The 57,671-nt window shown below is 73.0% G+C and carries 48 protein-coding genes and 3 pseudogenes (1 of these 51 only partly in view); 12 read left to right on the forward strand and 39 right to left on the reverse strand.

Annotation, left to right across the window (positions count from 1 at the left end):
• Positions 1-148 precede the first annotated feature (148 nt).
• From hisB to hisD, 3 genes are read right to left on the reverse strand one after another with little or no spacing between them, the layout of a single operon-like run.
• On the reverse strand, positions 149-760 hold the full coding sequence (hisB, locus tag AB0C15_RS22420; RefSeq protein WP_030334475.1) for an imidazoleglycerol-phosphate dehydratase HisB: 612 nt from the start codon (positions 758-760) through the stop codon (positions 149-151).
• Complete coding sequence (locus AB0C15_RS22425; RefSeq protein ID WP_357354855.1) at positions 757-1,830, reverse strand: histidinol-phosphate transaminase; 1,074 nt, start codon at positions 1,828-1,830, stop codon at positions 757-759. The genes hisB and AB0C15_RS22425 overlap by 4 nt, the downstream gene beginning before the upstream one ends.
• Complete coding sequence (gene hisD / locus AB0C15_RS22430) at positions 1,827-3,149, reverse strand: histidinol dehydrogenase (RefSeq protein WP_357354857.1); 1,323 nt, start codon at positions 3,147-3,149, stop codon at positions 1,827-1,829. Before hisD ends, AB0C15_RS22425 begins: the two co-directional genes overlap by 4 nt.
• A 106-nt stretch (positions 3,150-3,255) precedes the next feature.
• On the opposite strand from hisD, the gene AB0C15_RS22435 reads away from it, so the two are divergent.
• On the forward strand, positions 3,256-3,960 hold the full coding sequence (locus tag AB0C15_RS22435; RefSeq protein ID WP_357354859.1) for an LON peptidase substrate-binding domain-containing protein: 705 nt from the start codon (positions 3,256-3,258) through the stop codon (positions 3,958-3,960).
• Here the strand turns inward: AB0C15_RS22435 and AB0C15_RS22440 are convergent.
• The 26 genes and pseudogenes from AB0C15_RS22440 to mraZ form a co-directional block, all read right to left on the reverse strand.
• Positions 3,875-4,705 carry a DUF2567 domain-containing protein gene (locus AB0C15_RS22440; RefSeq protein ID WP_357354861.1) on the reverse strand — a complete coding sequence of 277 codons (831 nt, stop codon included), beginning with the start codon at positions 4,703-4,705 and terminating at the stop codon, positions 3,875-3,877. The two genes, AB0C15_RS22435 and AB0C15_RS22440, sit on opposite strands and share 86 nt — an antisense overlap.
• A 56-nt stretch (positions 4,706-4,761) precedes the next feature.
• On the reverse strand, positions 4,762-6,444 hold the full coding sequence (locus tag AB0C15_RS22445; RefSeq protein ID WP_357354863.1) for an AAA family ATPase: 1,683 nt from the start codon (positions 6,442-6,444) through the stop codon (positions 4,762-4,764).
• 74 nt (positions 6,445-6,518) lie between these two features.
• On the reverse strand, positions 6,519-7,547 hold the full coding sequence (locus tag AB0C15_RS22450; protein ID WP_357354865.1) for a hypothetical protein: 1,029 nt from the start codon (positions 7,545-7,547) through the stop codon (positions 6,519-6,521).
• A gap of 42 nt (positions 7,548-7,589) precedes the next feature.
• Positions 7,590-8,534 (reverse strand): RluA family pseudouridine synthase, encoded by a 945-nt coding sequence (locus AB0C15_RS22455; RefSeq protein WP_357354867.1) that lies wholly within the window; start codon positions 8,532-8,534, stop codon positions 7,590-7,592.
• Positions 8,531-9,145 carry a signal peptidase II gene (gene lspA / locus AB0C15_RS22460; RefSeq protein ID WP_357354869.1) on the reverse strand — a complete coding sequence of 205 codons (615 nt, stop codon included), beginning with the start codon at positions 9,143-9,145 and terminating at the stop codon, positions 8,531-8,533. Before lspA ends, AB0C15_RS22455 begins: the two co-directional genes overlap by 4 nt.
• A 64-nt stretch (positions 9,146-9,209) precedes the next feature.
• Entirely contained in the window at positions 9,210-9,629 is a 420-nt protein-coding gene (locus tag AB0C15_RS22465) for a TraR/DksA C4-type zinc finger protein (RefSeq protein WP_357251079.1), read from the reverse strand.
• A gap of 225 nt (positions 9,630-9,854) precedes the next feature.
• Positions 9,855-11,354 (reverse strand): potassium/proton antiporter, encoded by a 1,500-nt coding sequence (locus tag AB0C15_RS22470; RefSeq protein WP_357354871.1) that lies wholly within the window; start codon positions 11,352-11,354, stop codon positions 9,855-9,857.
• 7 nt (positions 11,355-11,361) lie between these two features.
• The gene (locus tag AB0C15_RS22475) at positions 11,362-11,667 is read right to left on the reverse strand and encodes a DUF167 domain-containing protein (RefSeq protein ID WP_357354873.1); all 306 of its coding nucleotides are present in this window, start codon (positions 11,665-11,667) and stop codon (positions 11,362-11,364) included.
• Between the two features lie 10 nt (positions 11,668-11,677).
• Positions 11,678-11,911, reverse strand: a pseudogene (locus tag AB0C15_RS22480) (hypothetical protein); the annotation flags it as partial.
• Positions 11,912-12,112: 201 nt separating this feature from the next.
• Positions 12,113-12,475, reverse strand: a pseudogene (locus AB0C15_RS22485) (hypothetical protein); the annotation flags it as partial.
• Between the two features lie 80 nt (positions 12,476-12,555).
• Positions 12,556-13,365 carry a DivIVA domain-containing protein gene (locus tag AB0C15_RS22490; RefSeq protein WP_357354875.1) on the reverse strand — a complete coding sequence of 270 codons (810 nt, stop codon included), beginning with the start codon at positions 13,363-13,365 and terminating at the stop codon, positions 12,556-12,558.
• A gap of 44 nt (positions 13,366-13,409) precedes the next feature.
• Positions 13,410-13,715, reverse strand: a complete 306-nt coding sequence (locus tag AB0C15_RS22495) for a YggT family protein (RefSeq protein WP_030334503.1) — start codon at positions 13,713-13,715, stop codon at positions 13,410-13,412.
• Positions 13,716-13,744: 29 nt separating this feature from the next.
• A complete protein-coding gene (gene sepF / locus AB0C15_RS22500; protein WP_357354877.1) occupies positions 13,745-14,437 on the reverse strand; it encodes a cell division protein SepF in 693 nt (230 codons plus the stop codon).
• Positions 14,438-14,628: 191 nt separating this feature from the next.
• Positions 14,629-15,372 carry a YggS family pyridoxal phosphate-dependent enzyme gene (locus AB0C15_RS22505; protein ID WP_357354879.1) on the reverse strand — a complete coding sequence of 248 codons (744 nt, stop codon included), beginning with the start codon at positions 15,370-15,372 and terminating at the stop codon, positions 14,629-14,631.
• A gap of 9 nt (positions 15,373-15,381) precedes the next feature.
• Positions 15,382-16,497: a cell division protein FtsZ gene (ftsZ, locus tag AB0C15_RS22510; RefSeq protein ID WP_357354881.1), complete on the reverse strand. Its 1,116-nt coding sequence runs from the start codon at positions 16,495-16,497 to the stop codon at positions 15,382-15,384.
• Between the two features lie 245 nt (positions 16,498-16,742).
• Positions 16,743-17,561, reverse strand: coding sequence for an FtsQ-type POTRA domain-containing protein (locus tag AB0C15_RS22515; RefSeq protein WP_357354883.1), 819 nt, complete (start codon positions 17,559-17,561; stop codon positions 16,743-16,745).
• A complete protein-coding gene (gene murC, locus AB0C15_RS22520) occupies positions 17,558-19,123 on the reverse strand; it encodes a UDP-N-acetylmuramate--L-alanine ligase (protein WP_357354885.1) in 1,566 nt (521 codons plus the stop codon). The genes AB0C15_RS22515 and murC overlap by 4 nt, the downstream gene beginning before the upstream one ends.
• Complete coding sequence (gene murG / locus AB0C15_RS22525; RefSeq protein WP_357354887.1) at positions 19,120-20,226, reverse strand: undecaprenyldiphospho-muramoylpentapeptide beta-N-acetylglucosaminyltransferase; 1,107 nt, start codon at positions 20,224-20,226, stop codon at positions 19,120-19,122. The genes murC and murG overlap by 4 nt, the downstream gene beginning before the upstream one ends.
• Positions 20,226-21,671, reverse strand: coding sequence for a putative peptidoglycan glycosyltransferase FtsW (locus tag AB0C15_RS22530; RefSeq protein ID WP_357354889.1), 1,446 nt, complete (start codon positions 21,669-21,671; stop codon positions 20,226-20,228). Before AB0C15_RS22530 ends, murG begins: the two co-directional genes overlap by 1 nt.
• Positions 21,672-22,128: 457 nt before the next feature.
• Positions 22,129-23,253 carry a phospho-N-acetylmuramoyl-pentapeptide-transferase gene (gene mraY, locus AB0C15_RS22535; RefSeq protein ID WP_357354890.1) on the reverse strand — a complete coding sequence of 375 codons (1,125 nt, stop codon included), beginning with the start codon at positions 23,251-23,253 and terminating at the stop codon, positions 22,129-22,131.
• Positions 23,250-24,647: a UDP-N-acetylmuramoyl-tripeptide--D-alanyl-D-alanine ligase gene (gene murF / locus AB0C15_RS22540; protein WP_357354893.1), complete on the reverse strand. Its 1,398-nt coding sequence runs from the start codon at positions 24,645-24,647 to the stop codon at positions 23,250-23,252. The genes mraY and murF overlap by 4 nt, the downstream gene beginning before the upstream one ends.
• Positions 24,644-26,206, reverse strand: coding sequence for a UDP-N-acetylmuramoyl-L-alanyl-D-glutamate--2,6-diaminopimelate ligase (locus AB0C15_RS22545; RefSeq protein WP_357354895.1), 1,563 nt, complete (start codon positions 26,204-26,206; stop codon positions 24,644-24,646). Before AB0C15_RS22545 ends, murF begins: the two co-directional genes overlap by 4 nt.
• Before the next feature lie 52 nt (positions 26,207-26,258).
• Complete coding sequence (locus tag AB0C15_RS22550; protein ID WP_357354896.1) at positions 26,259-28,466, reverse strand: penicillin-binding protein 2; 2,208 nt, start codon at positions 28,464-28,466, stop codon at positions 26,259-26,261.
• A gap of 3 nt (positions 28,467-28,469) precedes the next feature.
• Positions 28,470-29,075 (reverse strand): hypothetical protein, encoded by a 606-nt coding sequence (locus AB0C15_RS22555; RefSeq protein ID WP_357354898.1) that lies wholly within the window; start codon positions 29,073-29,075, stop codon positions 28,470-28,472.
• Positions 29,065-30,176, reverse strand: a pseudogene (gene rsmH, locus AB0C15_RS22560) (16S rRNA (cytosine(1402)-N(4))-methyltransferase RsmH). The gene AB0C15_RS22555 and the pseudogene rsmH overlap by 11 nt, the downstream one beginning before the upstream one ends.
• A 206-nt stretch (positions 30,177-30,382) precedes the next feature.
• Positions 30,383-30,814 (reverse strand): division/cell wall cluster transcriptional repressor MraZ, encoded by a 432-nt coding sequence (gene mraZ / locus AB0C15_RS22565; protein WP_030488958.1) that lies wholly within the window; start codon positions 30,812-30,814, stop codon positions 30,383-30,385.
• Positions 30,815-31,169: 355 nt separating this feature from the next.
• Here mraZ and AB0C15_RS22570 point away from each other — a divergent pair, with 355 nt between their 5' ends.
• From AB0C15_RS22570 to AB0C15_RS22585, 4 genes are all read left to right on the forward strand, one after another.
• Positions 31,170-32,417 (forward strand): MurT ligase domain-containing protein, encoded by a 1,248-nt coding sequence (locus tag AB0C15_RS22570; protein ID WP_357354959.1) that lies wholly within the window; start codon positions 31,170-31,172, stop codon positions 32,415-32,417.
• The gene (locus AB0C15_RS22575) at positions 32,407-33,126 is read left to right on the forward strand and encodes a glutamine amidotransferase (protein WP_357354900.1); all 720 of its coding nucleotides are present in this window, start codon (positions 32,407-32,409) and stop codon (positions 33,124-33,126) included. Before AB0C15_RS22570 ends, AB0C15_RS22575 begins: the two co-directional genes overlap by 11 nt.
• Positions 33,123-33,806 (forward strand): VTT domain-containing protein, encoded by a 684-nt coding sequence (locus tag AB0C15_RS22580; protein WP_357354901.1) that lies wholly within the window; start codon positions 33,123-33,125, stop codon positions 33,804-33,806. Before AB0C15_RS22575 ends, AB0C15_RS22580 begins: the two co-directional genes overlap by 4 nt.
• 227 nt (positions 33,807-34,033) lie before the next feature.
• Positions 34,034-34,930: a hypothetical protein gene (locus AB0C15_RS22585; protein ID WP_357354903.1), complete on the forward strand. Its 897-nt coding sequence runs from the start codon at positions 34,034-34,036 to the stop codon at positions 34,928-34,930.
• 186 nt (positions 34,931-35,116) lie between these two features.
• Here the strand turns inward: AB0C15_RS22585 and leuS are convergent, their stop codons facing one another.
• Positions 35,117-37,957, reverse strand: a complete 2,841-nt coding sequence (gene leuS, locus AB0C15_RS22590; RefSeq protein WP_357354905.1) for a leucine--tRNA ligase — start codon at positions 37,955-37,957, stop codon at positions 35,117-35,119.
• A 401-nt stretch (positions 37,958-38,358) separates the two neighbouring features.
• Here leuS and AB0C15_RS22595 point away from each other — a divergent pair, with 401 nt between their 5' ends.
• Genes AB0C15_RS22595 through AB0C15_RS22605 form a run of 3 tightly spaced genes read left to right on the forward strand, consistent with a single transcriptional unit; the run spans position 38,359 to position 43,199 of the window.
• Complete coding sequence (locus AB0C15_RS22595; RefSeq protein ID WP_357354907.1) at positions 38,359-39,411, forward strand: MoxR family ATPase; 1,053 nt, start codon at positions 38,359-38,361, stop codon at positions 39,409-39,411.
• Between the two features lies 1 nt (position 39,412).
• Positions 39,413-40,711, forward strand: a complete 1,299-nt coding sequence (locus tag AB0C15_RS22600) for a DUF58 domain-containing protein (protein ID WP_357354909.1) — start codon at positions 39,413-39,415, stop codon at positions 40,709-40,711.
• Between the two features lie 16 nt (positions 40,712-40,727).
• Positions 40,728-43,199 carry a DUF3488 and transglutaminase-like domain-containing protein gene (locus tag AB0C15_RS22605; protein ID WP_357354911.1) on the forward strand — a complete coding sequence of 824 codons (2,472 nt, stop codon included), beginning with the start codon at positions 40,728-40,730 and terminating at the stop codon, positions 43,197-43,199.
• 266 nt (positions 43,200-43,465) lie between these two features.
• Here the strand turns inward: AB0C15_RS22605 and AB0C15_RS22610 are convergent, their stop codons facing one another.
• From AB0C15_RS22610 to AB0C15_RS22650, 9 genes are all read right to left on the reverse strand, one after another.
• Positions 43,466-43,867 (reverse strand): DUF3040 domain-containing protein, encoded by a 402-nt coding sequence (locus tag AB0C15_RS22610; RefSeq protein ID WP_124817678.1) that lies wholly within the window; start codon positions 43,865-43,867, stop codon positions 43,466-43,468.
• Positions 43,868-43,983: 116 nt separating this feature from the next.
• Complete coding sequence (locus tag AB0C15_RS22615) at positions 43,984-45,258, reverse strand: DNA polymerase IV (protein WP_357354913.1); 1,275 nt, start codon at positions 45,256-45,258, stop codon at positions 43,984-43,986.
• 62 nt (positions 45,259-45,320) lie between these two features.
• A complete protein-coding gene (locus AB0C15_RS22620; RefSeq protein ID WP_357354915.1) occupies positions 45,321-46,493 on the reverse strand; it encodes a nucleotide pyrophosphatase/phosphodiesterase family protein in 1,173 nt (390 codons plus the stop codon).
• Entirely contained in the window at positions 46,490-47,257 is a 768-nt protein-coding gene (locus AB0C15_RS22625; protein WP_357354917.1) for a methyltransferase domain-containing protein, read from the reverse strand. Before AB0C15_RS22625 ends, AB0C15_RS22620 begins: the two co-directional genes overlap by 4 nt.
• A 35-nt stretch (positions 47,258-47,292) precedes the next feature.
• A complete protein-coding gene (locus AB0C15_RS22630) occupies positions 47,293-47,469 on the reverse strand; it encodes a hypothetical protein (RefSeq protein WP_357354919.1) in 177 nt (58 codons plus the stop codon).
• Between the two features lie 93 nt (positions 47,470-47,562).
• Positions 47,563-50,931: an error-prone DNA polymerase gene (locus AB0C15_RS22635; protein WP_357354921.1), complete on the reverse strand. Its 3,369-nt coding sequence runs from the start codon at positions 50,929-50,931 to the stop codon at positions 47,563-47,565.
• A 153-nt stretch (positions 50,932-51,084) separates the two neighbouring features.
• Complete coding sequence (locus AB0C15_RS22640) at positions 51,085-52,647, reverse strand: DNA polymerase Y family protein (RefSeq protein ID WP_357354923.1); 1,563 nt, start codon at positions 52,645-52,647, stop codon at positions 51,085-51,087.
• Positions 52,644-53,369 carry a hypothetical protein gene (locus AB0C15_RS22645; protein ID WP_357354925.1) on the reverse strand — a complete coding sequence of 242 codons (726 nt, stop codon included), beginning with the start codon at positions 53,367-53,369 and terminating at the stop codon, positions 52,644-52,646. The genes AB0C15_RS22640 and AB0C15_RS22645 overlap by 4 nt, the downstream gene beginning before the upstream one ends.
• A 102-nt stretch (positions 53,370-53,471) precedes the next feature.
• Complete coding sequence (locus tag AB0C15_RS22650) at positions 53,472-53,921, reverse strand: SAV_6107 family HEPN domain-containing protein (RefSeq protein ID WP_357354927.1); 450 nt, start codon at positions 53,919-53,921, stop codon at positions 53,472-53,474.
• Between the two features lie 533 nt (positions 53,922-54,454).
• Between AB0C15_RS22650 and AB0C15_RS22655 the strand changes: the two genes are divergently transcribed.
• The 4 genes in view from AB0C15_RS22655 to AB0C15_RS22670 are tightly spaced (each overlapping or abutting the next) and all read left to right on the forward strand, a layout consistent with a single transcriptional unit that may run on beyond the window.
• Positions 54,455-55,234 (forward strand): monooxygenase, encoded by a 780-nt coding sequence (locus AB0C15_RS22655; protein ID WP_357354929.1) that lies wholly within the window; start codon positions 54,455-54,457, stop codon positions 55,232-55,234.
• On the forward strand, positions 55,231-55,782 hold the full coding sequence (locus AB0C15_RS22660; RefSeq protein ID WP_145779709.1) for a GNAT family N-acetyltransferase: 552 nt from the start codon (positions 55,231-55,233) through the stop codon (positions 55,780-55,782). Before AB0C15_RS22655 ends, AB0C15_RS22660 begins: the two co-directional genes overlap by 4 nt.
• A complete protein-coding gene (locus AB0C15_RS22665) occupies positions 55,779-56,681 on the forward strand; it encodes a carotenoid biosynthesis protein (RefSeq protein ID WP_357354931.1) in 903 nt (300 codons plus the stop codon). The genes AB0C15_RS22660 and AB0C15_RS22665 overlap by 4 nt, the downstream gene beginning before the upstream one ends.
• A protein-coding gene (locus tag AB0C15_RS22670; protein WP_357354933.1) for a glycosyltransferase family 2 protein crosses the window boundary here: on the forward strand, positions 56,678-57,671 show its 5' portion. The gene runs 134 nt beyond the window's last position; only the first 994 of its 1,128 coding nucleotides appear in the window; it begins with the start codon at positions 56,678-56,680; its stop codon lies beyond the right edge, outside the window. Before AB0C15_RS22665 ends, AB0C15_RS22670 begins: the two co-directional genes overlap by 4 nt.

Raw genomic sequence — 57,671 nt, forward strand, 5'->3', positions numbered from 1 at the left:
GGCTCCGCTGCGCTGCACTCCTCGCGCTCATCAGAGCCGCCTTCCATTCGCGACTGCGGGGCTCCGCTGCGCTGCACTCCTCGCGCTCATCAGAGCCGCCTTCCATTCGCGACTGCGGGGCTCCGCTGCGCTGCACTCCTCGCGCTCATCAGAGCGCGCCCTTCGTGCTCGGGATCGCACCGGCCGACCGCGGGTCGATGGAGGTGGCCTCGCGCAACGCGCGGGAGACCGCCTTGAACTGCGCCTCCACCACGTGGTGCGCGTCCGGGTGACCGCCCGGCCGGGCCGCCCGCAGCACGTCGACGTGCAGCGTGACCCGGGCCGCCTGGCCGAAGGACTCCCAGATGTGCCGGGTCATGCTCGTCGCGTAGACCGGCCCGATGTAGGGGGCGAGCACCGGCTCGTCGTGCACCACGTACGGCCGACCGGAGAGGTCCACCGCGGCCCGGACCAGCACCTCGTCCATCGGCACGGTCGCCGAGCCGTACCGCCGGATGCCGGCCTTGTCGCCGAGCGCCTGATCGAACGCCGCACCCAGCGCGAGCGCGGTGTCCTCGATCGTGTGGTGCGCGTCGATCTCCAGGTCACCCACGGTGCGCACGGTCAGGTCGAAGCCGCCGTGCCGGGCGATCTGGTGCAGCATGTGGTCGTAGAAGCCCACACCGGTGCTGATCTCGGCGGCTCCGGTGCCGTCGAGGTCGATCTCGACGAGGACCTTGGTCTCCTTGGTGATCCGCTCCACCCGGGCGGTCCGACTCATGTGACTCTCTCCATCGCGGTGAGGAAGGCATCGGTCTCGGCGGCGGTGCCGGCGGTCACCCGCAGCCAGCCGGGCAGGCCGACGTCACGGACCAGCACCCCCTGCGCCAACAGGGCGTCCCAGACGACGCTCTGGTCGCCGCCCACCTCGAAGAGCACGAAGTTGGCGTCGCTGTCGGCGACCCGCAACCCGCGCTCCCGCAGCGTCGCCACGATCCGGTCCCGCTGCGCCATGATCGCGCTCACCGTACCGAGGAGGGCGTCGCGGTGGGTCACCGCCGCACGCGCGGCGGCCTGGGTGAGTGTGGAGAGATGGTATGGCAGCCGGACGAGCTGCACGGCCCGCACCACCGCCGGATCGGCGGCCAGGTAACCCAGCCGGCCGCCGGCGAAGCCGAACGCCTTGCTCATCGTCCGGGTGACCACCAGCCGCGGGTGGCCGGGCAGCACCGCGAGGGCGCTGACCGTGCCGGGGCGGGCGAACTCGGCGTACGCCTCGTCGACGACCACCATGCCGGGCGCGACGTCGAGCACGGCGGCGATCACCGCCGGGTCCAGTGCCGTGCCGGTGGGGTTGTTCGGCGAGCAGAGGAAGACCACGTCCGGCCGGTGCTCGCGGACCTGGGCGACCGCGTCGTCGGCGGTCAACCCGAAGTCGACGCCGCGCACGGCGGGCACCCACCGGGTGCCGGTGCCGAGGGCCAGCAGCGGGTGCATCGAGTACGCCGGAACGAAGCCGAGCGCGGTGCGCCCCGGCCCGCCGAACGCCTGGAGCAGTTGCTGCTGGATCTCGTTGGAGCCGTTGGCCGCCCACACCTGGTCGACGGTGAGCCCGTGCCCGAGGTATTCGGCCAGGTCGGCGCGGAGGGCCACCGCGTCCCGGTCCGGGTAGCGGTTCAGCTCACGCAGCTCGGCCGCGAGCGCCTTGCCGATCGCCTCGACCACCGGCTCCGGCACCGGGTGGGAATTCTCGTTGGTGTTGAGCCGCACCGGCACGTCGAGCTGCGGTGCCCCGTACGGCGACAGCCCCCGCAGGTCGTCCCGGATCGGCAGGTCCTCGAGACTGGTCACGCCGACCCTCCCGGGAAGCGGGCCTGGACCGCCTGGCCGTGCGCGGGCAGGTCCTCGACGTTCGCCAGGGTGACCACGTGCGGGGCCACGTCGCGCAGCGCCGCCTCGGTGTACTCGATCAGGTGCACACCGCGTAGGAACGACTGCACCGACAGCCCGGAGGAGTGCCGGGCGCAGCCACCGGTGGGCAGTACGTGGTTGGACCCCGCGCAGTAGTCGCCGAGCGACACCGGCGACCAGGCGCCCACGAAGATCGCCCCGGCGTTGCGAACCCGGAGCGCCCACTCCCGGGCGTCGGCCGTCTGGATCTCCAGGTGCTCGGCCGCGTACGCGTCGACCACCCGCAGCCCCGCCTCCAGGTCGTCGACGAGCACCACGCCGCTCTGCTCGCCGGTCAGCGCCGTGGTCACCCGCTCGGCGTGCTTGGTCGCCGGCACCTGCCGGGCCAGCTCGGCCTCGACCGCCTCGACCAACCTCACCGACGGGGTGACCAGCACGCTCGCGGCGAGCGGGTCGTGCTCGGCCTGGCTGATCAGGTCGGCGGCCACGTGCGCCGGGTCGGCCGTGTCGTCGGCCAGGATGGCGATCTCGGTCGGCCCGGCCTCGGCGTCGATGCCGACCACACCGCGTAGCAGCCGCTTGGCGGCGGTCACCCAGATGTTGCCCGGGCCGGTGATCAGATCGACCGGCTCGCACCGCAGGTCACCCGCCGGGTCGACCGCCGCGCCGTACGCGAGCATCGCCACCGCCTGGGCCCCGCCCACGGCGTACACCTCGTCGACGCCGAGCAGCGCGCACGCGGCGAGCACCCGGGCGTCGGGCAGGCCGCCGTTGTCCTTCTGCGGCGGGCTGGCCACCACCAGCGACCGCACGCCGGCCGCCTGGGCGGGCACCACGTTCATCACCACCGTCGACGGGTACATCGCCAGGCCGCCGGGCACGTAGAGGCCGACCCGGTCGACCGGCAGCCACCGCTCGGTGACCGTGCCGCCCGGCACCACCTGCGTGACGTGGTCGGTGCGCCGCTGGTCGGCGTGCACCCGACGGGCCCGGGCGATCGACTCCAGCAGCGCGGCGCGCACGCCGGGGTCGAGCACGCCCTCGGCCTCGGTGATCGCCTCGACCGGCACCCGCAGCACCTCCGGGGAGATGCCGCCGAACCGTTCGTTGGCCTCCCGGATCGCCGGGTACCCATGCTCACGGACCGCCTCCACCAGGGGCCGGATGCGCTCGACGGCGACGGACACGTCGAGCTGGGCACGGGGCAGCAGGCGGCGCGGGTCACCGAGACCGTCGCGCAGGTCGATCCGATTCAGCACGCTTGCGAGTCTAGGCGGCCGTCCCGACGTCCACCCGAGCCGCCCGTACGCCGGGACGGTGAGCCGGGCCACGCCGGGCGGGGCGAGATTGGTTAGGCTCCACCATGTGACCGCACGGCTGCCGGTGTTCCCGCTCGCAACGGTGCTCTTTCCGGGCCTGGTGCTGCCGCTGCACATCTTCGAGGAGCGCTACCGGGCGCTGGTCCGACACCTGGTCGACCTGCCCGAGGGCGCGCCGCGTGAGTTCGGTGTGGTGGCCATCCAGGCCGGCTGGGAGGTCGCGCCCGCCGGTCCGGGCGCGCGGGCGACGCCTGGCGTCGGTGAGGTCACGCTGCACGAGGTGGGCTGCACCGCCGAGCTGCGTCAGGTGACCGAGCTGCCCGACGGGGGTTTCGACATCGTCACGGTCGGCCGCCGTCGGTTCCGGATCGCCGAGGTCGACGACAGCGCGCAGCCCTACCTGACGGCCGACGTCGAGTGGCTGCCCGACCAGGGCGGCCCGGACGAGGTGGCCGATCTGCTGGCGGCCCGGGTGATCGCGGTGTTCCGGCAGTATCTGGGCCTGATCCGCTCCGACCCGGAGGAGATCTCCGAGCAGTTGCCGGAGGACCCGACGGTGCTCTCGCACCTGGTGGCGGCGACCGCGGCACTCACCGTCGACGACCGGCAACGGCTGCTGGCGATCGACGACACCGCCTCCCGGCTCCGCGCCGAGCTGCGGTTGCTCAACCGCGAGGCGGCTCTGCTGCGTCAGGTGCGGGCGGTTCCGGTGCCACTTGCGGAGTTGGCGTCCCCGCCGACACCCAACTGAACTCCCCCGGCTCGGGCTCCGGGCGTAGCCCCGGCCACCGCGACCAGCCGGCCAGCAGCGTGTACGTGACCGCGGCCCCGAACGCTGGCAGCAGCAGGTTGCCGTGCGGCACCGGCAGCACACCGAGCAGCCAGTCCACCCCACCGGCGCGCAGGTCGGCGGGTTTGCTGAAGGCCTGCCCGGCCGGGGCGGTGGCCAGCAACCGGTCGAAGGTGGCCAGGCCGATCCGTCGCCCGACCTGCCAGGCCACCGGCGCGGCGGCCAGGCTGCCGAGCACCGCGGCGAGCAGCCCGACCGGGCCGCGCCGCCGACGCAGCACGAACCACAGGGCGAGCGCCACGAGCAGCCCGAAGGCCAGCCCGAGCAGGCTGAACCACCCGTCGGCGGCGATCGGCTGCTCCGGTTGCGGCTCGGCGTAGATCGCCCCCTCGGCGGTCTTGAGCACCGGAGTGTCCGGCGCGAGCACGGCCCAGAGCAGCCCGAGCGGAACACCGAGCGCGGCAACCGCGAGCACGACGCCGAGCACCGTCGCCACGGCACGCCCCGGACGTCGCGGCTCGTCGAACCGAAGCTCCAGCACGCTTGCGTACGCCGCCGGGCCAGGCGGCTGGGTCGGGTCGAACCCGACCGGCGCGGCGCCGGCGAACGGGTCGACCCCCGGCGGTGTCTCGCCCGGGGTACGGGGTGGCGAGGCCCGGTCGGGCTCGTCGACGGGCCGCTCGGGATCGGGGTTGTCCGTGCTCACCCGATGATCCTCTCAGGCCCGTCGGGAGAGCGGGGCTCCGGTGGCGGCAGACCAGCTCACCGGGCGAACGGCTCCACCATCATCGCGGCGGCCCGCAGCCACGCCTGTCGGGTCTCCGGTTGGAGTTGGTGGTACTCGATCGACGACCCGGTCTCCAGCGCCGGGTCGTACGGCACGACGGCCACTCCCCGGGTACGGGTGGCGAAGTGCCGCTCCAGGTCGTCCTGGAGCGTCGAGCGCCCCGGCGTCGGGCAGGAGATGAGGGTGATGGCGTTGTCCGCCAACTCACCCATTCCCTCCTCGTGCAGCAGGTCGAGCATCCAGTCCGCGCTGAACGCCGCGTCCTCCCGGGGCACCGTGGTCACCACGAGCTGGTCGGCGGCCTGCATCACGGTGCGCCAGTTGGGGCTCTCCACGTTGTTGCCGGTGTCCACACAGACCACGTCGTGGGTACTCCGCAGCAACTCCAGTACCCGTCGGACGGTGAACTGGTCCAGTCGTTGGGCGAAGCGCGGGCTCTCCTCGCCGGCAAGCACGTCGTACGAGCCGTCGGAGGCGTGCCGCAGGTAGTCGTCCAGCCGGTCCAGCAGGGTCGCGCCCTCCAGGATCTCGATCTGGGCCAGGTCGCTGATCAGGTGCCGGATGGTCCGGGCGTGCCGGGCGCTGCCGGCGCGCAGGCCGAGGGTGCCGCGCAGCTCGTTGTCGTCCCAGGCCAGCACACCCTTGCCGCGCACACTGCCGACCGTGGCCGCGGCGAGCACGGTGGCGGTCGTCTTGTGCACCCCGCCCTTGGGATTGGCGAAGGCGAACACCCGGGGGGTGCCCAGGTCACGCTTGAGCACCCCGTTGGCGCGCTCCTGTTCCGGGTCGACGGAGTGCGGCCGCCACTCCACCCGGGCCGGGTAGCCACGTTCGGCGACCGCCGGGGCAGGTGGGGGCGGGGCGACCGGCGGCGGGGCGACCGGGGGTGGGAGGACCGGCGGCGGGGCGACCGGCGGCGCGGGCGGCGGGGCGACCGGCGGGAGCGCGGGCGGGGCAGCCGGATAGCCGGTCTCGGGCTGGTAGCCGGTCTCCAGCAGCGCGTACCGCGACTCCACCTGTGGGTCGCCCGGCCGGTAGCCGTTGTCGAGCAACGCGTAACGCGACGGGATCGGCTCGGGGCCACGTGGCGGCGGCTCGGGCTCGGCCCGGTAGGTCGGCTCGGCGCGGTAGTCCGGCTCGGCGCGGTAGCCGGGCGCGGCCCGGTAGTCCGGCTCAGCGCGGTAGCCCGGCTCGGCCCGGTAGCCGGGTTCGCCGCGGTAGTCCGGCTGGTCGGTCCGGTACGCCGGCTCGGCCCGGTAGTCCGGCTCGGCGCGGTAGCCCGAGTCGGTCCGGTACGCCGGTTCGGCGCGGTAGTCCGGCTCGGCCCGGTAGTCCGGCTCGGCGCGGTAGCCCGGTTCGGCCCGGTAGGCGGGGTCGACCCGGTAGGTCGCCTCGGCGCGGTAGCCAGGCTCCGCACCGTACGACAGGTCGGCCGGATGCCCGATGGCGGGTGCGCGCCCGGCGTAGCCGTTGGGGGCCGCACGCCGTGGCAGCGGGTCCGGCGGCGGCTCGTCGGCGCGCCGGTCCGGATCGGTCTGCTCCGCGCCGCGACCGCCCAAGCGGGCACGGTCCAACAACGCACGCCACCGCGGCGCTGGTTCGGCCGGCCGGCCCCAGCCGGTCTCACTGCCCTCCACGGCCCGCCCTCCCAGCGCCATCGATCTCTGTCTGACAGGCTACGAACCCAACCCTATTCGGACCACACCTTGGAGCGCACACCAGCCGGCGCAGATCACGACGACGGCGACGGCGACGACTGCTCGGCGACGGTGGCGTCCGGCGAGGTCGTGACGCTCGGCGGTGCCGGGGCGGTGGGCTCCGGCGTCGCCGGTTCGGGTGACGGAATCGTCACGACTGGTGCGGGTTCCGACGATTCGCCCACGGGCGTCGAGGGCGCCGGCGCGCTGATCACCGGCGCCGGCCGCTCGGCCTCGGTCGGTACCGGCGTCGGCCCGGTGTCGGCCGGCGGAACCACCACGTCACGCTGCTCCGGCAGGGGCGGTGTGAAGACCGTGCGGTCCAGCCGGTACACCTCCGGGGCGGGGTCGACCGCCCGCACGTCCGGCCGGGCCGCGACGCCGCGCAGCGCCACCGGCGTCGCGCGAACCACCGCCGCGTAGACGCAGGCGCAGCCGGTGCGGTACGCGGCGGCCTCGGCGGCGGCCACCTCGGCACCTGTGGCGTACTGCTCCCGAAGCTCCCGCTCGCCGACCCCGTCGCCCTCGACGGCGGCGGCCCTGGCCCGGTAGTCGGCGGCCTCCGCCTCCTTGCGGGCCGCCACCTGCGCCATCCCGGCGACCACGTCGTCGGGCACCCGCAGCGCGGGGATCTTGACGATCTCGGTCTGCCGGCCGGGCAGCGGAACCCGCCCGAAGACCGTCGACACCCCGACGTCACCAAACACCGTCGCCAGCCGCTGCGGTGGCAGGTACGCGTCGAACGTGACGAGCGCGTACGTGCCCTCGGCTGCCGGGGCGGACGCGGGCAACGCGGCCAGGTCGGCGGCGGCCGACCGCAGGTAGCCGGGGACGGAGTCGCCGTCGGCGACGCCGACCCGGGTCACCTCGCCGACTGTCCGGTCGCCCACCGGGTCGTCGTCGACGGCCCAGACGGCAGCGCCCAGCACCGCCGCCGCGGAGAGCACGGCGGCCCAGCTGAGCACGCCGGAGCGCGACGGCCGGTCGCCCAGCCGGGCCACGGCCCGGGTCAGCGGCGGCAGCAGCCGCTGGTCCAGTTGCCGCAGCAGGTTGCCGGCGCGCACGGGCGGGATCCCCTCTGTGGATCGGTGTCGGGTGGTCGCCGCTCAGTCACGCAGGACCTGGAGCGCACGTTCCAGGTCGTCAGGGTAGTCGCTGACGAACCGGACCTCGTCCCCCGTTCGGGGATGCAAAAAGCTCAGTTCGCGGGCGTGCAGCCACTGTCGGGCCAGACCGAGACGGGCCGAGAGGGTGGGGTCCGCGCCGTAGGTGAGGTCGCCCACACACGGGTGCCGCAGGGTGGAGAAGTGCACCCGGATCTGGTGGGTGCGGCCGGTCTCCAGCCGCACGTCGACAAGACTCGCCGCCGGGAAGGCCTCAAGCGTGTCGTAGTGGGTGATGCTCGGCTTGCCGCCGGAGACCACCGCCCACCGGTAGTCGTGCGTGGGGTGCCTGTCGATCGGCGCGTCGACGGTGCCCCGCAGCGGGTCCAGGTGACCCTGCACCACCGCGTGGTAGCCCTTGTCCACCTCGCGGTACTTGAAGGCCCGCTTCAACGCCGTGTACGCCTGCTCGCTCTTGGCCACCACCATGATCCCGGTGGTGCCCACGTCGAGCCGGTGCACCACGCCCTGCCGCTCGGCGGCGCCGCTCGTGGAGATGCGGTGCCCGATCGCGGCGAGCGCGCCGATCACCGTCGGCCCGGTCCACCCGGGGCTCGGGTGCGCGGCCACCCCCACCGGCTTGTCGACCACGACGATGTCGTCGTCGGCGTAGACCACCCGCAGGCCGGGCACCGCCTGCGGCACCACGGTCGGCGGTGCGACCGGGGCCGGCAGCGTGACGTCCAGCCAGGAGCCGGCCTTGACCTTGTGCGAGTTGGGCCGGGCTGCGCCGTCGACGAGCGCGTCGCCGGCGTCGACAAGGGCAGCGGCGGCCGTGCGGGAGAGCCCGAACAGGCGGGACACCGCCTGGTCCAGGCGCATGCCGTCGAGGCCGTCCGGAACCGGAAGGGAACGGTGGTCGCCGCCAGCGGCGAACGCGGAGGTCATGCCCGCTCCCGCTGCTCGGTGCCGGACGCGGCGTCGGTGCTGGCCTGGTCGCCGTCGCGCCCCGCCCGCCGCCCGTCACGCTGGCGACCGGTCAGCTCCAACAGGACTGCCAGCAGCACGCCGCAGACGAGCGAGCTGTCGGCCAGGTTGAACACCGGCCAGACCTGACCGTACGGGTCGAAGAGGCTGATCATGTCGACCACGTGCCCGTGGAAGGGGGACGGCGCCCGGAAGATCCGGTCCACGAGGTTGCCCAACGCACCGCCGAGCACGAGACCGAGGGAGACCGCCCAGGGCAGCGAGCGCAGGCGCAGTGCCATCCAGACGATCCAGCCGACCACACCGATGGTGATCAGCGGGAAGACCCAGGTGTGGTCTGCGCCGATGCTCCAGGCCGCGCCGCTGTTGCGGGTCAGGCTCAGGTAGACGGCCCCGCCGAGGAGCCGGACCGGCTCCCGGTCGGTGAGCGCGGCCAGCGCGAGGTGCTTGGTGACCAGATCGGCCAGCAGGGCCACCAGGGCGACTCCGGCGAGCAGCGCGACGGCCGGGGGCCGGCGGGTGCCGCCGCCCGGGTCGGTGCGGCCGGGTTCGGCGGACGGTGCTGCGGTCATGCGCTCCCCATCGACAGTCTTGGCGGTGATCGCTCACCGTCTCATCACCGCCGGGGAACGGACCTCAGCGCCGCTCCTCCAGCTGCTTGCACGTCACACACTGGGTGGCCGACGGGAAGGCGGCGAGGCGCTCGACCGGGATCGGGTTGCCGCACCGCTCGCACCAGCCGTAACCACCCTCGTCGAGGCGCTCCAGAGCGCGCTCCACCTGCGTGATCCGTTCCAGAATGCTGTTGGCGAGAGAGATCTCCTGCTCCCGCTCGAGCGTCTTGGTGCCCGTGTCGGCCTGGTCGTCCCCGGCCGAGTCGGTCAGCCGATCGCGCTGCAGCTCGGTGATCTCACTCAGCGTCTGATCGTACTCGGCACGAAGCTCGTCCCGCCGCGCCGCCAGCGCCGCCCGGATCTTCTCGGTCTCCGCCGTGCTGCGGGTGGCCTTGACCACCGGCTTGCGCCCGGCGGTCCTGGTGTCGGCTGGCTTCGCCATGGGTCGCTCCCTCGGCCGGCGGAACCGCGCGGTCCGCGGCGCCTGGTCAGGGGGCGCCACGCGGGGCGTCCCCTATGTACGAAAAGGGGCGCGCGGCGACGAACGCCGCGCACTCCGGAGATTGGCAAGAATACGGAACGTACAGGCGTGCGACAACGTGCCGCACCGTCGCGCCGCCTAACAGCCCCTAGTCTGCCTAACTGGGGCAAAGGGAACGGTAGCAGATCAATTGCCCACCTCATCCCCGTACTCACCGAACCATCGGGCCAGACGACCCCGCCGACTGACCGCCCGCAAGCGCCGTTCCGCGGCGTCGCGTACCCCGCCGGTCGCCACGATCAGCAGACTGTCGCCGGTCTTCAACCGGGTGTCCGGGGCGGGCACGAAGCCCACACCGTCGCGCAGCACCAGGGTCACCGACGCGCCCAGCGGGAGGCGCAACTCGTCCACGTGCACACCCGCGAGTCGCGAGCCCGGCGGCACCTCCACCTGGAGCAGGTCCGCCCGCATCCGCTCCAGCGGCGCGGTCTCCACATGGATCTCGGCGGCCTCGGCCGGCGCGGTCACCCGCAACCGGCGGGCGAACGGCCCCAACGTCCCGGTCTGCACCAGCGTGAAGATCACCACCAGCACGAACACCACGTCGAAGAGCCGCTCCGCGCCGGGCACCCGCTCGGAGAGCGGAATGGTGGCCAGCACGATCGGCACCGCCCCGCGTAGCCCGGCCCAGGACAGGAACGCCTGTTCGCGAAGGCCGACCCGGAACGGCGACGCCGAGACGGCCACCGACAGCGGCCGGGCCAGGAGCACCAGAGCCAGCCCCGCGACCACCGCGGGCAGCACCGCCGCGCCCAGCCGGCCCGGCGACGCCAGCAACCCGAGCAGCACGAACAACCCGATCTGGGCGAGCCACGCCAACCCGTCCGCGAAACCGAGAATCGCCTGCCGGTGCGACAGGCGGGCATTGCCCAGCAACACCCCGGCCACGTAGACGGCAAGGAAGCCCGAGGCGTGCAGAACCGCCCCCGCCGCGTACGCCAGCACGGTGATGCCCACCGCGGCGATCGGGTAGAGCCCGGCCGAGGGCAGCGCTGCCCGACGCAACGCCCAGGTGCCGGCGACGCCCGCCGCCACGCCCACCGCGGCCCCGACGCCCAGCTCGTAACAGACGAGCGCGACCTCGTACCACCACGGGTGCGACAGGCCCCGGTGGGACAGCAGCACCACCAGCAGCACCACCGGGGCGTCGTTCATCCCCGACTCGGCCTCGAGTGTCGCCACCAGCCGGGGCGGCAGCCGCAGCCGACGCAGGGTGGCGAAGACCGCCGCCGCGTCGGTGGACGAGAGGACCGCCCCGTAGAGCAGCGCCAACCGCCAGTCCAACCCCAGCAGCAGGTGCACGGCCACGCCGACCACGACGATGCTGACGACCACCCCGACCGTGGAGAGGGCGGACGCCAGCCCGAGCACCGGGCGCAGCGTGGTCCACCGGGCGGTGAGGCCGCCCTCCGCGATGATCACGATCAGCGCGCAGAAACCGAGGGTCCGGGTCAGCTCGACGTCGTCGAAACGGATGCCCAGCCCGCCCTCGCCGATCGCCACGCCCAACGCCAGGTAGACCAGGAGGCTGGGCACGCCGAGCCGGGTGGAGAGTCGCACCGCGCCGACCGCGACGAGCAACACCGCCGCACCGAGCAGCAGCGCGACGTCCAGCCCGGGTGTCACGGCTGCCTTACTCGGCGGATCCGTCGCGCAGTCGGCGCAGCAGCTCGGGCATCTCCGGGCCGGGCCGATCGACGAGGAAGAGCTTGTCCCGGCTGGCCGCACCGGCACGCAGTGCCACCGCGGCCGGGCGGACGCCCAACGCGCCGGCCAACGCCCGACGGGCCGCCTCGGTGGCCCGACCGTCGACGGCCGGGGCGTGGACCGCGATCACGAGGGCCGGCCCGTGCGGGCCGTCGAAGCGGCCACCCACCCGGTCCCGGGAAGCGCCCGGCTTCACCCGTACCGCCACGGTGAGCGTGTCGTGTGCGGGCACCGACGCCGCTTCAGATCGGCCGGGCGTCGGCGAGGAGAGCGGTCGCCGGCGCGCAGTGCGCGCACGGGGTGAAGCCGAGTTCGACGGCTTCGGCGACCGGCAACGTCTCGGGCTGCCAGCCAACGAGGTGGGGGCAGGTGTCGAGGTGGTAGCGAGGGCGACCGTCGACGACCTCGACGTCGTCGAGCAGTCGCGCCACCCGGGCCGCCTCGGCGGCCGTGATCTGCTGGGCGGCCGGCTCGTCGACCGCCGTCACCACCGGGTCGAACACGTCGTCCGTCGACGCCACGGCCGGCGGTGCCGGGCTGACCGGTCGCGCACGCGAGGACGCCTCGTCCGCCGCAGTCACCACCGGCGACGCCTCGTCGAACCGCGGGTCGAACGGCGACGCCTGGTCGACGCGCGCCGGCTCGAACGGCGACGCGTCGTCGATCGGCGCCAGATGGTCGACCGGTGCCACATGGTCGACCGGCGGTGCGGGTGGTTGCCGCCACCCGGCACCGCCGGTACCAAACGTCGTGGGCACGTGCTGGACCGGCACCTCCGGCTCGACCAGCGACGGTCCGTACGCGACACCCGGTGTGGCCTGGCTGGCCGTGCGGGAAGCGTCGGTTGGCCGCGGGTCGGACCGGCCGGGATCCGCCATGGCACGGTTGGCGGCTGCCTGGCGGGCGCCCACCACCAATGCCACGGCGGCCAGCAGACTGGCCGCGATGGAGATGACCAACAAGAAGCTGGAGCCACCGGCCAGGCCGAGCACCAGTAGCACCACCGCGACGAGGATGAGCAGCAGACTTGCGACAATCACGGCTCACCCCCGCCGCGTCGAACCGTCCAGGCGGAGCCGGCGACCGTCACCATGTGCGGAGAGCGAGCGCCGGCCGGTGCTCAGCGTCCGGCTTCGAGGGCGCCGGAGCGCCCGCCGCCGCCGTACGAACCAGCGAGACCCGCTGCGGCCAGCCCGTTGCCGCCGGTGACCCGGCCGGCTTCGGAGCGGGTCATCTCGGCCTCGAGGCCCTGGCCACGACCGTCGAGGTCACGCAGCTGGCTCTCCAGGTACGCCTTGAGCCGGGTGCGGTACTCGCGCTCGAACTGCTTGAGCTCCTCGATGTGCTTCTGCAGGGCCGTGCGCTTGGCGTCCAGGCCGCCCATGGCCTCCTGGTGCCGCTGGCGGGCGTCCCGCTCGAGGGCGTCAGCCTTCGCGCGCGCCTCCCGGGTCACCTCCTCGGCCTTGCTGCGAGCCTCGGAGAGCAGCTGGTCGGCCTCGCGGCGAGCGTCGGAGACGTGGTCGTCGGCGGTGCGCTGGGCCATCATCAGCACGCGCAGGGCCTGCTGCTCACCGTCACCGGTGACGCCGCCGGCCGGGCCGCCGGTCGCGCGGACCTGCTCCAGCTCGGCCTGCATCGCGCGGGCAGCCTGCTCGGCCGCCGACTTGTCGCGCTGCACCCGGTCCAGTTGGGCCTTGACGTCGTTGAGCTCCGCCGCCAGTCGGGCGTCGCCGCCGGGGCCTGCGGGGGCACCGCCACGGCCGCCGCGCTCCACCTGGGCGCGCAGCTCGTTGTTCTCCTCGATGAGACGGGCGAGCTCGCGCTCGACCTCATCGAGGAAGGCGTCGACCTCCTCCTCGTCATACCCCCGCTTGCCGATCGGCGGCTTTTTGAAGGCGACGTTGTGGACGTCGGCCGGGGTCAGCGGCATCGAAACTCCTCGGGTCAGTTGCGGCCGCGAAAGCGCGTCGGTCATCAGGCAGATGCCCTGATCGACGGCCCTAACACGAACTCCATCAGCACGAACAGGATAACCAGGAGCACAAGGGAGGCCAGGTCGATGCTCACGGTACCAATTCGCAGCGGAGGGATCACACGCCTCAACGCGTTGAGAGGGGGATCAGTGACGCTCCACACGGATTCCAATCCTGCCGATGCTCCACGCCCCGGTTGCCAGCGACGGCCGTACTGCAGGACGGCGCTCAACACGAACCGGGACAGAAGAAGGAGCAGGAAGACATAAAGGATCAGGTACAGCACTTGCAGTAAGATCGACAACACGGTCAGCGACGTCCCTTGGTCGGGCGGGGTCAACTCAGACTGAAAAAGCCGCCCTCAGCGATCTTGGCCTTGTCCTCAGCGGTGACCTGGACGTTGGCCGGTGAGAGCAGGAACACCCGATTGGTCACGCGCTCGATCGTACCGCGCAGCCCGAACGCCAGTCCGGCGGCGAAGTCCACCAGACGGCGGGCATCCGCCTCATCCATCTCGGTGAGATTGATGATCACCGGGACCCCGTCGCGGAAGTGCTCGCCGATGGTGCGCGCCTCCCGGTAGGTGGTCGGGTGCAGCGTGGTGATCTGGTACCGCTGCTCCTCCTCCGGAAGGACCCGCTCGCGGGGCGTGACCTGCGGCGCGAGGGCCAGGTTGTCCCTGGTGTGGTAGGTCAGCGCACCGGAGGTCTCACTCGCCGACGAGCGGGTGATCGACCGTACGCTGGACCGCTCGATCCGCTCCGGGCGCTCAGCGTCACCGCGCTCGGACTCGCTCAACCGCCCGCTCGCCCGCTCGGAGAGTCGACCCCGCCCACTGTCACGCGGCCGAGGAGCCGGTGGCTCCTCGGTGTCGTCCTCGTCCTCGTCGGCGAACTCCTCGGCGTACCGGCTCTGCCGGTAACGCGAGTCGCGGTAGCCACCCTTTTCGTAGCCACCGTCGTCGTAGGCCCGCTCGTCGTCTTCTTCGACCAGACCGAGCCAGACCCCCGCCTTGCGCAGTGCACCCATCCCGCGCCCTTCCGTCCGCCGTGCGGCACGCGCCCCCGTGCCATGTCGCCCGTCGCGAGTGGACAACCATGCCCATCGGACCGGAACGGCAATCTCCCCGGCGCGCGATTCGCGTCGCGCGCCACGACCCCCGACCGGGAGACGCCACCCCTGAAACAACACTGATGTAATTTGCTTGTCTCGCGGTCAGGCTACCGCAGCGTGGGACGCATTCCGAGCAACGCGCTACCGACGCGGACATGTGTCGCGCCGTAACGAATCGCGATGTCGAAATCTCCGCTCATCCCCGCGGACAGCGCGGTTGCTCCCGGATGGACAGCCCGAAACGCGTCAGCGACCTCCGCGAGTCGGGCGAACGCCCGCTCCGGCTCCCACCCCAGCGGAGCCACAGCCATCAGACCGGCCAGGCGCAACCCCTGCGCGTCGGCCACCGCCTCGGCCACCGGCTCCAACCCGGCACCCGGATCCGCCGAGGCGGGCAGCGCCCCGCCCCGGGCCGCGTCCCCGTCGATGCTCACCTGCACCAGGGCGTCGATCGGCACCTGCCGGTCGGCGGTCGCGGTGGCGAGCGCCCGGGCCAGCCGGACACTGTCGACGGAGTGCACCACGTCGGCGTAGCGAACCACCGAACGGGCCTTGTTGCGCTGCAACTGCCCGATGAAGTGCCAGCGGGGACGCACCCCGGCGGCAGCCACCTCGGCGGCCTTGCCGGCCGCCTCCTGGTCGCGGTTCTCCCCCATGTCGGTCACCCCGAGCCCGGCCAGCGCCACCACGTCGCTGGCCGGGTAGGTCTTCGTCACCGCGATCATCGTAACCTCGGCGCGGTCCCGGCCGGCCTGCGCGCAGGCGTCGTCGACCCGGGACCGCACCTGCGTCAGAGCGGCCGCGAGTTCGGCGCGCCGATCCGGTCCTACCGTGGCTGAGCTGTCGGTCATCGGCGGTGCTCAGGACCCGTTCTTGAGGAAGTCGGGAACGTCCACGTCGTCGAAGAGCACGCGACGCGGCGACTGGGCCGGAGCCGGGTTGGTGACCGGCGGCGGCACCGGAGTGCTCTGCGGTGCCGGCTGGTTGGTGTTGGTCTTACGGGTCGGCTCGGCCGCCTTGTAGGCGGGCGTGCCACCGTCGAAGCCCGCCGCGATGACCGTCACCCGCACCTCGTCACCGAGCGCGTCGTCGATGACCGCGCCGAAGATGATGTTGGCGTCCGGGTGGGCCGCGTCGGTGACCAGCTGGGCGGCATCGTTGATCTCGAACAGGCCCAGGTCGGAGCCGCCGGCGATGGAGAGCAGCACGCCGCGCGCGCCGTCCATGCTCTGCTCCAGCAGCGGGCTGGAGATGGCCGCCTCGGCCGCCTCGACCGCGCGGTTCTCGCCGCGGGCGCTGCCGATGCCCATCAACGCGCTGCCGGCGCCGCTCATCACGCTCTTGACGTCGGCGAAGTCCAGGTTGATCAGACCCGGCGTGGTGATCAGGTCGGTGATGCCCTGCACACCGGAGAGCAGCACCTGGTCGGCCGTGCGGAACGCGTCCATCATGCTGATGTTGCGGTCGCCCAGGGCCAGCAGCCGGTCGTTCGGGATCACGATCAGCGTGTCGCACTGGTTGCGGAGTTCGTCTATGCCGGTCTCGGCCTGCACCTGGCGGCGCTTGCCCTCGAACGAGAACGGCCGGGTCACCACACCGATGGTCAGTGCCCCCAGCTTGCGGGCGATGTTCGCCACCACGGGCGCGCCACCGGTGCCGGTGCCGCCGCCCTCGCCGCAGGTCACGAAGACCATGTCGGCGCCCTTGAGCACCTCCTCGATCTCGTCGCGGTGGTCCTCGGCGGCGTTCTTCCCGACGTCCGGGTTGGCCCCGGCCCCCAGGCCGCGGGTCAGCTCCCGGCCGACGTCGAGCTTGACGTCGGCGTCACTCATCAGCAGCGCCTGCGCATCGGTGTTGATCGCGATGAACTCGACGCCCTTGAGCCCAACCTCGATCATCCGGTTGACGGCGTTGACGCCGCCACCCCCGATGCCGACGACCTTGATGACCGCCAGGTAGTTGTGCGGAGGTGTCATCTCCGGTCCTTTCTTCGAGATTGGCATCGACCGACCGGGTACGGCGTGGCCAGACCAGCGGCCGACGACATCTGTCACCAGCGAGGATCAGGGGTGAACCCTCACCCTCTACTAGAGGCTTACAGTTATGTCAACCACTGAAGCTCTTCGGGGCAACGTAAGCGCCACCGCGCGATGAGCCAAGGACCCGGGCGGCGTGTCGCCGAGCGGAGCGCGACGTCTCACGTCCGCGCACGCTCAGCGGTTCACCGAAAGGTCACCACGTCCGGGGCGCTCACGTCGATCCGATCGGTCTTCTCGTCGAGCAGCGCGGTGGCCACCCGGGCCTTGTCCGTACCCCGGGTCGCGTCGCCCCAGACCACCGTCCGGTCCCCCCGCAACCGCAGGGTGATCCGGGCCAACCCCGCCACGTCCACGGCCACCAACTCCGCGCGCAACTGCGGCGTCAGCGCGACGAGCACCTCCAGCCCCGCCCGGGTGCCCGGGTCGTCGGCGGCCGGGTGGGCCACCGTCACCTGCGGCAGATCGGCGGGGCGTCGCTCCACCGTGCGGAACGCGACCCCGTTCCGGTCGATCAGGGCGAACGCCTCCCCCTGCGGTACCACCGCCACCGCGCTCCGTTCGGTCACCCGCACCACGAGCGCGCCGGGCCAGTCCCGGGAGACCGTGGCCCGCTCCACCGCCGGCAGCGCGCCGACCCGTCGAGCGGCGGCGGCCAGGTCGACCCGGGCCAACGGTACCCCGTCCGGAACGTCGACCGCGTCGTGCACCTGCACCGGAGTGATCAGGTCGGCGCCCTCGACGCGTACCTCACGCACGCCGAACAGCCCGGTGCCGAGCACCGTCCAGGCGACCAGCCCCGCCACCGCGAGCAACCCGGCGGCCACCGCCCACGGCAGCGCCGCACGCATGCGGCGCTGCCGGGCACGGGCCATGAACCGGCGGGTCGAGGGCGGTACGGCGTCGCTGCCCGCCCGGACCAGCTGCCACCGCCGGGCCGGACCCCGGCGCGGGGCGCCACCGTCGGCGGCACTGGTCCGCCCTCGGGCCGGGCCGGGACTCATCCGGCCGCGGGCGCCGAGCCGCCGGGCACGGCGGTGCCACCGAGAGCCGCCCCGTCGCCACCCGAGGTGGCCCCACCCGGCACCGGATCGCCGATCGCCGGAGTGGTCGCCACCGGGTCGACGGTCGCGGTCGACGCCGGGCCGGCCGCCCGTTCACCCAGGGCGGCCAGCAGCTCGTCACCCATCAGCGAGATCGGCGGGGCGCCCATGGTGACCACCACGTCCCCCGAGCGGGCCCGCCGGGCCACCTCGACCGGGGCCTGCTCCCAGGACTCCACGAAGACCTTGCGGTCGGCGGGCAGGTCCACCGCCGCGATCAGCGCCGCCGAGCCTTCGCCGGGCTGACGCAACTCACCCGGACCGAAGACCTCCAACAGCACCACCTCGTCCGCGATGGCGAGCGCCTCGGCGATCTCCGCCTGGTTGTCGCGGGTGCGGTACAACCGGTACGGCTGGAAGACGACGATCAGCCGGCCGTCCCCGGCCACCTCGCGCAGCGTCTGGTTCGCGAGCGTCATCGAGGTCGGGTGGTAGGCGTACTCGTCGTAGACCAGCACACCGTCCGCGACGCCCTTGCGCTCGAAGCGCCGCCGCACACCGGGGAAGACCGCGAGCGCGGCCTCCGCCGCCTCCAGCGGCAACTCCAGCAGGTACGCGGTCAGCACCGCGGCGGCGCTGTTCAGCCCCATGTGCCGCCCCGGCACCGGCAGCCGGAACTCGCCGAGCGACCGGCCGTCGATCGCGGCCAGGTAGCGCACCCCCCGCGCGGAGGAGGCCATCTCGGTCACCCGCAGGTCGGCATCGGCCGCCTCGCCGTAGGTGAACACCCGTCGACCCTCGGAGCGCAGGCTCTCGGCCAGCCGCCGACCGCCCGGGTCGTCGGCACAGGTGATGATGAAGCCGTCCGGGTCGGTGAGGCGGGCGAACTCCACGAACGCCGCCTCAAGCGTCGCGTAGTCGCCGTAGGTGTTCAGGTGGTCCGCCTCGACGTTCGTGATGATCGAGACGTACGGGCGGTAGATGAGGAACGAGCGGTCGCTCTCGTCCGCCTCGACCACGAAGTGCTCGCCGGTGCCGTGGTGGGCGCCCGAGCCCACCTCGGAGATCTCCCCGCCGATCACGAAGGACGGGTCCACACCGGCCTGCTGGAGCACCATCGTCACCATCGAGGTGGTGGTGGTCTTGCCGTGCGTGCCGGCGACGGCCACCGCCCGGCGGCCGGTCATCGCCGCGGCGAGCGCCTCCGAACGGTGCAGCACCCGCAGGCCGCGCCGACGCGCCTCGACCAACTCCAGGTGGTCCTGCGGGATGGCCGACGAGTAGACGACGGTGTCCACACCGTCGAGGTTCGTCACCTCGTGGCTGAGGTGGATGGTGCCGCCGAGCGCCCGCAGGCCGGCAAGCGAGGGCCACTCGCGCAGGTCGCTGCCGGAGACCCGGATGCCGCGGGTGAGCAGCAGCCGGGCCACGCCGAGCATGCCCACCCCACCCACGCCGATCAGGTGCACGACGCCCAGGTCCTCGGCGGTGAGCGTGCCGGCCGGGGTGAACTGGGCGGTCATCGGGCCACCGCCGCCAGCACGAAGGAGCGCAGTGCCTCGTCGCCGTCGCGCCGGCCGTACGACGCGGCGGCGGCACCCATGTTGTAGAGCCGCTGCGGGTCGCGGATGAGCGGGATGACGGTGCGCTCCAGCCAGTCCGGGGTGAGCTCCGCGTCGTCGACGAGCAGCCCGCCACCGGCCTCCACCACGGGCAGCGCGTTGCGCCGCTGCTCCTGGTTGCTGTGCGGGTACGGCACGTAGATCGTGGGCAGCCCGATCGCGGCCACCTCGGCGACGGTCATCGCCCCGCCCCGGGCCAGCATCAGGTCGGCCGCCGCGTAGCCCAGCTCCATCTCGGACAGGTACGGCAGTGTCACGTACGGCACCGGCAGGTCGGTGGGGATCGGCACCGGCTCGTTGCGGGCGCCCATCACGTGCAGCACCTGCACGCCGTTGCGGGCCAACTCCTTGGCCGCCCCGGAGACCGCCAGGTTGATCGAGCGGGCGCCGGACGAGCCGCCGGAGACGAAGAGCACCGGCAGGTCCGGGCGGAGCCCGAAGTGGGCGCGGGCGGCGTTGCGCAGCGCGTACCGGTCCAGACCGGTGATGGCGCGGCGCAACGGCACCCCGACCACCGTCGCGTCGCGCAGCGACTCGGCCTGGCTCGGCTGGTTCGGGAAGCCGACGGCGACGTTCTTGGTGAACTTCATGCCGAGCCGGTTGGCCACGCCCGGTGGCACGTTCACCTCGTGGATGACCATGGGCAGCTCGCGACGCCAGGCGGCCAGGTAGGCCGGCACCGCGACGTACCCGCCGAAGCCGACGACCACGTCGGCGCGCACCTCGTCGATCACCTTGCCGGCGGCGCGCGCCGCGGTCCACATCCGGCCCGGGGTACGGACCAGGTTCATGTTGACCGACCGGGGCAACTGGTACGCCGGAATCTGCCGCAGGTCGTAGCCCTGCGGCGGGATCAGGTCGTTCTCCATGCCCCGCGGTGTGCCGAGGCAGGTGATCCGGACGCCCGGGTCGTGTCGGCGCAGGCAGTCGGCGAAGGCGAGCAGCGGGTAGACGTGCCCCCCGGTGCCACCTCCCGCGAGTACCACCGAACGCAGCGGACCCATCAGCGTCTCCTCTCGCTCGCCGTACCCCCGCGGCTGCGGTCCTGTCGGACCCCGCGCGGCGCGGCCTGATCATCATGGCGCCGCTCGCGGGACCGGGGCACGGACCCTCGGCCACCGGGCGGCGTCGCCGGTCGGCGACGCCGGCCGGGAAGCGGCGGCAACGGGGCCCAGAGTAGTCGGACCCACCGGGCCGGCGGACGGGCATGCAGTGCTCTGGCCGCATCGGGTTCGGCGCGGGCGAAGGACGCCAGCATGCCGATGCCGGCCAACGTCACCACCAGGGCACTTCCACCGTCGGAGATGAACGGCAGCGGCAGGCCGGTGATCGGCAGCAGCCCGACCACCCCGCCGATGTTGATCACGGCCTGGCTGACCAGCCAGGTGGTCACGGCGGTGGCGGCGAGCCGGCGGAACGGGTCGTCGACCCGCCGGGCGATCCGGAAACCGGTGTACGCGAGGACCGCGAAGAGGCTGAGCACCACGACGCATCCGATCACACCCAACTCCTCGGCGATGATCGCGAAGATGAAGTCGTTGTGCGCCTCGGGCAGCCAGTCCCACTTGAGGCTGCCCTTGCCCAGCCCGACACCGAACCAGCCACCGTGCTCGATCGCCAGCCGCCCCTGGTAGAACTGGAGACAGTCGCCGAGTTTGCAGGTCTCCGGGTCCGGTGGGTTGAAGAACATCTCCAGCCGGGCGAATCGGTAGTTGTCGGCGCCGCGCTCGCCGGAGCCGGCACCCAGTGAGGCCACCGCCACGAGCAGGCCGATGCCGACCAGCCCGGCCGTGGCCAGGGCCCCGAAGACCCGCATCCGCACCCCGGCGGCCCAGAGCAGGCCCACCACCAGGGCCAGCAGGCAGAGCATCGTGCCCGTGTCGTTGTAGCCGACCAGGACGAAGAGCAGGCCGACCACCGGGAAGAGCGGGGTGGCCAGCTCGCGCCACCACCCCAGCGCGGCGCCCTTGCGGGCGACCAGGTGCGCACCCCAGAGCACCATCGCGAACTTGGCCAACTCCGATGGTTGGAGCTGGATCCCGCCGACGAACAGCCAGTTCAGATGTGCCTCGACCGGCCCGAAGCTGGCCGAATCCTGACCGGTCAGCCGGGCGAACGCGACAAGCAGGTTGAGCACCACCAGCAGGGCGATCGAGGTGAACAGCAGCGGCCGGCCCAGCGAGCGGTAGGTACTGGCCGGCAGGCGCTGGCACACCCAGAACGCGCCGATGCCGATCACCGCGAAGATGGCCTGCTTGGTCACCGAGGCCGAGGCGTTGCCGTCCTCGGCGTAGTCCTTCACGCTCGTCGCCGAGAAGACCATTGTCAGCCCGATCAGCAGCAGCAGGCCGGCGCAGGACAGCAGCAGGAAGTAGGAGGTGAGCGGCCGGTCCAGCAGGCCGCGCAGCGCGGCGAGCCCGCCGGCCGCGTCGAACCCGCGCAGCGGCACGGCCGGTTCCGGCTCGCGAGGCGTCGCCCCGGACTCTGGACCCGTGGGTGCCGCGCCGGGCCTCGGCTCACGCGACGGCGCGCCAGACTCCTTGCTGCCCGGCGTCGCACCAGCCCTCATGCCGCGCGCCGTCGCGGCCGCCTTCGGCTCACGTGCCGTCGCGCCGAGTTCCGGGCCGCGCCGGCGTGGCGGCACGGTGCCCGCCCCGGTACGCGCCGAGCCCGTTGACCGCCGTGGCCGGCCGGTCGTCCTGTCGTCCCTGTCGTCGGTGCCTGGTTCCTCCCCCACCCCGACATCATCACCGCTAGCCACGCCCGGCGAGCCCACAACGAAACCTCCGGCGTGTCGGACCGCCAAAATCCGCACAACTTCGAGGAGGTTGCTGCCTCAGAGCTCGTCGAGGCAGCAACGTCGCCGACGTTGCACGGATCTTGGGCGGATCGTGGAACAGGGCGGGTCAGGTCATGTTGGCGAGGAACTCGCTGTAGAACAGGCCCAGGGCGATGGCCACGCCGATGCCGGCGATGATCCAGAAGCGCACCACGATGTTGACCTCGCTCCAGCCGGCCAACTCGAAGTGATGCTGGAGCGGAGACATCCGGAACACCCGTTTACCCGTGGTCTTGAACGAGATGATCTGGATCACCACGGACATCGTGATGATCACGAAGAGCCCGCCGATGATCGGCAGCAGCAGGATGGTGCGGGTGGACATCGCCATGCCGGCGATCAGACCGCCAAGCCCCAGCGCACCGGTGTCGCCCATGAAGATCCGTGCCGGGGAGGTGTTCCACCAGAGGAAGCCCACACAGGCCCCGGCCGCGGCCCCGGCTATCAGCGCGATCTCCAACGGGTCGCGGACCTCGTAGCAGTACGGCTGGGTGTAGCTCGGGTCGGCGCACCAGTGCCGGTACTGCCAGAACGCGATGAGCGCGTACGCGGCGAGCACCATCACCGACGCGCCGGTGGCCAGACCGTCCAGGCCGTCGGTGAGGTTGACGCCGTTCGTCGCGGCCATCACCACGAAGATGAAGATGATCACCGCGCCGACCTTGCTGACCTCCAGGAAGTCGATGTCCCGGATGAAGCTCAGCGTGGTGCTGCCCACCGTCTGGGTGTTCGTCGCCTTACCCGTCGCGTCGGTCATCGTGCTCGGGAACCACAGGGCGATCACCCCGAAGACGGCGCCGACCAGGATCTGCCCGAGCAACTTGCCGCGCTTGTTCAGCCCGGCGCTGTTGCGCTTGCGCACCTTGAGGAAGTCGTCGAGGAAACCCACCGCGCCGGAGAAGACCATCAGCCCCAGCAGCACCAGCGCCGTGATTGTCGGCTCCACCTGCGCGATCTGCTGGTCCGGCAGCGTGGTCAGGGCCAGGTGCCCGGCCACGTACGCGATCACCGTAGCCAGGATGAAGACCACGCCGCCCATCGTGGGCGTGCCCTTCTTGCCCTGGTGCATGGCCGGGCCGTCGGACCGGATCGGCTGACCGGCCTTGAGCCGGGTGAACACCTTGATCGCGATCGGGGTGCAGAACAGCGAGACGAGGAACGCCACCCCGATGGCGACGATGACCGCCCTCATCGGGTCGGCTCCCCGGCGGCGTCGGCGCGCAGCGCGTCGGCCACCTCCCAGGTCCGGTACCGGGAACCCTTGACCAGGACGACGTCACCCTGTCGTAGCTCGCTCCGCAGCACCTCGACGGCCGCCGCCTGATCGGTGAGCAGCACCGACTCTCCTCCCCAGTTTGCTACCGCTGTCGCGCCTTCGTGGATCGGCGCGGCCGGCTCACCCACCACGAGCAGCCGGTCGACGCCCAGCTCGGCCGCGAGTTGGCCGACCTCGGCGTGGCCGTCGTACTCGAACGGGCCCAGCTCGGCCATGTAACCAAGCACCGCGACGGTACGCCGTCCCTGGCCCATGCTCGCCAGCGCCCGCACCGCGACCGCCATCGAGGCCGGGTTGGCGTTGTACGAGTCGTCGATCACGGTCACCCCGTCGGGGCGGTCGAAGACGTCCATCCGTCGGGTCGAGACCAGCCCCAGCTCGCCGAGGGCCGTCGCCAGCTCGGCCAGCGGCATGCCCAGCTCCCGGGCCACCGCCGCCGCCGCGAGGGTGTTCCAGACCTGGTGCCGGCCGGCCAGCCGGAGCCGCACCGGCGCGCGCCCCTCCGGGGTGACCAGGGTGTACGACGGGTGCCCCCGCTCGTCGAGCGTGACGTCCTCGGCGCGCACGTCCGCGTCGGGCGCCTCGCCGTAGCGCACCACCCGGGCCCGCGTACGGCTGGCCATCGCGTCCACCCGCGGGTCGTCGGCGTTCAGCACGGCCAACCCGTCCGGCGGCAGCGCCTCGACCAGCTCTCCCTTGGCCACCGCGATGGTGTCCTGCGAGCCGAACTCACCGATGTGCGAGGTGCCGACGTTGAGCACCACGGAGATGCGGGGCGGCACCAGCTCGCACAGGTACCGCACGTGCCCGACCCCGCGCGCGCCCTTCTCCATCACCAGGTAGCGGGTGTCCGGTCCGGCCTGCAAAGCGGTGTACGGGTGCCCCAGCTCGTTGTTGAACGAGCCGGGCGGTGCCACCGTGGCCCCGAGCCGGGCGGTCAGCTGACCGATCAGGTCCTTCGTGGTGGTCTTGCCGGACGAGCCGGTCACGCCGATCACGGTCAGCTCGGGCAGCCGGTCCACCGCGGCGCGGGCCAGCCGGCCCAGCGCGGTCAGCGCGTCGTCGACGAGCACCATCGGCACCCCGGGCACCTCGCGGCTGCCGAGCACCGCCACCGCGCCGGCCTGGATCGCCGTCGTCGCGTAGTCGTGCCCGTCGACCTTCTCCCCGGGGAAGGCCACGAAGAGCGAACCGGGCCCCACCTTGCGCGAGTCGAACTCCACCGACCCGGTGACGGTCGCGGCCGGGTCGGCGGCGACCAGCCGCCCGTCGACCGCGGCGGCCACCTCGGCCAGGCTCAGCGCGATCACCGCTGGGCCGCCAGGTCTCCGAAGCGGGCCCGTAGCGCCTCGGCCAGCTCGACGCTGTCGTCGAACGGAAGCACCTCGCCCGCCACCTCCTGGCCCCGCTCGTGGCCCTTGCCGAGCAGCGCGATGACGTCGCCGGGCTCGGCCAGCCGGACCGCCTCGTCGATCGCGGCGCGGCGGCCCGCCACCTCGATGATCCGGGCGGCCGCGCCGGCCCGGTACGCCCCGGCGAGCACCTCGGCGCGGATCTCCGCCGGATCCTCGGTACGCGGGTTGTCGTCGGTCACCAGCACCACGTCGGCCCCCTCCGCCGCGGCGGCGCCCATCACCGGCCGCTTGCCCCGGTCCCGGTCCCCGCCGGCGCCGATCACACAGATCAGTCGGCCGGCGCTCAGCTCACGCAACGCGGCCAACGCGGCCACGATCGCGTCCGTCTTGTGCGCGTAGTCGACCACCCCGCGCACCGGGGCGGTGACGTCGACGAGTTGCAGGCGACCCGGCACGCCACCGCAGGCGGCTACGCCCTCCGCGGCGGTCGCCGGGTCCACCCCGGCGCCGACGAGCGTGGCGATGGCCAGCAGCGCGTTGGCCACGTTGTGCCGGCCGGGTAGCGCGACACCGGCGGACAGGGCCACGCCGTTCGGGCCGTGCGCGGTGAACCGCTGGGCGTACCCGTCGCCGCCCACACCGTCGGCCCACCACGTCGCGCCCGGGTCACCGGCCGCCGAGTAGGTGACGGTGGTCGGCTTGAGCAGCGGCTTGAGCGCCGGGTCGTCGTGGTTGAGCACCTCGACCGCGCAGCGCCCGTCGAAGAGCTGGGCCTTGGCGGCGAAGTAGTCGTCGCTGTCGGCGTGGAAGTCGAGGTGGTCGGAGCCGAAGTTGGTGTAACCGCCGACGGCGAACCGCACCCCGCCCACCCGGCCCATGGCCAGCGCGTGGCTGGAGACCTCCATGACCACGGCGGTGACCCCACGCTCGCGGGCGGTGGCGAGCATGGCGTGCAGGTCGGTCGCCTCGGGGGTGGTGCGCACACTGTCGATCACCAGATCACCGAGCCGGGTCTCCACCGTCCCGACCAGCCCGGTGGTGTGCCCGGCGGCCCGCAGCCCCGACTCGATCAGGTACGCGGTGGACGTCTTACCCGCGGTGCCGGTCACCCCGATCACGGTGAGACCGGCGGTCGGGTCGCCGTACACGGCCGAGGCCAGCTCGCCGAGCACGGCGCGCGGGTCGGGCACCACCAGGGCGGGCAGGCCGGTCTGGGCCGCCAGCTCCGCACCCGCCGGGTCGGTCAGCAGGGCCACGGCACCCGCCTCGGCGGCACCGGCGGCGAACTCCGCGCCGTGCCGACGGGCACCGGGCAACGCCGCGTACAGGTCGCCGGAGCGAACCTCCTGGCTGGCGTGGGTGACCCCGGTGACGACCACGTCGGCGGCGCCCGCCGGAAGGTCGACGGCGAGCCGGACGGCGAGATCACCGAGCCGGACTCCGGTCACGGTACGTGGACGTGGATTGCCGGGCACGGCGTCAGACCCTACCCGGTCGTCCGGTTCCGGCCGCACAGCCGCCCCGGTGGTTCGTCGGCACTCACCGATGATGTCCCGCCATCGCTGCTCAGCGCGGATAGACCACGAACTTGGGCGCGGATCCGCTTGCCGACGGCGGCACCCGGTAGTGACGCAGAGTGAACTGCATCATGTCCCGAAATGCCGGTCCGGCGATCGCCGCACCCCCACCACCTGGCGCGTACGCGAAGACCGCGATCACGTACCGGGGGTTCTCGGCCGGGGCCATACCGATGAACGAGGACACCTCGCCGGGCTGCTTCTTGCCGTTGACCAGCCGCCACCCGGTGCCGGTCTTGCCGGCGACCCGGTAGCCGGGGACCGCGGCGGCTTCGCCGGTGGCGCCGTCGATGGTGGTGACCGCCTCCAGCATGGTGCGCAGCGCCGCCGCGTTCTGTGGGCTGAGCACCGACCGGGTCACCGGGGCCGGCGCGGGGGTGCGCTTGCCGTCCGGGCCGATCACCTCCTTGACCAGGTGCGGCTGCACGTAGGTGCCGTTGTTGGCGATGGCGGCGTACGCGGCGGCCATCTGCAGCGGGGTGGCGTCGACGCTGTGCCCGATCGGCACCGACCCGTGCGACGAACCGCTCCACTCCTCGGCCGGCAGCAGCCGCCCGCTGGCCTCCCCGGGCATCCCCTCGCCGGTGGGCTTGCCCAGCCCGAACCGCTTCTGGTAGTCGATCAGCCGGTCCTTGCCGAGCTGCTCGGCGATGGTGATGGTGCCGACGTTCGACGAGAAGGCGAGCATCCCCGGCACACTCATCCGCTTGCCCCCGGCGGGGTGCGTGTCGGAGAACCAGGTGTCGCCCATCTTGATGCTGTTGGCGATGGGCAGCGCGGTGTCCGGCGTGATCACACCCTCCTGCAACGCCGCGCCGTAGGTGATCGCCTTGTGCACCGAGCCGGGGTCGACCACGAAGCTGGTCGCGGCGTCCTCCCGGGCGACCGGGTCGCTCGGCGTCGGCTTCGCCGCGTTGTACGTCGGGTTGCTGGCCTGGGCCAGCACCGCGCCGGACGGAATCTCGATGATCACGGCCGCGGCGGTGCCGCCCGGCTGCTGGGCCATGCCCGCGCTCAGGATCTGCTGCGTCCGGAACTGCAGGTCGCGGTTAATGGTGAGGGCGATCGAGCTGCCCGGCTTGGCGACCGTGGTCCGGCTGTAACCGCCCGGAATCGGCGCGGCGAGATCGCCGAGGCCGGCCTCGTACACCCGCTTGCCGTCCTGACCGGCGAGCACGTCGTCGTAGCGGGCCTCCAGCCCCTCCAACCCGTCCATGTCCTGGCTGGTGAAGCCGATCAGGTTGGCCGCCAGGTCACCGCCGGGCACCTCGCGGCGCTCGTCGCGGTGCACCCCGATGCCGGACAACTCCAGCGCCTGCACCCGCTTGGCGGTCGGGATCTCCACCCCCCGCGCCAGATAGGCGAAGGTGGACTGCTTGCCATTCTCCAGCCGGCGAGGCTTCATCAGCTCGACGAGCTTCGACACCGGGATGGCGAGGAGCGGGGACAGCGCCCTGGCGACGGCGGCCGGGTCCTTCACCTCGGTCGGGTCGGCGTACACGTACCGCGCCTCGACACTGCGGGCCAGCGGCGCGCCGGTGCTGTCGTAGATCGCGCCCCGCGGTGCCGGCAGCTCGACCGTGCGGAGCCGGTCGGCGATGCCGCCCCCGGCATACGCCGGAGCGTCGACCGCCTGGAGGAACACCAGCCGGATCCCGATGGCGGCGAACAGCGTCAGCGCGAGCACGGTGCCGAGCCGCAGCCGCAGCCGCGAGTCGGCGAGCTTCGGCGGGCGTCGGGGCTTGCGCGACGGCCGCCGGGCCGCCGGCCGGTCGCCGCGACCCGGCGCGCGCGGCGTGGTCCGGCGACGCGGCGGCGGCTCGTCCCCACCCGGGCCACGAGGGGTACGCGGCGCGACGGTGCGCACCACCCCGCCGCGGCCCGCGGCCGGAGCGTCGCGCCGGCCGGCCCGGGCGGCGGCCCGGCCACCGTCGAGCACCTGCAACGCCGGCCGGAACGGGTCACCGGACCGGGTGCTGCGCGGCGTACGCCGCTGCTCGGCGCCCTGCCCGCGCGCCGGCGTGCCGCGCTCCTCACGCACGGTGCGCCCCCTGGGGGTGTACGCCCGCGCGCCGGAGATGCCCCCGACACCCGGCTCACCGGAGCGCGGCTCACCCTCGGCGGGCCGGGCGTCACGTGCAGAACCGCGCCGGGACCCCGTAGGGTCCCGGCGCGGCTCGTCCGACCTTGGTGGCACCGGTCAGCCTCCCGCACCCTGGCTGGTCACCGACGGCTGGCCGCTCGACGGCTGCGGCACCTCGAGGGTCTTGCCGTCCGGCAGCCGGATGTACCCCGGTTCGCCGCCGTCGACCAGGCCCAGGAACTTCGCCTGGGCGGTCAGGTTGCCCGGCGCTTCGGCGTCGGCGATCTGCTTGTCCAGTTGCTGCTTCTCCAGGTCCAGTCGGGCCTGCTGCTGCTGCAGCCGCTCCAGCCGGAACGCGTTCTCATTGATCTTGGTGTTGACCGCCAGGATGCCCAGCACCCCACCGACCACCAGCACCACGATCAGCGCCGCGAACGGCGCCCGCGGCACCGAGATCGGCGGCGGCGGTGCCACCCGCAGCCGCGGCGGCCGGGCGCTTGTCGCGCTGGCGGCCTTCTCGACCGGACGCAGCGCAGCGGCGCCCTGAGTCGGGAACTCGCGCGCCCCCCGGGCGCGAGTCTCCCCCTGCCGGTTCACTCGATCGATGCGTGACGTACCGTTACCGAGGCGCGGAGCCCGCTCCGCCGCGATCCGGCCCCCCGACCGCGGTGCGCGCTGGCCGCCGCCGGTGACGTCCCGGCGGTCGCGCTTGTCAATGCTCATGTCCCTCCCCCTCAACATCCGTCCCTCTGGCCGTCCCGGTGCCCCCTGACCCCCCACGGATCAGGCGGACCCCGTGCCCGGTTGGTGCATTCCCTTCACCCGTCGGCGAGACCGTTCGCGGTCGGTCCGCCCTTGCTCTGCCGCGTTCGGGTCGAGTCGCTCCGCGGCCCGCAGCCGCACCGAGGCGGCTCGCGGGTTCGCGGCGACCTCCGCCTCCCCGGGCAGTTCGGCGCCCCGGCTGAGCAGCCGGAACGTCGGACCGGACCCGGGAAGCTCGACCGGGAGGTCGATCGGGCCCTTACTGCGGACCCGATCCGTGAGGGCCGCCTTGGTGAGCCTGTCCTCCAACGAGTGGTAGGACAGGACCACCATGCGACCGCCCACGGTCAGTGCGTCGAGCGCCGATGGCAACGCTGTCTCCAGCGCTGCCAGCTCTCTGTTTACCTCGATCCGTAAAGCCTGAAACGTTCTCTTTGCCGGGTGCCCACCCGTTCGTCGGGCTGGTGCCGGAATGGAGTCCCGTACCAGTTCCGCGAGCAGCGCGGACGAGGTGATCCGGGCCCGCTCCCGCTGCCGGATGATCGCCGAGGCGATCCGACCGGCGAACTTCTCCTCGCCGTACACCCGCAGCACCCGGGCCAGGTCCGGATGCGCGTACGTGTTGACCACCTCCTCGGCGGTCACCCCCCGGGTCTGGTCCATCCGCATGTCCAACGGCGCGTCCTGGGCGTACGCGAACCCGCGGTCGGGCGCGTCCAACTGCAACGACGAGACACCCAGGTCGAACAGGATGCCGTCGATCGCCGGATAGCCCAGCCGGTCCAGCACGTCCGGCAACTCGTCGTAGACCGCGTGCTCCAGATGCACCCGATCGGCGAACCGGGTCAACCGGACCCGCGCGTGAGCGAGCGCCTCGGTGTCCCGGTCGAGCCCGATCAGGACCGTCTCCGGATGCGCCTCGAGCACCGCCTCCGCGTGCCCGGCCAGGCCGAGCGTCGCGTCGACGTAGATCGTCCGGCCGCCCCGACCCAGCGCGGGGGCCAACAGCTCGAGACACCGCTCGAGCAGCACCGGCACGTGCGTGCCGCGCAACTCCCCCATGATGACCCCCACTGGTTGAAACGTCCGTTCTTCTCGTGCGCCTGTCGTCGGACGGCGCTGCCGTCGTACCGCCAGATCCCCATCCGCTCCCGCCTGACACCGGACCGTCGCCCAATGTCTGGATCGTGCGCCTGGCACCGGGGAAGTGATGCCAGGAACTCGAAAGCGGCTGGAGATCTCGCAGTACGTCGGGCGCCGTTACCGCCCTACAGACCGCCGGGCAACACCCCCTCCTCGATGTCGGCGAAGTCGTCTTCGCTCTCCGCGAGGTAGGTCTCCCAGGCGACCTTGTCCCAGATCTCCACCCGCGTGCTCGCGCCGATCACCACCAACTCGCGATCCAGCGCGGCGTAGGCCCGCAGGTGGGCTGGGATGGTCACCCGACCCTGCTTGTCCGGAACCTCGTCGTGCGCGCTGGCGAAGAAGACCCGGCTGTAGGCCCGGGCCGCCTTGTGTGTCATCGGCTGCGCGCGCAACTGCTCCGCGATCCGCTGGAACTCAGGGGTCGGGAAGACGTAGAGGCAGCGCTCCTGCCCTTTGGTGACCACGACACCCCCCGCCAGCTCATCCCGGAACTTGGCCGGAAGGATCAACCGGCCCTTTTCGTCCAGGCGCGGAGTGTGGGTGCCGAGAAACACCGGCCCAACCCCCTCGCCCTTGAACGGCGTTCGCGGCGCCGCTGACCCCCCGGGCCGGTGAGCCCTCCCGGCCTCACCATTGGTCCCCACTCTACTCCACTTCCCTCCACCTGCAACCAAATTCGCCCGCGTGGCGCGCCCAGCCCGAGGACAAAACCGCACGTCACAAGGGGTGGAGCGGAGTGGAGGGCGCCCGGGGCCCCTCGGCGTGGTCCGCTTTCCGACATAGATCGACTCCGTCCGGGGGACACCGACCCGGCCGCCCGCGCAGCCACCACGGCCGAACGGTTCCCCGTCGGCGGCGATCTGGTGGGCTCGGCGGTCCGGTAACCTCGCTCGCGTGACGGACGCGAAAATGCCCCTACGGGCCAAGGTGGCCAGCTCCGTGTCACGGACCGCCGCGGCGCTCTCCCGGGCGGCCGGCCGTGGCGACGGTTCGGTGATCGGCGGGTGGATCGGCCTCAAGATCGACCCGGACCTGCTGGCCCACCTGTCGGCCGGGCGCGCGATCGCGCTCGTCTCCGGCACCAACGGCAAGACCACCACCACCCGGCTGACCTCCGCCGCGGTCGGCGTGCTCGGCCGGGTCGCCACCAACTCGTTCGGCGCCAACATGCCCACCGGGCACACTTCGGCGCTGGCCAAGGCCGGCAGCACGCCGTACGCGGTGCTCGAGGTCGACGAGCACTACCTGGCCCAGGTGTTGGAGGCGACCGAGCCGCACGTGGTCGCCTTGCTCAACCTCTCCCGCGACCAGCTCGACCGCGCCAAGGAGGTCGCCATGATGGCGCAGCTCTGGCGTGCGGCGCTGGTCCGGCACACCGACGTACGGGTAGTGGCCAACGCGGACGACCCGCTCGTGGTGTGGGCCGCCACCCCGCCGGGCGACCCCGCCCGGGGCATCAAGCCGCCGCACGTGACGTGGTTCAGCGCCGGCCAGCGCTGGCACGACGACTCCTGGGTCTGCCCGGAGTGCGGCTCCACGATCCAGCGCTCCGGCGAGCAGTGGTGGTGCACCGGCTGCCCGCTGCGCCGCCCGGAGCCGCACTGGGTGGTCGAGGACGAGGGCGTGCTCGACCCCACCGGGGCCTGGCACAAGGTCTCCCTCCAACTGCCCGGCAAGGTCAACCTCGGCAACGCGGCGACCGCGCTGGCGGTGGCCGCCGAGTTCGGCGTCCGCCCGGTCGACGCGGTCTCCCGGCTCGGCATCGTCACCTCGGTGGCCGGCCGCTACGCGCAGGTCGACAAGGACGGGCGCAACATCCGGCTGCTGCTGGCCAAGAACCCGGCCAGTTGGCTGGAGGCGTTCGACATGGCCGACAACGCGCCGACGCTGCTCTCCATCAACGCGCGCGACCCCGACGGCCTGGACACCTCCTGGCTCTACGACGTCGACTTCGCCCCGCTCCGTGGTCGGCAGGTGTTGATCACCGGCGACCGGGCATACGACCTGGCGGTTCGGCTGGACGTCAACGACGTGCCGTTCCAGCACGTCCGCACGTTCGACGACGCGCTCCGGTCGGTCCCGCCCGGGCGGCTGGAGGTCATCGCGAACTACACCGCGTTCCAGGACATCCGAGCGGAGTTGGACCGTGTCATCTGAGAGTCTGCGCATCGTCTGGATCTACCCCGACCTGCTCTCCACCTACGGCGACCGGGGCAACGCCCTGATCCTCGCCCGGCGGGCCCGTCAGCGTGGGATGCCGGTCGAGGTGTTCGAGGTCCGCTCCGACGAGCGGCTGCCGGCGACCGCCGACATCTATCTGGTCGGCGGCGGCGAGGACGGCCCGCAGGCGCTCGGCGCCCAGCGGTTGCTCGCCGACGGTGGCCTGCACCGCGCGGTCGCCCAGGGCTCGGTGGTGTTCGGTGTGTGCGCCGGCTACCAGCTACTCGGCACCTCGTTCTTCGCCAAGGGTGTGCAGTGTCGCGGGCTGGAGCTGCTCGACCTGCACTCCGACCGGGGCGAGAGCCGGGCCGTGGGCGAGCTGGCCGGTGAGATCGACCCCCGGCTGGGCCTGCCCCCGCTCACCGGTTTCGAGAACCACGGCGGCCGCACCCACCTCGGTCCGGAGGTCTCCCCGCTGGCCCGGGTCACCGCCGGGGTCGGCAACGACGGCGCGACCGAGGGCGCGTGGCGCGGCAAGCTGCTGGGCACCTACTCGCACGGGCCGGCGCTGGCTCGCAACCCGGCCCTGGCCGACCTGCTGCTGCGCTGGGCCACCGGGGCACACCAGCTCCCTCCGCTTGACGACACCTGGTCGGACCGACTGCGCAATGAGCGTCGCTCCGCGGTGGCCGCCGCTCGGGCATGATCCGTGCCGTCCGGCGGCTGCTCCGGCAGCCGTCGGCCGCCCGGTTCGCGCTGCTCGTGCTGCTGATCGGCGCGTGCGGGCTCCTGCTGCTCCTGGCGCCCCGACCGGATCCGGCGCAGTTGCCGCTGGTCGCCGACCGGCTGGGTGACTTCGCTCCGGTGGCGGCGATCCTCGCAGGGGCGCTACTGCTGGTGGCGCTTGTTCCGCGGACCTTCATCACGCTTGCCGCGGGTGCGATCTTCGGCCCCCTGGAGGGTGCCGCGTACGCCCTGGGCGCCGCACTCGTGGCCGCCGCGATCGGGTTCACCGTCGGCCGGCTGCTCGGTCGGGAGTTCGTCGCCGAACGGGTCCGTGGCCGCCTGGCCCGCCTCGACGGGTGGTTCGCCCGGCAGAGTGTGCTCGGTGTCATCACCGTCCGGCTGCTACCGATCGCCGGCTTCGGCCTGGTCAGTTACGGCTACGGCACGACCGGCGCGCGGGTGCTGCCCTTCCTCGCCGGCAGCGTGATCGCGTCCGCGCCGACCGCCTTCGGCTACGCGGCGATCGGCGCGGCGGTCAGCTCCCCCGGCCACGTCAACTGGTACGCCGCAGCTCCGGCCAGCCTCGGCCTGATCGCCAGCCTGGTCCTCGTCCACAAGTGGTGGCGCGCCGAACGCCGCCGCCGAACCATGCCGGTCTGACCTGCGGCGAGAGCCGAGCAGACCCCTGCCGCCTGCGGACGTCGATGACAGGATCGTGTCGGTTCGGCGGGGGTAACGGCTGGACGACGATCACGCCGGCAGGGCATCGGGCAGCGCCAGCGCGATCTAGCGTCTGCGGCCATGAAGACCCTGCCCCGAGCAAGGATCGGCTCACTTCAGCGCCGGACGGCCGCTCCGCGTTCGCCACTGTGCAGCGCGGCGGCTCGATGACGCTGGTCTGGCAGGAGGAGAACGGCCAACGCAGGGAGGTGGCCACCATGCCAGACATGTTCACCTTTCCACTGTGGGGCGTTTTCGACGGGCGCTGGCTGGTGTACGCGCGCAGCAGCCTCATGCGAGCGGCACCCCACGGCGGCGGCGGCTCCGAACTCTTCGCCTGGGACTCGGAGTCGAGGACCGCACCACGGCAGGTGCTGGGCACCGCGGACTTCCTCTTTCGGCCCCCGCTGCGCGACGGGAAGCTCGTCGTCACCAGGGTCCTCGGCGAGGACCGGAACGAGCTGACCCTGCACGACCTGGCTGCCGGAACGGTCCGCACGGTGGCCACCGGCCCGGTGAGCGCTGTCGGGTTCCACGGCGCCGACCTGCTCTGGTTCGATCGGGCCACGGCTCGCCTGAACGCTGTCGGTCCGGACGGAAAGGCTGGATCCGCGCCGCAGCCGAGCCCGGGACCGGGCACCACGGTCGACGTGACCACCGACGGCCAGACCACGGCCTGGGTGTCCCGCGACGAGCGCGCCCTGACCGTCTGGCGACCGGACTGGGCGGCACCGGTCCGCGTGTTCCGGGTAACCCCTCCGGCGGCTTCGGCCGCCGCTACCTCGTTGCCACCGGGCACCAGGCCCCCGACCGTCGACCCCTTCCACAAGGTGGCCACGCCCACTGCCGTCGGAGATCTGGTGATCTTTCAGTACCACCTGGGTTGGTACGTGGCCGATCTGCGAAGCGGGTCGTACGTGCGGCTGACCGCCGATCACGCCCACGCGGTCGTCTCGGGCGAGGCGCTGCTGGTAGACCCGGACAACAACTCGGACCCCGCGCAGCAGCACGCGTACTCGCTGCTGCGCCCGAACCGGCTACCGCCACTGCCGGCCTGCCCGTAAACACCGGGAGCGCAACCGCCGGGGCGGCTGGCCGAGCTGACCCGGCGGCCGCACGGGCTGGCGGTGCGGCGACCGGCGCGGGATGCGCCGGTGAGCGTGATGACTCAGAAACATATTGATGTCTCTGAGTCATCACGCTCAACGCAGCGCCCGCCTCCGTGGACGTCACGGCGCGTATCGCTCCCGTCAGGCGACGACCGAGACCATCCTGCCCTTGACCACGATGACCTTGCGGGGCTCCTTGCCGGCCAGGCTCGCCGCCACCGCTTCCAGGGCCGCCGCGCGGACGGCCTCCTCGGAGGCGTCGGCGGCGACCTCGACACGGCCACGGACCTTGCCGTTGACCTGCACCGGGTAGGTCACCGTGTCGGCCACCAGCAGCGCCGGGTCGGCGGTCGGGAAGTCCGCGTAGGTCAGCGAGGTGTCGTGACCCAGCTTGCGCCACAGCTCCTCGGCCAGGTGCGGGGCGAACGGCGCCACCATCAGCACCAGCGGCTCGGCCACCTCGCGGGGCGTGGCCGCCAGCCCGGTCAGCCCGTTTGTCAGCTGGATCAGCTTGGCGATGGCGGTGTTGAACCGGATGTCGTCCATGTCGCCACGGACCCCGTCGACCACCGTGTGCAGCAGCCGGCGGGTCGCCTCGTCGGCCGGGTCCTCGGTGACCCGCAGCGCGCCGGTCTGCTCGTCGATGACGGCCCGCCACACCCGCTGCAGGAACCGGTACGAGCCGACCACCGCCCGGGTCTCCCACGGACGGGACACCTCCAGCGGGCCCATCGACATCTCGTACACCCGGAAGGTGTCCGCACCGTAGGCCGCGCACATCTCGTCGGGGGTCACCACGTTCTTCAGCGACTTGCCCATCTTGCCGTACTCACGGTTGACCGCCAGGTCGCCCAGGTAGTAGGCGCCGTCGCGCTCGAAGACCTCCTCGGCCTGCACGTAGCTGCCCCGCGAGTCGGTGTACGCGTACGCCTGGATCATGCCCTGGTTGAACAGCTTGCGGAACGGCTCGAACGACGACACGTGGCCCAGGTCGAACAGCACCTTGTGCCAGAAGCGCGCGTACAGCAGGTGCAGCACGGCGTGCTCGGCCCCACCGACGTACAGGTCGGTGCCGCCGCAGTCGCCCTCGCCGCGCGGGCCCATCCAGTAGTGCTCGTTCTCGGCGTCGACGAACCGGTCGGAGTTGGTCGGGTCCAGGTAGCGCAGCTCGTACCAGCAGGAGCCGGCCCACTGCGGCATCACGTTGGTCTCGCGGGTGTAGCGCTTCGGCCCGTCACCCAGGTCCAGCTCGACCTCGACCCAGTCGCGCCGCCGCGACAGCGGGGTCTCCGGGTTGCTGTCGGCGTCGTCGGCCTCGAACGTCTTCGGGGAGAAGTCGTCCACCTCCGGCAGCTCGACCGGCAGCATCTCCTCCGGCAGGGCGATCGCCGCGCCAGTCTCGTCGTAGACGATCGGGAACGGCTCACCCCAGTACCGCTGCCGGGAGAACAGCCAGTCGCGCAGCCGGTAGGTCACCGCGCCGGTGCCGTGCCCGTTCGCCTCCAGCCAGGCGATGATCGCCGCCTTGGCGTCGGCGACCCCCAGGCCGTTCAGGTCCAGGCCGCGCTCGGGCGCGGCGCTGTTGATCGCCGGGCCGTCCCCGGTGTACGCCTTGCCGTCGAAGCCCTCCGCCGGCTGCACGGTCCGCACGATGGGCAGCTCGAAGACCTCGGCGAACGCCCAGTCCCGCTCGTCCTGCGCCGGCACCGCCATGATCGCGCCGGTGCCGTAGCCGGCCAGCACGTAGTCGGCGATGAAGATCGGGATCTGCCCGCCGGTGACCGGGTTGGTGGCGTACGCGCCGATGAAGACGCCGGTCTTCTCCTTGGAGTCGGACTGCCGCTCGACGTCGGTCTTGGCGGCGGCGGCCTTGCGGTACGCCTCGACGGCCTCGCGCGGGCTGGCGTGGCCGCCGGTCCAGGCGTCCCTCGCACCGTCCGGCCAGGCGGCCGGGGCCAGCGCGTCGACCAGCTCGTGCTCGGGCGCCAGCACCATGTAGGTGGCCCCGAAGACGGTGTCCGGACGGGTCGTGAACACCCGCACCGGCGCCGCGGTGGTCGGGAAGTCGATGTGGGCGCCGGTGGAGCGACCGATCCAGTTGCGTTGCATCAGCTTGATCGGCTCGGGCCAGTCCAGGCTGTCCAGGTCGTCCAGCAGCCGGTCACCGTACGCGGTGATCCGCATCATCCACTGCTTCAGGTTGCGCTTGAAGACCGGGAAGTTGCCGCGCTCGGAACGGCCGTCGGCGGTGACCTCCTCGTTGGCCAGCACGGTGCCCAGCCCCGGGCACCAGTTCACCGGCGCCTGCGAGACGTACGCCAGCCGGTGGTCGTCGACGACCTGGCGGCGCTCGGCGACGCTCAGCTCGGCCCACGCCCGGCCGTCCGGGGTGGGCCGGTTGCCGCCCTCGAACTCCGCGATCAGCTCGGCGATCGGGCGGGCCCGGCCGGCGTCGCGGTCGTACCACGAGTTGAAGATCTGCAGGAAGATCCACTGGGTCCAGCGGTAGAAGTCGGTGTCGATGGTGGCCACCGAGCGACGCTCGTCGTGCGCCAGCCCCAGCCGGCGCAGCTGCGCCTTGTACCGCTCGATGTTCGCCACCGTGGTGGTCCGGGGGTGGGTGCCGGTCTGCACCGCGTACTGCTCGGCGGGCAGGCCGAACGCGTCGAAACCCATCGCGTGCAGCACGTTACGGCCGGCCATCCGCTGGTAACGGGCGTAGCAGTCGGTGCCGATGTAGCCCAGCGGGTGGCCGACGTGCAGGCCCGCCCCGGAGGGGTACGGGAACATGTCCAGCACGTACAGCTTCTCGGCGCCGGCGCGCGGGTGGGTCGGGTCGGCCAGCGGGCCGGTCGGGTTCGGTGCGTGGAAGGTGCCCTCGCGCGCCCAGGTGTCCTGCCAACGAATCTCGATCTCGTCGGCCAGGGCCGCGGTGTACCGGAACGGGGGAATGTCGCCCGCCGGTGCGGCTGCCTCGCTCATCGTCTCTCCTCGCTTCGCTTCGCTTCGTCTCGGCACCACCGGGCCGGGCCGGCGGAGGGCACAAAAAAGCCCCTCGCGCAGGAGGGGCCGCCGTGCTGTCGCTGCGTTCAGCGCATCAGCACGGCCCGGTAAGAAGCAGGAAGACTCCGGCCATGCCCGCAGTGTACCTTGCCGGAGGTTCGCCCTGCCGGCCCCCGGACGGCTCGGCCCGGTTCCCCCGAGCTGGCGAATATCAGTGCGTAACCGACGGACTACCTGCGGGGGTCGGCGATAGCGACAAACATGGTTAGCCTGAGAGGCCAGTGAGATTCCTGCGGCAAACGAGGCTCGACGTCGCGAACCCAACGGCGGGTCCAGGTGCTCTAGACAGAGCTGCCGTGACGGCGACGAGGAGGAGGCCCGTGACACAACAGACCTGGGACGAGGTGGGCGGCCTGTTGCCGCACGACGAGTTCCGCGCCGCCAGCGAGGCCATCGTGGCCAACATCGAGCAGGTCATCGAGGGTAAGACCGCCACCGTGCGGCTCGCCCTGGCCGTCCTGCTCGCCGAGGGTCACCTCCTTATCGAAGACGTCCCGGGTGTCGGCAAGACCAAGCTGGCCAAGGCCCTCGCGCGGTCCATCGACTGCACCGTGCGGCGCATCCAGTTCACCCCCGACCTGCTGCCCAGCGACGTCACCGGGGTCAGCGTCTACAACCAGGAGACGCACGACTTCGAGTTCCGCCCCGGCGCCGTCTTCGCCAACCTGGTGGTCGGCGACGAGATCAACCGGGCCTCGCCGAAGACCCAGTCGGCGTTGCTGGAGTGCATGGAGGAGCGGCAGGTCACCGTCGACGGGGTGACCTACCAGCTCCAGACCCCGTTCATGGTGATCGCCACCCAGAACCCGATCGAGATGGAGGGGACCTACCCGCTGCCGGAGGCGCAGCGCGACCGGTTCACCGCTCGCATCGCCATGGGTTACCCGGACTCCAACGCCGAGCTGGCCATGCTCGACGGGCACGGCGCCACCGACCCGCTGCACGAGCTGCGCGCGGTCTCCGACGCGGCAATCGTCCGGCAGCTCATCGCCACCGTCCGGCAGGTGCACGTCGCCGACGCGGTCAAGCAGTACGCGATCGATCTGGTCACCGCCACCCGCGAGGCCCCCGACCTGCGGCTCGGCGCGTCCCCCCGGGCGACCCTGCAACTGCTGCGCACCGCCCGGGCGGTCGCCGCCCTGGAGGGCCGCGACTACGTCCTCCCCGACGACCTGCAGGCCCTGGCGGTGCCGGTGCTCGCCCACCGGATCATCCCGACCGCCGACGCGCAGCTCGCCCGACGCACCACCGACGCGATCGTCTCCGAGCTGGTGCACCGCCTGCCGCTGCCGCACGACCGGCAGCGCAACCCGTACGACACCCGGCCCGCCGCCGGCAACGGCCGCGCGCCCTACGAGCCGCGGAGGCCATGACGTGCGTGCCGGGCTACGCGGGCTGACCACCCGCGGGCGGTCCTTCCTCGCCGCTGCGGTCGCGGCCGCGATCTCGGCCGGCATCCTCGGTGAGAAGGACCTGCTCCGGGTGGCTGTGCTGTTGGCCATCCTGCCGCTGTTGGCCGCCGCGTACGTCGGGCGGAGCCGCTACAAACTGGCCTGCAACCGTTCACTGGACCCGCACCGGGTTCCGGTCGGGGCCAACTCCCGGGTGGTCCTGCGTCTGCAGAACCTCTCCCGGTTGCCGACCGGCACCCTGCTCCTGGAGGACCGGCTGCCCTACGCCCTGGGCAGCCGGCCCCGGGTGGTGTTGGAGCGGCTCGGCGCGCACCAGGCCAGCTCCGTGGCGTACACCGTGCGGGCCGACGTGCGGGGCCGCTACGACGTGGGCCCGCTGGTGGTCCGGATGACCGATCCGTTCGGCCTCTGCGAGCTGACCCGCTCCTTTCCCAGCACCGACCACCTGACGGTGATCCCGCAGGTCACTCCGCTGCCGTCGGTCCGGCTCCCCGGCGAGTACGCGGGCAGCGGCGACAGCCGGGCCCGCTCGGTGGCGGTGCACGGTGAGGACGACGCGGCGACCCGGGAGTACCGGCGCGGCGACGACCTGCGCCGGGTGCACTGGAAGTCCACCGCCCGCACCGGCGAGCTGATGGTGCGCCGCGAGGAACAACCGTGGGAGAGCCGGGCCACCGTCGTCCTCGACACCAGGGCGTACAGCCATCGCGGCGAGGGGCCGACGGCCAGCTTCGAGTGGTCGGTCTCGGCCGCCGCGAGCATCGCCGTCCACCTGCGGCAGGCCGGTTACAAGATGCGCCTGGTCACCGGCTCGGGGGCGGACGTGGACGCCTCGGAGGCCGGCGGGGACGGCGCGCTGCTCGACCACCTCGCCGAGGTCCGGCTGGATCAGCGCGCCGAGGTCACCGACCTCGTGCAGCGGGTCCGCCAACGCGCCGACGGTGGGCTGATCATCGGTCTGTTCGGCACGGTGAGCGTGGCCGAGGCGGAGTTGCTTGCCGGCCTGCGGGGCAACGGCGCCACCTGCGTCGGCTTCCTGCTGAACAGCTCCTCCTGGCTCAGCCTGCCGGAGAAGGCCCGGGCCGAGGCGGAACACGCGCACGCGGCCGCCGTCCTCGCCATGGTGCAGAGCGGCTGGCGGGTGGTCGGCGTCGACCACGGTGGCCGGCTACCGGCGCTGTGGCCGCAGGTCGGCCGGGGCGCCCAGGGTTTCGCCCTGCGGGCCGCGCTGGCCGAGACGGTCGCCGGCGGTGTGCGATGAACGGAAGGCTCCCCTCATGATCAGCAGTCGGAACATCGGCGTGGTGGCGGCCGCGGCCACGCTGCTGGCCGCCGCGCCGCTGTCGGCCATCTTCCAGGGCTGGACGTGGTTGATCGAGTCCATCATCGCGGTCGCCGTGGTGGCCGGGGTGGCGGCGTTGACCCGGCTCGTGCGGGCCCCGCTCTGGGGTCAGGTGCTGGGCATGCTCGCCGGTCTGCTGCTCGCCCTGACCTGGTTGTTCCCGAGCGGCGAGGAGTTGTTCGCGGTCCTGCCCACCCCGGGCACGGTGGCGTACTTCGGCGATCTGCTCGCCGGCTCCATGCAGGACATGCGCTCGTACGGGGTCGAGGTCCCGGACACGGACCCGCTGCTGTTCATCGCCGTTCTCGGCATCGGCGCGGTCGCCGTGCTCGTGGACGTCCTGGCCGTGGGGCTGCGTCGGCCCGCACTGGCGGGGCTGCCGATGCTCGCCATCTACTCGGTGCCGGTCGCCGTCTACGTGGACAGCGTCCCCGCGGTGCCGTTCGTGGTCGGCGCCTCCGGTTACCTCTGGCTGCTGGTCACCGACAACGTCGACCGGGTACGCCGCTTCGGTCGCCGGTTCACCGGTGACGGCCGCGACGTCGACGTGTGGGAGTCGTCCCCGCTGGCGTCCGCGGGCCGCCGGCTCGCGGTGGTCGGGGTGGCCCTGGCGGTGGTGCTGCCGCTGGCGGTGCCCGGGATGACCGGCGGCCTGCTCGACTCGCTCAGCCGAGGGTCGGGCAACGGCACCGGCAACGGCACCGGCTCGGGCACCTCTGGTCGGATCGACCTGTTCGCCTCGCTCGCCGGCCAGCTCAACCAGTCCCAGGTGGCCGACCTCGTCAAGGTGAAGACGTCCGAGCCGAACCCGTTCTACCTGCGCTACGCGGTCGCCGACGAGTTGCGCCCCAACGGCTTCCAGGCGCGCAACCCCAGCGGCCGGTCCGTCAACGAGGCCCTGCCGGACCCGGCCGACCGTGCCGGCCGAGGCGTGCAGCAGACCACCTACCAGGCGACCGTGGAGGTCACCAAGAGCCTGAGCATGTCGCTGATGCCGGTGTACGCCGAGCCGACCAGCACCGACAACCTCAGCAACAACTGGCTCTACGACACCAACCAGCAGGTCGTCTTCTCCAACCGGGAAAACTCCCGGGGTCGGAAGTACTCCTTCGACTACGTCCGTTCCACCTTCACCCCCGCCGCCTTGCGGGCAGCGCCGTCACTGCCGTCCGAACACCCGGTACGCCGACAGATGACCGCCACCCCCGCGCCGGTGCCCGAGGTGGAGGAGCTGGTCCAGGGGCTGACCCAGGGCAAGCGCACCGACTACGACAAGGTGTTGGCGATCTACCAGCACTTCTCGGCCGACAACGGATTCAAGTACCGGCTGAGCACGGAGAGCGGCAGCAGCGGTCAGGACATCGTCAACTTCCTGACCAACAAGGTCGGCTACTGCCAGCAGTACGCCGCCTCGATGGCCTGGCTGGTCCGCGCGGCCGGCATCCCGGCCCGGGTCGCGTTCGGGTTCACCAACGGCAGCAAGCGCGACGGCGACACCTTCACGCTCACCAACCTCAACCTGCACGCCTGGACCGAGGTCTACTTCGACGGGGCCGGTTGGGTGCCGTTCGACGCCACCCCGGCGTACGGGGTTCCCGGCTCCACCCGGTCGGCCTGGGCACCGGACACTGACGCACCGGAACCGTCCAGCCCGGACACCGGCACCTCGGACACCCCGACCGGCCCGGAAGCCACGGCCGGCCCGGCCGGCCCGGACAACGCCGACCGGGACACCGACGAGGGGCTCGCCCTCGGCGGGACGACCCCGTCCGAGCAGCCGCCGGTCTGGCCCTGGTGGGCAGCGGGCCTGGTGGTGCTGCTGGCACTGCTCGCGGTGCCCGCACTGCGCCGGATGGCGCTGCGCCGCCGACGGGGCAGCCGCGTGGCGGGCGGGGAGATGGCCGCCGCCAGGGTCGACGACGACAGCGAGCCGGGAACGCGCCCCGTCCTGGTGGTGGGCGCGGACGCCAACCGGGCCCGCGCGGACGCGCACGCCGCCTGGGCGGAGTTGCTCGACACGCTTGTCGACTTCCGAGTCCCCGTCGATCCGACCGAGACGCCCAGGGCGACCGCGGACCGGCTGGTCCGGGACGCCCTCGACGACGACAACGCGGTCGGGTCGGCACGGCTGCTCGGCCGGGCGGAGGAGCGGGCCCGCTACGCCCGGGATCCACTGACCGGTGAGCCGTTGCTGCCGGCACTACGCGCGGTCCGGGGGGCGCTCGCCAGCCAGGCGGACCGTCGCACCCGCCTCGTCGCCGCCGTGCTGCCGCCCTCGGTGCTCCTACGGTGGCGGACCGCCCTGGCGGACACCTCCGGCCGGATGATGGGGCTCACCGCGCGGGCCCGGTATCGACTGCTGCGCCTGAGCCCCCGGCGGCTGCTGGCCGACCGGGCCGCTCGCTGACCAGACCCAGACCCACCCACCCCTCGATCCACTACCACCCCGCCACGACGCCTCCGGCGTCACCACTCGTGATCATTTGATGGTGAGTAGTTGCCGACGGCTCCTGGCAGCTACTCACCATCAACTGTTCATGGGCGCCGGTGGTGGCGGCAGCGCAGGGCGCACGGAACTGGGTGAGGGCGCGCGGATACGACGGAGGTCGCCGGGGGCCTGTGCCCGGCGACCGCTCGTCGCGGCGTGCGCCCCGCCTCAGCGGCGGGACCGGCTCAGCGGTGCCCCTCCGGGCGCTGCCGCCACCTGTCCTCCATGCGGTCCAGGATCGACGACCGGCGACCGGATCGGCCACCACCGCGGGGACGACGACGACTCGTCGTGCCGCCCACCACGTGCAGGTCGGGTGACTGCGCCCGCCGGTGCGACTGCACCGCGAACGCGGCCGACGCCAGCATGACGACGAAGCCCGCCACCGCCAGTGGTGGAGTCTTGATCACCGCGCCATAGACCAGTAGAGCCAAGCCAGCGATGATGACGCCGGCGGCGACGAGCAGGCGACGCCGCGCATGGAAGCGCGGATCGCTGGCGCGCACGGCCGAGGCGAATTTGGGGTCCTCGGCAAGCGACCGCTCGATCTGCTCGAACAGCCGCTGCTCGTGCTCCGAGAGCGGCACGGCACTCCTCCCCGGTCACGTTGGTCGGGCCCACTCGGGCCGACAGACCGTGGCAGCCAACCGGCTGCTTACCCGCAAGTCTACGAGGGGGGTCGCGCGTCGGAAAGCGGGACGACCTATGGGCGGGGTGGATTTTCGTTTCGGCGGGCCCCAGGGTCGCCCATCAGACTGGCCGGACCTATGACGGACCGCCCGAAACGGGCAGCAGCGGCGTCCGCGGCAGCTTCCGCCTCGCGCCAGCCGCGCTCCGGCGCGCCGAGGGTGAGTTGCCGGGGGGCGCCCTTCGCCGAGGCGAGCCCCTCCACCCGGACACCGACGAGTCGGATCCGTTCGGCGGGGTCCAATGCGGTGTAGAGCGCCCAGACCGTGTCGAACATCTCGCGGGCGGTGTCGGTGGGAACGTCGAGGGTGCGAGATCGGCTGACGGTGCGGAAGTCGGCCAGCCGGACCTTGAGGGAGACGGTGCGCCCGACCTGCCCGGAGCCACGCAACCGGACGCCGACCTTCGCACTGAGCGCGAGCAGCGCACGGCGGATCTCCAGCGGGTCGGCCACGTCGACGTCGAAGGTCACCTCGGCGCCGATGGACTTGTCGACGTGCTCGGGGCTGACCCCACGCGGGTCGCGACCCCAGGCCAACTCGTGCAGGTGCCCTGCCGAGGCGGCACCGACGGCTCGGCGGAGCATGCCCACCGGCGCCTCGGCGAGGTCACCGACGGTGTTCAGGCCGAGCCGACGCAGCGCCTCGGCGGCGCGCTCGCCCACCCCCCACAGGGCGTCCACCGGCAGCGGGTGCAGGAAGTCGAGCACCTGCCCCGGCGGCACGACCAGCAGGCCGTCCGGCTTGGCCCGGGTGGAACCCAGCTTGGCGACGAACTTGGTCGGCGCCACCCCGACCGAGCAGGTCAGCGCCTGCTCGTCGGCGACCCGACGACGGATCAGCCGGGCGATGGTGGCCGGGGAGCCGAAGAGCCGACGGGCGCCGGTCACGTCGAGGAACGCCTCGTCGAGGGAGAGCGGCTCGACCAGCGGCGTGACGTCCCGGAAGATCTGCATGACGGCCCGGGAGGCAGCCGTGTAGGCGGCGAAGTCCGGTGGCAGGTAGACCGCGTGGGGGCAGCGGGCTCGGGCCTGGCTGGTCGGCATCGCGCTGCGTACGCCGTACCGGCGGGCCTCGTAGCTGGCCGAGCTGACCACCCCGCGCGGGCCGACGCCGCCGACGATCACCGGCCGGCCACGCAGCTCGGGGCGGCGCCGCACCTCGACGGCGGCGAAGAAGGCGTCCATGTCGACGTGCAGGATCGGGCTGGCGGAGTCGTCGGCGTCCGGCCCGAAGCGCGGATCCCCACCCCCGGGGTCCCCGCCCCGGGGCAACGACTGACTGCGGCCCATCCCGGCAGGTTAACCCGGGGGTACGACACCACCACCGACCAGTCGGCCGAACCGTCCCCGGGTCAGCCCCGGACGACGAGCAGCGGCACCGTCAGCTCGGCGGCGGTGTCCGACCCGTGGTAGGCCACCAACTTCGACGCCATCGGCCTTTCGGTGCGGCTGGCCATGACCGCGTACGTGTCGTTGCAGGTCACCACCACGTCGCCGATCCGGCCCAGGTGTTCCTCGGCCACCGGCCCGAACCAGCCGGTGGCCACCACGTCGTCGCGGGTGCGTACCCGGGCGGTGGCGCCCAGCACCTCCGACCAGGCGGCCCGCACGTCGTCGACCGCGCCCGGCTCGACGTGCAGGTAGCGCACCCGGGCCTCGCCGGCCACCAGCCGCACACCGGCCCGCAGACGCGGATCGGTGTCCAGGTCGAAGCGGTGCGCGGCGGGAATGTCGAGCTGACCGTGGTCGGCGGTCACCAGCAGCGCCGCGTCCGACGGCAGCCCGTCGACCAGCCGGGCGACCAGGGCGTCCACCTCGGTGGCGGCGACCCGCCACGGCTCCGAGTCGACGCCGCTGAGGTGGCCGTGCCGGTCCAGGTCGGCGTGGTAGCCGGAGACCAGGGTGGGGCCGGCGCCGGCGGCCAACGCGGCAAGCATGGTGGTGGCCACCGCGTCCCCACCGGCGGCGCCCCGGAAGTCGCCACCCCGGTTGGCGGCCATCGTCAACCCACTGCCGCCGAACTCCGGGCGACTCACCACCGTCGTGGTCACCCCGGCGGCGCGGGCCCGCTCCAACTGGGTGGGCACCGGCTGCCAGTGCAACGGCGACGGGTCGGCGGCCCAGTCGGTGTGGGTGAGCACCCGATCGGTGCCGGGGACCCGCACGGTGAAGCCCAGCACCCCGTGCGCGCCCGGCGCGACGCCGGTGCCCAGCGACACCAGGCTGGTCGGGGTGGTGGACGGAAAGCCGGCGATGAGCGGTCGGGCCACCGTCGCGGCCAGCCCGACGAGGGTAGGCGCGTACGGCGCGGCGGTCGGCAGCTGGTACCACCCGAGCCCGTCGACGAGCAGCACGGCGATCCGGCGTACCCCGGCCAACGCGGGCACGAGCCCGAGCGGGTCGGGCGAGCCGGGCACGCCCAGGACGGCAAGCGCGCTGGGCAGCACATCGGCGAGACGACCGCCGCCGTGGTCCGGCCCGAGGATGTCCAGCGGCGCCGGCACGCCGCCGGTCTCGGCGATCATGCCGGCCGTCGCGCGAACAGGTGCAGTTGGGCGGCCAGATCCCGGTACGGCGGTTGACCGGCCAGCGCACGTTCCAACTCGACCACGGCGGCGGCCTGCCCGTCGGCGACCGCGGCCGGCAGCAGGTCGGCGAGCACGCGTACCCCGTGGATCTCCTCGACCACCAACCCGGCGGCGTCGAGGAGGGCGGTGGCGCCGGGAGCGTCGTAGCGTCGGCGCAGCGTGTCGCGCGGGCCCGCGGTGCCGGCCGGATCGGCGGCCAGGGTGGCCGCGACGTCCAGGTGGCCGTTCATCGCCCGACCCAGCACGGCGGCGGCCCGGCCGGCCACCAGCACACTTGCCGCGCCGCCCGGGCGCAGCGCGGTGGCAAGCGCGGCCACCACAGGTGTCGGGTCGTCGACCACCTCCAGTACGGCGTGGCAGAGCACCAGGTCGACGCCGGCCGGCTCGACCAGCCCGGCGAGGGCGTCACCGTCGCCCTGCACGGCTTCGACCCGGTCGGCCACCCCGGCCTCGGCGGCACGACGGGTGAGCGCGGCGAGCGCGTCGGGGCTGGCGTCGACGACGGTGACCCGGTGCCCGGCGCGGGCCAGCGGTACGGCGAAACCGCCGGTGCCGCCGCCCACGTCAAGCACGGTCAGCTCGGTGTCGCCGCGCCGGTCCAGCTCGGCGCGGAGCACCGACCAGATCACGGCGGTGCGGGGTGTCAGCGGCGGCTCGGCGAACCGGCCTCGGGTCTGCTCCACCCGGCCGAGCCTAGTCACCCGGCCGGGTGGTGGTGCGGGCGTGTGGCGGGCGGTCAGGCCTCGGTGCCCTCGACCTCGTCCTCCGCCCGGGACCGGCGCTCGTTGGCCACCGGACCGTTGGTCACCTCGTACTCGCGGGGGTCGGCGAGGTGCGACGGCACCCAGCCGGTGCCCAGTCGGGTCCGCCGGGCGTTGGCGATTCCACCGGTGTACGCGTGATTTCCCGTCACTGTCGTTCCCCCTCACGGATCACGGGCCGCTCTGCCCGCTCGGGACGAGTCTCCCGCCCGACGGCTCGAGAAACCGTAATGTGGATCACTGATTCAGCGGAAGTCACGGGACGCCGGCCTCACCGGTGGCTCGATGGCGTCCAGCCGGTCGGCGACCAGGTTGGTCACCCCCTCGTGCCGCTGCAACCGCCCCCGGACCACCAGCGCGGCGCTGGTCCGGGCCACCCGCCGGTAGCGCTGCCACAGCCCCGGCGAACAGGTGACGTTGAGCATCCCCGTCTCGTCCTCCAGGTTGAGGAAGGTGACCCCGCCCGCGGTCGCCGGGCGTTGCCGGTGGGTGACGATGCCACCGACCCGGATCCGTTGCCCCGGCTCCACCCGGCCGAGCCGGGCGATCGGCACCGCGCCGAGCACGTCGAGCTGGCCCCGGATGAACCGGGCGGGATGGCTCTCCGGCGACAACCCGGTAGCCCACACGTCGGCGACCAGCCGGTCCACCGCCTCCATTCCGGGCAGGGTGGGCGCCGCCGCGCCGGTCACCGTGCCGGGCAGTCGGCCCGGCCGGTCCTGGGCCGCCGCGCCGGCTGCCCACAGCGCCTGCCGCCGGGTCAACCCGAAACAGGCGAAGGCGTCCGCGGTGGCCAACGCCTCCAGCTGCGCGGCGGTGAGACCGACCCGCCGGGCCAGGTCCGGCATGTCCGTGTACGGCCCGCGCGCGGCCCGCTCGGCCTCGATCCGCTCGGCCACGTCGACTCCGAGGGTACGAACGCCGGACAGCCCGAGCCGGACAGCGGGGCCACCCAGCCCCCAGGCGTGCGGCGGCTCCCCCGGCTCGCTGCCCCACCGGGTCTCCGGGGTGGACTCCAGCACCGCCTTCGCGCCACTGGCGTTGATGTCCGGGCGGCGGACCTCCACCCCGTGCCGGCGGGCGTCGTCGACAAGGGTCTGTGGTGAGTAGAAACCCATCGGCTGGGCGTTGAGCAGCGCGGCCAGGAACGGCGCCGGGTGGTAGCGCTTGAGCCAGGAACTGGCGTAGACCAGGTAGGCGAAGCTCATCGCGTGGCTCTCCGGGAAGCCGTAGCTGGCGAACGCGGTGAGCTTGCGGTAGACGTCGTCGGCCAGCTCACCGGTGATGCCCCGCTCGGCCATCCCGGCGTAGAGCCGGTCGGCGATCCGGGTCATCCGCTCGACCGAGCGTTTGGCGCCCATCGCCCGGCGCAACTGGTCGGCCTCGGCCGCGTCGAAGCAGGCCAGGTCGATGGCGAGCTGCATCAGTTGCTCCTGGAACAGCGGCACACCAAGGGTCTTCTCCAGGGCGTTGCGCATCAGCGGGTGCGCGAAGGTCACCGGCTCCTGGCCGTTCTTACGCCTGATGAACGGGTGCACCGAGCCGCCCTGGATCGGGCCGGGGCGGATCAGCGCCACCTCGACCACCAGGTCGTAGAACTCACGGGGCTTGAGCCGGGGCAGGGTGGCCATCTGGGCCCGGCTCTCCACCTGGAACACCCCGACCGAGTCGGCCCGGCAGAGCATGTCGTAGACCTCCGGGTCGTCAAGCGTCATGTCACCGAGGTCGAGGCTCATCCCGATCATGTCGTAGCCGTAGTGCAGGGCGGAGAGCATGCCCAGGCCGAGCAGGTCGAACTTGACCAGGCCCACCGCGGCGCAGTCGTCCTTGTCCCACTGCAGGACGCTGCGCCCGGGCATCCGCCCCCACTCCACCGGGCACACCTCGATCACCGGACGGTCGCAGATGACCATGCCGCCGGAGTGGATGCCCAGGTGCCGGGGGAACGTCTGCAACTCGTTGGCGTACTCCACCACCTGCTCGGGGATGTTCTCGACGTCGACGGTGGCGACCGAGCCCCACCTGTCGATCTGCTTGCTCCAGGCGTCCTGCTGCCCCGGCGAGTAGCCGAACGCCTTGGCCACGTCCCGCACGGCCGACCGGGGCCGGTAGGAGATGACGTTTGCGACCTGGGCGGCGTGCTCCCGGCCGTAGCGGGTGTAGACGTGCTGGATCACCTCCTCCCGGCGGTCGGACTCGATGTCCACGTCGATGTCGGGTGGGCCGTCCCGTTCCGGGGCGAGGAACCGCTCGAAGAGCAGTCGGTGCCGGACCGCGTCCACATTGGTGATCCGCAACGCGTAGCAGACCGCCGAGTTGGCCGCCGAACCCCGACCCTGGCAGTAGATGTCCTGGTCACGGCAGAACGTGACGATGTCGTAGACCACCAGGAAGTAGCCGGGGAAACCCAGCTCCTCGATCATGTTCAGTTCGTGGTCGAGTTGCGCGTACGCCGTCGGGTGCGCCTGCGGCGGCCCGTAGCGCTCGTGCGCCCCGTCGGCGGTCAGTTTGCGCAGCCAGCTCATCTCGGTGTGCCCCGGCGGCACCGGGTACGCCGGCAGCTGCGGCGCGACGAGTTGGAGGTCGAAGGCCAACTCGGCGCCGAACTCGGCGGCCCGCGCCACCGCACCCGGGTACGCGGCGAACCGGGCCGCCATCTCCGCGCCGCTGCGCAGGTGGGCGGTGGCCGCCGCGGGCAACCAGCCGTCGATCTCGTCCAGGCTGCGTCGGGCCCGGACCGCGGCGACGGTGGTGGCCAGCCGACGCCGGCCGGGGCTGGCGTAGTGCACGTTGTTGCTTGCCACCGTCGGTAGCCCGGCCGCGGCGGCCAGTTCGGCGAGCGCGTCGTTGCGGTCGGCGTCGACGGGATGGCCGTGGTCGGTCAGCTCCACCGCCACCGTCTCCGCGCCGAAGAGCGCGGTCAGCCGGTCCAACTCGCGGGCCGCCGCGTCCACCCCCTCGGTGAGCAGCGCCCCCGGCACGTGCCCCTTGCGGCAGCCGGTCAGCACCAGCACGTGATCCTTCAGCTCGGCGGCGACCTCCTCCAGGCTCCCGTAGACCGGGCGGCCCTTCTCCCCGCCGCGCAACTGGGCGCGGGCGATGGTGGTGGCCAGCCGGGCGTACCCCTCGTGGCCGTGCGCGAGCACCAGCAGGTGTGCGCCGTGCGGGTCGGGCTCACCGTTCTGCGGGCCGGGCAGCCCGAGGGACAGCTCCGCGCCGAAGATGGTCGGCAGGCCCAGCGTGCGGGCCGCCTCGGCGAAGCGGACCACCCCGTAGAAGCCGTCGTGGTCGGTGACGGCGAGCGCGGTGAGCCCCAGCCGGGCCGCCTCCTCGGCCAACTCCTCCGGGTGACTGGCACCGTCGAGGAAGCTGAAGTTGGTGTGCGCGTGCAGCTCCGCGTAGGGCACCACGCCGTCGGGCCGGGTCAGCTCCGGCGGCTGGTACTGCTCACGGCGGCGGCTCCACGCCGGGGAGTCGCCGCCATCGGCGTCCACGGCGAGCGGGTCCACCACGTGCAGGTGCCGCTCGCCCCGGTTCCCCCGCTTGTCGCCGGCCCGCCCGGAGAGCACCCGCTCCAGCTCCGACCAGGGCATCTTCGGGTTGTGGAAGCTCATCCGGCCGCTCCGGCCGCGCTCGACGGCGGCGAGAGGTGCGATGAGCGTGATGACTCACAGACATCACGATGTCTGTGAGTCATCACGCTCATCAGGACATCTGCTCCATGGCCAGCGTGGAGCCAGCCGACGCCGGGCAGGGATCGACCTGACTTAGTCATAGATCGCTTCCACCAACCACTGCCCCGACTCCACGGCCAGCAGCAGGGCAGCACCGTCGGCCAGGCTGACCTGGAACCGGGCCCGGCGGCGGGCCTCGGCCAGCGCCCACCAGCGCTCGTCCACCGGCCACGGCCCGGCCCAACCCACGATCTCCGCCGGCTGACCGGTGCCAACCACCAGTCGGGCGGGCGCGGCGCTCACCGCCAACCGCGCGCTGATCACCACCGGCTCGCCAGCGGAGTCGTGCACGGTCGCGGCGAGCGGACTGGGCAACACCACGGCGGGCGCGGGCGGCGGCAGCCGGCCCGGCCACGGCGGAGCTTCGGGCCGGGCCGGGACGCGTTCGTCGCCCCACGGCACCAGTCGCACCTGGTCGGCCGGGGAGCGGCCACCACCGAGCACCGCGGTGACCACCGCCTCCGGGCCGAGGATGCCCTGCACCCGGCTCAACGCCCGGTGCGCGCGTTCCCGTTCCTCGCCGGTCTCTCCCCAGAGGCCGGACTGCAGACCGGCCTGGGCGATCACCCCGTCCGGGATCAGTCGCAGTCGGATGATGCCTGCCGTCGGTCGGGTCGGCCGGGCACCGGCGCGGCCGTTGCTGCCGGAGAGCCACCCGTCGAGCTGCCAGCGCACCCGGTCGGCGATGGCCCCGGCGGTGAGCAGGCCATCGTGTCGCCACACCCGGTGCAGCTCCTGCCCGTGCTCGGTGACCGCCTCGATGCCGAGCCGGGTGCAGGCCAGCCCGTGCCCGGCCAGCCGCTCGTGCAGCTTCTCGGCCAGCGCCCGGGCCACGAACGCCGCCGCGTCGACCCGGTCGATCGGCTCGTCGTGCTCGGCGGTCACCGTCAGGTCGGCCGGCGGCTGCCGGACGGCGAGTGGGCGGTGGTCCCGCCCGGCCGCCAGCCGGTGGGCCAGCGCGCCGTCGAACCCGAACCGGGCCAGCACGTCGCCGGCCGGCAGGGCGGCGAAGTCGCCGAGGGTGCGGACCCCCAGCCGGCGCAGCAGGTCGGCAAGCGCCGCCCGGCCGAGCGCCTCGACCGGCAGCCCGGCCAGGAACTCCGGTGTCCCGCCCGGTGCCACCACCCGACCGGCGCGAGCGGCCAACCCGGCCGCGAACACCCCGTCGGCGATGCCGACCTGGCTCTCCACCAGGCACGACTGGGCCACGTGCTCGATGATCCGCTCGGCGGCCGCCTCCTCGCCGCCGAGGTAACGGCCCGGCCCTCGGGCGGCCACCGCGCAGGCACCCGGACGGACCACCTCGACGCCGGCGACCAGCTCCTCCACCGCGGCGACCACCGGCTCGAACGCCCGGGCGTCCCGGCCGAGGTCGTACTCCACGACGGTGAGCTGCGGGCAGCGACCCTGCGCCTCCCGCTTACGCAGCCCCCGACGCACCCCCTCGGCGCGGGCCCGCTCGGAGCAGGCGACCACCCGGTTGGCGTGCAGCACCGCCACCGGGCCGGTCGCCGGCACCCCGTCGACGATCTCGGCGGCGAGCACCGGCCAGTCTGGGCACCACAGCAGCAGAGTGCGTGCCGGCGCGCCGGTCACCCCCGACCGACCAGGGCGAGTGGCGTAGCCGATCGGCCCACGGGCGACGGCATCGCACGAGGGATCACCCGGGTCAGCTCGTCACCCGGGAGCCAGACCTTGATCTCTTTGGGCCGGGCGGCCGCCCCACGCCCACGCGCCGAGACGGTGATCTCCCGGCGGCGCAACCGCCCACGGCCCAGCCCGAGCCCCTCCCAGACCCCACGGACCACCTGGAGCGTCACGTCCGCGCCGTCCCACCGCCCGTACGGGACGAGCACGCTGCCGCGCTGCCGGGCCCGGGCCGCCAACCGGGTGGCGACCGAGGCGGAGACCGAGGCCGGCACGGTGGTGACCACGACGTCCACCCCGTCGATGAGCGCGGCGACCACGGTGGCCCACTCAGGGCCCGGGTTCGGCACCAGGGCCAGCCGGTCCAGGGCGATGCCCAGCTCAGCGGCCGCGCCCGCGCCGAACGTCGGCACCCCGACCACGGCGCACCACGAGCCGGCCCGGGACGCCTCGGCGAGCAGGGCCAGCATCAGTGAGGTGCCGCCGCTGCGGCGGGGCTGACCGGCGGCGACCGCGATGGTGCTGCCCCGGCGCAGGCCCCGGTTGGGCAGCAGACCGGTCAGCTCGGGCACCACCGGCAGCACCCGGTGGCCACCGACCGGGTCGGGCGCGCTCGCCGGGCGCACCAGATCGGCAAGCGCGGCGGAACCGACCACCATGCGGCCCGCCATTGGACCAACTCCCCCGTCGTTGCTGTGGATCAGATCAGGACCAGCACGCCGTGCCACCGGCCGCCCGGCTCCCCCCGCAGGGCGGCCGGTGGCACAGCGGGATCAGGCGGCGAGGCCGTCCAGGGCCGGTTGGTGGGCCACACCGAGCGCGGTCTCCACCACCGTGACGAACTGTTCGGCGGCGCGGAGCAGATCGTCGGCCTCCCGGGCGCTCACCACCCGGGGGATGCCCGCCTCGGCGGCGGCGCGTTTGCTGGCCCCGGCGGCGAAGAACCGGGACCACTCGTCGAGCTCCGGGGCGACAGCGCAGAGGAGGACCCAGACGCTGGTGATCCGGTTGCGCCGACTCGGCGCGGGTCGGGCCCGGGCAGCGAGCAGAGCCGCCGCCGCGCGCAGGGCCGCCAGGTGGGCAGCCGCGTAGCGCAGGCCGTCGGGTCGGGTCTGGCCGGCCTCGACCAGCCCACGGCGGGCCAACGTGAGGAGCTGGACGGGGGTGCGATGCGGCAGCACGTGCGCCGGCACCGTCGGTGCCTGAGCCGGGTTGGTCGGCATGGGTGTCTCTCCTCCACGTGGCCGAGACGTCACTGCGGCGGCTGCTGCCACCGACGAGACGCCGAGGTCGGGTGGTGCGGAGGAAGACGCACCGGGTGTGGCCGGCCGGGTGTGGATGCTTCCCCACACCACACCCGGCCGGCGGACCGGCGGGTGCGTCGCCCGCTGCCCGGGGGTCGTGGGCAGCGGGCGACGCTCCTGCCTGTTGGGACCAGGCTCGCGACTGCCCGGAAACCCAGGTGCGGCCCGCGGAGCCGCACCGCCCGGAGGTGGCGCCGCGAAACGCCGCGCTCCGGTTGGTTGGAACGGGCGTTCGAGGCAATCGAACACTCGTTCTAACTGCTGCTGACAGTACACCTCCCCTCCGACGAAAATGCAACGTGTGACGCGCCGAGCGTGCCGGCCGACTGAACCGGCCATCGGTGGACCGGGAAGAATGGCGGGATGCAGCCACACCCGAACGTACGGTCGGTGCAGGACGCGCTCACCGCCGCCGGCACGTGCGACGGCGCCGGCACCCCCGCCGAGGTGGCGTGAGCGAGCGCAGCGAGCGAACCAGCGGGCACAGCAGCGAGGCGAGTGCGGCTCCGGAGCTGGTCACACTGCACGTGTGGCGGACCTCCCGCGGCGCGCTCCCCCGGGTGCTGACCCGGATGGCGCTGGACCCGCGCCGGTTGCGGGCCCTCCCGGGCGTCCGGTTCGGCAAGCTGCTGGGCACCGGAACCGGCACCGACTTCGGGCCGAAGGACGCCGACCTGACCCGGTGGGCGGCGTTGACCGTCTGGGACTCCCCCGCCGCCGCGGCCGACTTCGACGACTCGCCGGTCGGGCGGGCCTGGGCCGGCGTCGCCCAGTCCCGGGCCCGGATCGACCTGCGCCCGCTGACCAGCCGGGGCGAGTGGTCCGGCCAGCGGCCGTTCGGTGACCCGCCGGGTGGCCGGGTCACCGGCCCGGTGCTGGCACTGACCCGGGCCCGGCTGCGGGCCCGCCGGGCGGCCACCTTCTGGCGGGCGATCCCGCCGGTGGCCGCCGCCCTGCGCGACGCGCCCGGGTTGCTGGCCCGGTTCGGAGTCGGCGAGGCCCCGTTGGGCTGGCAGGGCACGGTGAGCGTGTGGCGCGACCCGACGGACCTGGTGGCGTTCGCGTACCGTCACCCGGAGCATCGGGCGGCGATCATGCGGACCCCCACCGCGGGCTGGTACGCCGAGGAGCTGTTCGCCCGGTTCGAGGTACGCGACGTGGTCGGCGACCGGTCGGTGCTCGGATGGGTCGCCGACGGTGGCTCGGAAACGGTGAAGGGTGGACGGGCATGAGGTTGGTGCGCTGGACGCCGGACGATCTCGTCCGGCGGCTGGACGACGTGGTGGCCGTCTACGGCGAGGCGATGGGGTACCGCACCGACCTGTTGGAGGCCCGGCGCGGTTACATCGCCACCCACGTCCGCCGGCCGGGTTTCCGGGCGGTGGCCAGCCTGACCAGCGAAGGCCACCTCGCCGGCTTCGGCTACGGCTACCTGGGCGCCTCCGGTCAGTGGTGGCACGACCAGGTGCATCGCGCGCTTGACGCCCCGACCCGTCAACGCTGGCTCACCCACTGCTTCGAGGTGGTCGAGCTGCACGTCCGGCCACCGGCGCAGGGTCATGGCCTGGGCACCGGTCAGCTGCGTGCGCTGCTCGGCATGGCGGAGGGCGACACCACGCTGCTGTCCACCCCGGAGGCCGACGAGCAGACCTCGCGGGCCTGGCGGTTGTACCGACGGTTCGGCTTCGTCGACGTGCTGCGTAACTTCCACTTCCCCGGCGACGAGCGACCGTTCGGCGTACTCGGTCGGGATCTGCCGCTCGAGCCACCGGCGTCATGACCCGGCGGACCTCCTGGGCGCTGCTCGCCGTCCTGGTGCTCGCCCAGATCTGCTACCCGCTCACCACCGGCGACACCCGGGCGGGGCTCACCGTGGCCACCGTCGTGCTCGGTTGGCTGCTCTCGGTCGGCCACGCACTGCTCAGCCGGGGCCCACGGGTGGCGGCCGCGCTGGTCGCGGTGGCCACCGGCGGCGGGTTCGCGATCGAGGCGATCGGGGTGGCCACCGGCGTGCCGTTCGGCAGCTACGACTACTCCGGGGAGTTGGGGCCCAAGCTGGCCGGGGTGCCGCTGATCATCCCGCTGGCCTGGACCTGGATGGCCTGGCCAGCCTGGCTGGCAGCCGTCCGGCTCACCGGCGGCGCGTCGGCGACCGGCACCGACGGCAACGCCACGGCGGCCGGCGGCAGCGGATCGGCGGCCGGCGGCAGCGGGTCGACGCTGCGTCGGTGGGCGGGGCGGATCGCGCTGGCCACCGTCGGGCTGGCCGCCTGGGACCTCTTCCTCGACCCGCAGATGGTGGCCGAGGGCTACTGGGTCTGGCGCGACGCCACCCCCGCGTTGCCCGGCCTGGCCGGCATCCCGGTCAGCAACTACCTGGGCTGGCTGCTCTTCGCCGTGCTGATGATGAGCGCGCTGCGCCCGCTGGCCGGGCCTGCCGCCGAGCACACCGACCGGCGGGACCACCCCATGGTCGCGCTCTACCTGTGGACGTACTTCTCCAGCATCCTGGCCCACGCCATCTTCCTCGACCTGCCCGCGTCCGCGCTCTGGGGCGCCGCCGGCATGTCGGTGACCGCGATACCCCTGACGGTGAGCCTGGTACGCGCCCACCGGGCTCGGGAGAGCCGGGTGGAGGACCACCAGCCGCACCGGCCCGGCGTCGACGCCACCCGATGATCGTCCTGCTCGCCCTGCTGGTCGCCGTCGCCGCGTTGACCGCGCACACCTGGCTCAACGCCGCCGGGTGGCTGCGCCGGCCCACCGACCGGCCCGGCGACGTCGACGAGCCGGTCGCCGTGCTGCTGCCGCTGCGCGACGAGGCCACCCGGGTCACGCCCTGCCTGCGCGCCCTGCTCGCCCAGCGCGGCGTACCCGGGCTGCGCGTCGTGGTCCTGGACGACGGGTCCACCGACGGCACCGCCGACGTGGTCCGCGCGGTGGCCGGCGACGACCCCCGGGTCACCCTGCTCACCGGGGTCGCCCCACCGCCGGGCTGGTTGGGCAAGCCGCACGCCTGCTGGCAGCTGGCCACCCGGGCCGACCCGGGCGCCACCGCGCTGGTCTTCGTCGACGCCGACGTGGTGCTCGCCCCGCACGCCGTGGCCGCCGCCGTCACCGAGCTGCGCGCCGCCCGGGTGACGTTGCTGTCGCCGTACCCCCGGATCGTGGTGGCGACGGCGGCCGACCGGCTGGTGCAGCCGCTGTTGCAGTGGCTGTGGTTGACCTTCCTGCCGCTGCGGGCGATGGAGCGCTCGTCGCGGCCGTCGCTGGCCGCGGCGGGCGGGCAGTTCCTGGTGGTGGACCGGGCCGGCTACACCGCCGCCGGCGGGCACGCCGGCGTCGCCGACAAGATCCTCGAGGACGTCGAGCTGGCCCGGGCGGTCAAGCGGGCCGGTGGGCGGATCGCCCTGGCCGACGGCTCCCGGCTGGCCACCTGCCGGATGTACGACGACTGGCCGCAACTGCGCGACGGGTACTCGAAGTCGCTCTGGGCGTCGTTCGGGCACCCGGGCGCGGCGGCGGCCGTGGTGGCGGCGCTGCTGCTGCTCTACACCGCCCCGCCGCTGATCGCGCTGACGGGTGTGCTGGCCGGCGAACCGGGGGTGGCCGCCGTGGGCCTGGCCGGCTACCTGCTCGGGGTGGCCGGGCGGGTGCTCACCGCCCGCG

It is taken from the genome of Micromonospora sp. NPDC048835, from assembly GCF_040649995.1.
In the GTDB taxonomy this organism is placed as follows: Bacteria; Actinomycetota; Actinomycetes; order Mycobacteriales; family Micromonosporaceae; genus Micromonospora.

Bases quoted from the DNA above. Each gene is read 5' to 3' on its own strand.
- hisB (WP_030334475.1), bottom strand. From the start codon at position 760: ATGAGTCGGACCGCCCGGGTGGAGCGGATCACCAAGGAGACCAAGGTC.
- AB0C15_RS22445 (WP_357354863.1), bottom strand. From the start codon at position 6,444: ATGGCGCTGGGAGGGCGGGCCGTGGAGGGCAGTGAGACCGGCTGGGGC.
- AB0C15_RS22455 (WP_357354867.1), bottom strand. From the start codon at position 8,534: ATGACCTCCGCGTTCGCCGCTGGCGGCGACCACCGTTCCCTTCCGGTT.
- lspA (WP_357354869.1), bottom strand. From the start codon at position 9,145: ATGACCGCAGCACCGTCCGCCGAACCCGGCCGCACCGACCCGGGCGGC.
- AB0C15_RS22465 (WP_357251079.1), bottom strand. From the start codon at position 9,629: ATGGCGAAGCCAGCCGACACCAGGACCGCCGGGCGCAAGCCGGTGGTC.
- AB0C15_RS22490 (WP_357354875.1), bottom strand. From the start codon at position 13,365: ATGCCGCTGACCCCGGCCGACGTCCACAACGTCGCCTTCAAAAAGCCG.
- sepF (WP_357354877.1), bottom strand. From the start codon at position 14,437: ATGGGTGCACTGCGCAAGGCGGGGGTCTGGCTCGGTCTGGTCGAAGAA.
- AB0C15_RS22505 (WP_357354879.1), bottom strand. From the start codon at position 15,372: ATGACCGACAGCTCAGCCACGGTAGGACCGGATCGGCGCGCCGAACTC.
- ftsZ (WP_357354881.1), bottom strand. From the start codon at position 16,497: ATGACACCTCCGCACAACTACCTGGCGGTCATCAAGGTCGTCGGCATC.
- AB0C15_RS22515 (WP_357354883.1), bottom strand. From the start codon at position 17,561: ATGAGTCCCGGCCCGGCCCGAGGGCGGACCAGTGCCGCCGACGGTGGC.
- murC (WP_357354885.1), bottom strand. From the start codon at position 19,123: ATGACCGCCCAGTTCACCCCGGCCGGCACGCTCACCGCCGAGGACCTG.
- murG (WP_357354887.1), bottom strand. From the start codon at position 20,226: ATGGGTCCGCTGCGTTCGGTGGTACTCGCGGGAGGTGGCACCGGGGGG.
- mraY (WP_357354890.1), bottom strand. From the start codon at position 23,253: ATGAGGGCGGTCATCGTCGCCATCGGGGTGGCGTTCCTCGTCTCGCTG.
- AB0C15_RS22555 (WP_357354898.1), bottom strand. From the start codon at position 29,075: ATGAGCATTGACAAGCGCGACCGCCGGGACGTCACCGGCGGCGGCCAG.
- AB0C15_RS22570 (WP_357354959.1), top strand. From the start codon at position 31,170: ATGCCCCTACGGGCCAAGGTGGCCAGCTCCGTGTCACGGACCGCCGCG.
- AB0C15_RS22580 (WP_357354901.1), top strand. From the start codon at position 33,123: ATGATCCGTGCCGTCCGGCGGCTGCTCCGGCAGCCGTCGGCCGCCCGG.
- AB0C15_RS22585 (WP_357354903.1), top strand. From the start codon at position 34,034: ATGACGCTGGTCTGGCAGGAGGAGAACGGCCAACGCAGGGAGGTGGCC.
- leuS (WP_357354905.1), bottom strand. From the start codon at position 37,957: ATGAGCGAGGCAGCCGCACCGGCGGGCGACATTCCCCCGTTCCGGTAC.
- AB0C15_RS22605 (WP_357354911.1), top strand. From the start codon at position 40,728: ATGATCAGCAGTCGGAACATCGGCGTGGTGGCGGCCGCGGCCACGCTG.
- AB0C15_RS22615 (WP_357354913.1), bottom strand. From the start codon at position 45,258: ATGGGCCGCAGTCAGTCGTTGCCCCGGGGCGGGGACCCCGGGGGTGGG.
- AB0C15_RS22620 (WP_357354915.1), bottom strand. From the start codon at position 46,493: ATGATCGCCGAGACCGGCGGCGTGCCGGCGCCGCTGGACATCCTCGGG.
- AB0C15_RS22635 (WP_357354921.1), bottom strand. From the start codon at position 50,931: ATGAGCTTCCACAACCCGAAGATGCCCTGGTCGGAGCTGGAGCGGGTG.
- AB0C15_RS22645 (WP_357354925.1), bottom strand. From the start codon at position 53,369: ATGGCGGGCCGCATGGTGGTCGGTTCCGCCGCGCTTGCCGATCTGGTG.
- AB0C15_RS22650 (WP_357354927.1), bottom strand. From the start codon at position 53,921: ATGCCGACCAACCCGGCTCAGGCACCGACGGTGCCGGCGCACGTGCTG.
- AB0C15_RS22660 (WP_145779709.1), top strand. From the start codon at position 55,231: ATGAGGTTGGTGCGCTGGACGCCGGACGATCTCGTCCGGCGGCTGGAC.
- AB0C15_RS22665 (WP_357354931.1), top strand. From the start codon at position 55,779: ATGACCCGGCGGACCTCCTGGGCGCTGCTCGCCGTCCTGGTGCTCGCC.